The sequence below is a fragment of the Mucilaginibacter daejeonensis genome (genome assembly GCF_020783335.1).
GTDB classification, from domain to species: domain Bacteria; phylum Bacteroidota; class Bacteroidia; order Sphingobacteriales; family Sphingobacteriaceae; genus Mucilaginibacter; species Mucilaginibacter daejeonensis.
In genome coordinates, this window is the sequence record NZ_CP086068.1 from 4,727,029 (window position 1) to 4,784,699 (window position 57,671).

The following is a 57,671-nucleotide window of genomic DNA, read 5'->3' on the forward strand; positions in this document are numbered from 1 at the left end:
AACCGGTGTGTTATGAGTTCGGCCTGCTTAAAGTGCCTACCGTGCTCTTCATTGGCAAGGAGGACAAGACCATCGTTGGCAAGGCGTTACTCACCGATGAACAAAAAGCACAGCATGGCCAATACAAAGTGCTCGGGCCGCAAACGGCCAAAAAGATACCGCAATGCCGGTTGATCGAATTCGAGGGTTGTGGGCATATTCCGCATATCGAGATACCGGATGTATTTATGAAGGCCTTACTGGCCAACTTGTAAGCGAAATTTGACCTTGAGTTTATGCAGGGCAAAAGATAAATCGCCATATTTGCGCCATTAAAACTTTTAGTTATAGTCTATAACCAAACGTCGGCTTTTATGAACTACTCGCTTAACAACATCCCGCAACGCAGTCAAAAACCTCGTAATAACGGCATGACCATGGTCATGGACAAAGGCCTGAGCCTGCGCCAAGTGGAAGACATGCTGGAAGTAAGCAGCGATAATATCGATATTGTTAAGCTGGGTTGGGCCACCTCATACGTTACGCCTAACCTGAAGGATAAACTGGCGTTGTACCGCCAGGCGGGTATCCCGGTGTATTTTGGTGGTACGCTGTTCGAAGCCTTTATCATCCGGGGTCAGTACGATGACTACTGTCGTATGCTGGATACTTTTCAATTGGAATACGCCGAGGTATCTGACGGATCGATCACCATTGAGCACGATATCAAGTGCGACTACATCAGCAAACTGAGCAAACTGGTGACCGTGATATCAGAAGTGGGATCAAAGGATGTGCAAAAGATATTTGCCCCTTATAAATGGATCCAGCTCATGAAGGCCGAATTGGAGGCCGGTTCATGGAAGGTGATCGCTGAGGCTCGCGAGAGCGGCAACGTGGGCATCTACCGCGACTCGGGCGAGGTACGCCAGGGTTTGGTGGACGAGATCCTGACCCAGATCCCTGCCGATACCATTATATGGGAAGCTCCACAAAAAGCACAACAGACCTGGTTCATCAAACTGCTGGGTGCCAACGTGAACCTGGGCAACATAGCCCCGGTAGATATGATCCCGCTCGAGACCCTGCGCCTTGGGCTGCGCAGCGATACTTTCGACCTTTTCTTAAATCAATAATGCCTATTGCCTGTTATCAAATAAAAAGGCACCTTAGCAACTCATTCGATCCATCACGCTAAACATGAAACAGTACGGGTTAATAGGCTATCCGCTATCGCATTCGTTCTCCAAAAAATATTTTACACAAAAATTCGAGGACGAAGGCATAACCGACCACGCTTATGAACTGTACGAGCTCAAGAACCTGAGCGATCTGCCCGAACTATTGCGCGCGCACCCCGGTCTTTGCGGCCTTAATGTGACCGTTCCGCATAAGATCGGTGTCATGTTCTACCTTGACCATGTGGATGCTGATGCCAAGGAAGTGGATGCGGTGAACTGTATCCGTATTAAGGCCGAGAGCCCTATCGCTGCTGCGTTCGACGGCGAGGTAGGTATCAAGGACCATGAGTTCAGGCTCGAAGGTTTTAATACCGATGTTTACGGTTTTGAGATGTCGCTTAAACCACTGTTAGAGGCTCATCATACCCAGGCTTTGGTACTGGGTGCCGGCGGTGCTTCAAGGGCGGTACGTTATGTGCTCAACAAGCTTAATATCTACAGCAAGCTGGTGTCGCGCGAGCCGGAGGGCGACCGGTTGGGTTATAAGGATCTTACGCCCGAGCTGATCAGCCAGTACAAGCTCATCATCAATACCACGCCGCTGGGCATGGCACCCGATACCGATAAATGCCCCGACATACCTTACGAGGCCCTGACCGGAGAACACCTGTTATACGACCTGATCTACAACCCGGCCGAAACATTGTTCCTGCAAAAGGGTAAGGCGCAGGGCGCTGCGATCAAGAACGGACACGAGATGCTGATATTACAGGCCGAAAGATCATGGGAGATATGGAACGATCAGGTAAACAATCCGGTAAGGTCATAGCGCTATTGCTGGCCGCCATGCTTGGATTGGCCGCTTGCGATAGCCAGCCTGAGTACTCGCCTAAGCCGCGCGGTTACTACCGTATCTATTTCCCCAAGCGCGAGTACCAGCAGTACAGCGCCGATTGCAACTACACCTTTACTTACCCTACTTACGCCCACATTGAGCGTGATATGGCCCGTGGAGCCAAGCCCTGCTGGATCAACCTGCAAATGCCCCGCTTTAACGGTACATTGCATTTAAGTTACCAGCCCATCACGTCAAAAAAGGTATTTGATGAGTTGATCGAGGATGCGCACACCTTTGCGTTCAAGCATACGGTAAAGGCCTCATCTATAGATGAGGGCATCATCCATTACCCTGACCGTAAGGTGTACGGCATCTATTACACTATTGATGGTAATGCGGCCTCATCAGCGCAGTTCTTCCTGACCGATAGTACGCACCATTACCTGCGCGGAGCACTTTATTTTAACTCGCCGCCCAAGCTGGACAGCATAAAACCGGTACTTGATTTTGTAAAAAAAGATATGGCCGTGCTGATCAAAAGCTTTAAGTGGAAGGAATAAGCTGGGTTGCTGAGACATGGCCTGAAATGGCCGATTGTTGCAGGTCCTAGATACCTAATGCCTCGCAAGCCCGTTCGGCGGCCAGTTTCTCGGCGTTCTTCTTGCTGAACTCTTTGCCCAGGCCCATCACATCGCCATCGATATTAACATGAACGGTAAATAATTTACTGCTCTCGCCATCCTGATTACGTATCAGCTCGAATAATACATCCTTGCCGTGGCGCTGGCACCACTCGATCAGTTTGCTCTTGAAATTGGTCTCGGTCTGCTCCAGGGTATGGATATCGATATGCGACCGGATGATTCGGTTGATCAGGAAACTCTTGGTAAAATCGTACCCGCGATCCAGGTACACGGCGCCGATCAGCGCCTCAAAGGCATCGCCCAGTAACGATCCCTGGCGGGTGGAGGTTACCATACGATTATCATACTGGATCAGTTGCTCAAAGCCCAGCTTGTGGGCAAGGGCATTAAGGTTATTACGGCTCACGATCTTGGAGCGCAGCTCGGTCAAAAAGCCCTCGTCTTTGTACGGGTACATCTTGAACAATACCTCGGCCACCACGCTGCCCAGCACGGCATCGCCCAGGAACTCTAACCGCTCATTACTGTTCTTAACACCTTTTTTTACCGATTGTGCGGCTGATTTATGCCTGAAAGCTAACCGGTATAAAGACAAATTGCCCGGCACGAAGCCGAGCAAATTCTTTAATGTTTTGACGTATTTACGGTTCGGAGAAAGATAAAGCTTATATAACCGACTGATTGGCATTCAAAAACGAATTATTCTTCGTATTTCTTAAATATCACCGATGCATTGTGGCCACCGAAACCAAAACCGTTGCTTTGTGCTGCACGTACCACACGTTTTTGAGCCTTGTTGAACGTAAAGTTGATACGAGGATCAAAAGCAGGATCGTCAGTAAAGTGGTTGATGGTAGGCGGAACCATATCATTTTTAACCGCTAAGATAGCAGCTATAGCTTCCACCGCGCCGGCAGCACCCAACAGGTGACCGGTCATTGATTTGGTAGAGCTGATGTTAATACGGTAAACCTCGTCGCCGTAAGCCTCAGTTATGGCTTTAACCTCCTGCGGATCGCCAATAGGTGTCGAGGTACCGTGAACGTTCACATAATCGATGTCGGCCGGTGTCATGCCAGCATCCTCAAGGGCTGCTTTCATTACCAGAGCCGCACCCAAACCTTCAGGGTGAGGGGCCGTCATGTGGTAGGCATCGGCACTCATGCCGCCGCCCATCATCTCGGCATAGATCTTGGCACCACGGGCCTTGGCATGCTCCAGTTCCTCTAAAATAATGGTACCTGCTCCCTCGCCGGCCACAAAGCCGTCGCGGTCAAGATCGAACGGGCGTGATGCCGTTGCAGGATCATCATTACGGGTACTGAGTGCGTGCATGGCGTTAAAACCGCCAATACCAGCCTCGTTAATGATAGCTTCCGATCCGCCTGTGATGAACATGTTAGCCTTTCCTAAACGGATATAGTTAAAGGCATCGATAAGCGAATTGTTGGATGAAGCACAGGCCGATACCGTAGTAAAGTTAGGCCCGCGCAAACCATACTTGATCGAGATATGCCCGGGGGCGATATCAGCGATCATTTTGGGTATAAAGAACGGGTTGAAACGGGGCACACCATCACCTTTGGCAAAGTTGATCACTTCATCCAGAAAGGTCTTGAGGCCGCCGATACCCGATCCCCAGATAACGCCGATGCGGTTGGTATCCAGTTTCCCGAAATCCAACGCTGCATCTTTTACCGCTTCTTCGGTAGAGTATAAGGCATACTGCACGAACTGATCCAGCTTACGTGCGTCTTTGCGCCCTAAAAATGCATCTGCATCAAAGTTTTTAACCTCGCATGCAAACTTGGTCTTAAAGTGCGTTACGTCGAAGCTTTTGATAAGGTCGGCACCGCTAACTCCATTGATCAATCCGTCCCAGTATTCCGGAACCGAATTACCTATAGGAGTAAGCGCACCCAGCCCGGTTACAACTACTCGTTTGAACTCCATTTAATACTATTAAGGAGTTGCTTATTTAACGTTCTTTTCAAGGTAAGCGATAGCCTGGCCTACAGTACCGATAGTTTCGGCCTGATCATCAGGGATAGCTACGTTAAACTCTTTTTCGAACTCCATGATCAGCTCTACAGTGTCTAATGAGTCAGCACCCAGATCGTTGGTGAAGCTAGCCTCAGGTGTAACTTCACTCTCGTCAACACCTAATTTTTCTACGATGATTGCTTTAACTCTTGAAGCGATATCAGACATAATACTTTATGTTAAATGATTAAATAAAAATTCTGTGCAAAGAAAAATAAATTTAGTTAAATATCAAATCTAAAATCTTGCGCACTGGTAACAACAATAATTAGCCACGACGGTTTCATTTCAGTAGTTTTACCGCCGCAAATATACTCTATATTATTTTGACCAAAAAGGTTTTAAGATTTGAGATAGATCTTGATTTTATACTGATCGCGATCAACACGCCGTTAAAGGACTACCGCGTGTGTCACTTCATTAATAAATACCTGCACTTTGATCTTTATAAAATGCCCGACCTGGAGGTAGATATTTACCAGGGCATGAACGAGCCGGCGCTCTTTTCCATCTATCATTACCAGTGGGAGACCACCGAGACCGATTTTTACTTCATTGCCAATAAAGGTTCAGAGGGGTACCTGATACCCGAGATGCGCGAGGTGGATTACTTTTTTATGATCAAAAATTTTATCGACGATACCGACCTCAACACGATCATCAGCACGCTGAACCGCATCCCCGAGATCATGGCAGCGGTAAAGATCGAACCAAAAAAGATAAAATCACGTGAAAATCTCTTATTTTAGCGCCGGATCTACGAAAGTGTCATAAATACACTAATACTCTAATTACTAACTAAACTTGAAGACCATATAAGAACCAACATATGAAATTGTCTTACAACCGCACTAAGATCGTGGCCACCATGGGCCCTGCATCTGCAAAAAAAGATGTATTGTTAGCTATGGTGAAAGCCGGTGTTAACGTTTGCCGCCTGAACTTTTCGCACGGCAGGCCTGAGGATCACCAAAAGACCATTGACCTGATCCGCGAGATCAATGAGCAATACAAGACCAATATTGCCATGCTGGCCGACCTTCAAGGCCCTAAGATCCGTATCGGCCTGGTTAAAGATGGTGGTATACACCTGATCAACGGTAAACACATCAACATGACCACCAACGAGTGCATTGGCGATGAGAACCAGATATACATCACTTACGAGACCTTCCCTCAGGATGTGCAGGCTAACGAGATCATCTTATTAGATGACGGTAAGCTGCAACTGCGCGTGATCGAGACCAACCGTAAAGACAATGTACTTTGCGAGGTGGTTCACGGCGGTATATTGACCTCACGTAAAGGTGTTAACTTACCTAATACTAAGGTATCGATCCCAAGCTTGACCGAAGAGGACCTGGTGAACCTGCAATTCGCTTTACAAAATGATGTAGAGTGGATCGGCCTTTCATTCGTACGTACCGGCGAGGACATCGTTGAACTGAAACGTATCATCCGCGAAAGCGGTAAAGCTTCGCGCGTGATCGCCAAGATCGAGAAGCCAGAAGCTATCGATAATATAGACGCCATTATTGCCGCTACCGATGGTGTGATGGTAGCCCGTGGTGACCTGGGTGTGGAAATGCCTTTGGAAGAAGTGCCATTGCTGCAAAAAATGATCGCCAGCAAATGCCGTGCGGCCTCAAAACCGGTCATCGTAGCTACCCAAATGCTCGAGAGCATGATCACCACCCCGCGCCCTACCCGTGCCGAGGTGAATGACGTGGCCAACTCTGTACTGGATGGTGCCGATGCCGTGATGCTGAGCGGTGAGACCTCAGTAGGTGAGTTCCCGGTGATCGTGATCGAGACCATGGCCAAGATCGTACGCAACGTGGAAGAGCGTGGCTATCCGTTCAACGCCCCTAAGATCGAAGCCACTGAAAGAGCAGAGGCCGGCAGCCCTAATTATCTGAGCAACGCCGTATGCGAATCGGCCGTTTACCTGGCCGAGCATACCAATGCGGTGGGTATCGTATCCATGACCTACTCAGGCTACACTGCTTTCGAGATATCGAGCCACAGGCCTAAAGCCAGCACTTATATCTTTACCTCTAACCGCCAGCTGCTTAATGCACTGAGCCTGGTATGGGGTGTTAAAGCGTTCTACTACGATAAACAGGAAAGTACCGATGCCACCATCGCTGATGTGAACAACATCCTGAAAAGCGAGAACCTGATCGAGGTTGGCGACGTGGTGATCAACACTGCATCTACCCCGATCGGCGCACTGGGCAAGACCAATATGCTGAAAGTAAGCGTGATCGAATAATCAATCCGTCACTCATATCAAAAGGCCATCCCAAAAAGGGTGGCCTTTTTGTTGCGTTAAGTTATCAGATGCCTGATGTGTCAGGCTAAGGTTAATGTACATGGGCGGCCAACATAACATTAAACCATGCGTTGCCGTTATGGTCAATAAGCAACAGACCGATAATAATGATGCAGCGATACGTGAGGTGGATAGGCGCCTGTTTATTTTTTATATTTTTTACTACCGTGGCCAGCGCACAGCGCGGTCAGCAATACCGTCTCCTGAACGAGAACGATTTTACCGGCGCCGTACCCGCAGGCAGCGGCTTTTTTGTGGCCCACACCAGTTGCAACGTTACCATGCGTTATAATGTGAGCAACTACCGCAGCAATTACCGCCTTACCTTTTACATCGACCTGGTTTTTAACCCTGAGCGCTCGTGGATCAACCGTCAAATGATCACCAACGCCGATATGATGGCCGAGGTGCTGCATCATGAGCAGGGCCACTATCTGATCGCCTTTTTAATGCAGCAGGAAATGATCCGCGAGCTGAACGCCTTTAGGTACACCGGCGACTACCAACGCCAGGCCAACGCCATATTTGCCCGTGTGGACGAGAAGTACCGCCGCATGAACGCAGATTATGATGCCGACACCCAGCACATGCAGAACCGTAAGCAACAGGCGGCCTGGGCTAACTTTTTAGACAAGCAACTGACCCAAAGCAACGCCCTGGCCATGGCTGAGAACGGTTACCGTTAGGCCCGTCCGGTCAATGGTCGATGGCCTTGCATGGTTCATCAACTTGTTCATTATAACACTTTTCGGGGTGGTTAACTGCGTATTTCGGTTAAAGATGCCTATCTTTGCACGCTCTTAATTTTCGTGGAAAACACTGATGTACAAGGAATATAAACAGTTAGATCTGTCACAGATCGGCAAGGACGTACTGGAGTTCTGGGAACAGAACGGCATTTTTGAAAAAAGTATCAGTAGCCGTCCGGCCAGCAACCCTTACACCTTTTACGAAGGACCGCCATCGGCCAATGGTATGCCCGGCATACACCACGCCATGGCCCGTTCTATCAAAGATATTTTTTGCCGTTACAAAACGCTTAAAGGCTACCAGGTAAAGCGTAAAGGCGGTTGGGATACCCACGGCCTGCCGATCGAGCTGGCTGTTGAAAAGTCATTAGGCATCACTAAGGACGATATCGGTAAAAGCATATCGGTGGAGGATTATAATGAGGCCTGCCGCAAGGAGGTGATGCGTTATACTGACATCTGGAACGACCTTACTCTTAAAATGGGCTACTGGGTAGATCTGGACAACCCGTACATCACCTACGAGAACGAATACATAGAGACCTTATGGTGGATCTTGCAGCAACTTTACAAAAAAGGCTGGCTGTACAAAGGTTACACCGTACAGCCCTACTCACCAAAATCGGGTACCGGCCTAAGTTCGCACGAGCTGAACCAACCGGGCACTTATAAAATGGTGAAGGATACTACCATTACGGCCCAATTCTTTTTAAAGAACGACCAGGATCACCCGCTTATGAGCACGCTGTTCAGCGAGCCGGGCGAAGAGACCGCGATCCTGGCCTGGACCACCACGCCTTGGACCCTGCCATCTAACTGCGCCCTGGCTATTGGCGAGGACATCGACTACGTAAAGATCAGCACCCTTAACCCGTACACCTTTAAACCGGTGAGCGTGGTATTGGCGCAGGCATTAGTGAGCAAATACTTTAAGGCCGAAGGCGAGAATGCCTCTTTTGAGGACTACAAAGAAGGTGACAAGATCATTCCCTGGACCGTTAAGGCCCACTTTAAGGGATCTGACCTGGTAGGCTTGCGTTACCACCAGCTGATGCCATACGTGACCAATGATGCGTTGGAGAAGAACGCGTTCCGCGTGATCCCAGCCGACTTTGTGACCACCGGCGATGGTACTGGCATCGTGCACACCGCATCAGTATTTGGTGCCGATGACTTTAGGGCCTGTAAAGAGAACAACGTACCATCAGTGATGGTGTTGGACGAAACAGGCAAGGAAGTGCCACTGGTGAACAAACAAGGCCGCTTTGTTGACGAAGTGACCGACTTTGCCGGCCGCTACGTTAAAGAAGAATATTACAGCAAGGAAGAGCGCGACGAAGCTGGCTTCAAACCCACCGACGTACTCATCTCCATTAAACTAAAAGAGGATAACAAGGCCTTTAACGTACAAAAGTACGAGCACAGCTATCCGCACTCGTGGCGTACTGATGAGCCTATCTTATACTATCCACTGGATAGCTGGTTCATCAAGACCACTGCCGTTAAGGATAAACTGATCGAACTCAACAAGACCATCAACTGGAAACCTGAAGCTACCGGTACCGGCCGCTTTGGTAACTGGCTGGAGAACCTTGTCGACTGGAACCTATCGCGTTCACGTTACTGGGGCACCCCGCTGCCGATCTGGCGCGAGGAGAACGGTAACGAGGAGAAGTGTATAGGGTCGATACAAGAATTGAATGACGAGATCGCCAAGTCGATAGCTGCCGGCTTTATGCCCGAAGGCTTTAAGCTGGAAGACATGCACCGCCCGTATGTCGACGATGTGATCCTGACATCGGCCAATGGCAAAAAGATGTTCCGCGAGCCTGATCTGATCGATGTTTGGTTCGATTCGGGTGCTATGCCTTATGCACAGTGGCACTTCCCGTTCGAGAATAAGGAGCAATTCGCTGATGCTTACCCGGCCGACTTTATTGCCGAGGGTGTGGATCAAACTCGTGGCTGGTTCTTTACCCTGCACGCCATTGCGGTGATGCTGAGCGAGGCCAGCGACGAGATCAAGGCCGTTAACCTGAAGGTAGGCAATCAGGGTATCGCGTTCAAGAACGTGGTATCGAACGGTTTGGTGTTGGATAAGAACGGCAACAAGATGTCGAAACGTTTGGGTAACGCTGTTGACCCTTTTGATACCATTGAGAAGTATGGTGCCGATGCGGCCCGCTGGTACATGATCAGCAATGCCTCGCCATGGGATAACCTGAAATTCAACGTAGAAGGCTTGGACGAGGTTCGTCGTAAGTTCTTTGGTACGTTATATAATACGTACTCTTTCTTCTCGCTGTATGCCAACATCGACAAGTTCAATTACAGCCAGCCCGATGTGGAACTGAGCCAACGCCCCGAGATCGACCGCTGGATCCTGTCGCTGCTTAACACCCTTACACAGGATGTTGACTCGTTCTACGCCGATTTTGAGCCTACCAAGGCTGCCCGCGCCATCCAGGACTTTGTGGACGCGCACCTGAGCAACTGGTATGTGCGTTTAAGCCGTCGCCGTTTCTGGAAGTCAGACAACTCTGATGATAAACTGTCGGCCTACCAAACCTTGTATACCTGCTTGGTGACCATCTCTAAACTAATGTCGCCTATCGCGCCGTTCTTTGCCGAGCGTTTGTACAATGACCTGAACACTGCCACCGGTAAGGAGCAATTTGAGTCGGTACACCTGGCCAACTTCCCGGTATACGATGCTGCGGTGGTAGATAAAGAACTGGAAGAGCGTATGCAATTAGCGCAGGATATCTCTTCGCTAACCTTATCATTACGTAAAAAGGTAGGTATCAACGTGCGCCAGCCATTGAGCAAGATCCTGCTGCCTATATTGGACAAGAACTTTGAGCACCAGGTGGATGCCGTCAAGGAACTGATCCTGAGCGAGACCAACATCAAACAGATCGAGTACATTACCGATACGGCTGGCTTCATTAAACGTAAGATCAAACCTAACTTTAAGGCTTTGGGTCAAAAAGTGGGTAAAGATATGAAGGCTGTTGCCGAGGCTATAGGTAAACTGTCGCAAGAGGATATCGCCGCTTTGGAGGCCAATGGTCAACTGGAGTTGGAGTATACCTCGGTGCAACAAACTACCGCTCACTACTCACTACTCACCGCCGATGTTGAGATCAGCGCTGAGGATGTACCGGGCTGGCAGGTAGCAAATTTGGGCAAACTAACCGTTGCGTTAGATGTTACCATAACCAACGAATTGAAATTGGAGGGCATTTCGCGCGAGCTGATCAACCGCATACAGAACCTGCGCAAGAGCAGCGACCTTGAAGTGACCGATAAGATAAACGTACGACTGAGCGACCACCCCCTCATCATCGAGGCGCTAAAAAACAATTTAGCCTATATTAGTGCCGAGATATTAGCTGATAACATAGAAGTAGATGCCCACCTTACCGAGGGAGAAAAAACGGTGATCGACGATAATGAGATAACTATCTATATAAGCAAAATACAATAATGAGCACACCACAAACCGAAAAGACCAGATATTCTGACGCTGAATTACAAGAGTTCAAAGAACTGATCTTAGACAAGATACGCATCGCCCGCGAAGAACTGAACGCGCTGGCCTCATCACTGAGCAACCCTAACCTTAATGGTACCGATGACACTGCAGGCACTTACAAGACCCTGGAGGATGGATCGGCCACTTTAGAGAAGGAGCAGATCAACCAATTAGCCGCCCGTCAAAAAAAGTTCATCGATCAGTTAGAGGCTGCCCTGGTACGCATCGAGAACAAAACTTATGGCGTTTGCCGCGAGACCGGTAAGCTGATCCAGAAAGAGCGTTTGCGTGCCGTGCCGCATACTACCCTGAGCATGGAAGCGAAAATGAAGCAGTATTAATGAAGGCATCGTATACTAAACCTTTCCTACTCGCATTTTTAGTTGTTCTGGCAGATCAGCTCATCAAGATATGGGTAAGGCAGAACATGTACATGGGGCAAGAGATCCACTTTTTGGGCGACCGCGGCATGCTGCTCTATACCGAGAACAATGGTATGGCCTTTGGCTGGGAGCTGGGCGGTATAGCCGGTAAACTGGCCCTTACCATCTTCCGCATATTTGCGGTGGGCGGTATCGGTTATGCGTTGATCTACCTGATCCGGCACAAACATCACCGTGGATTGATCTTGTGCGTGGCGCTCATATTTGCCGGTGCATTGGGTAACATCATCGATTCTACCTTTTACGGCATCATTTACGGCTACGCACCTATATTCCAGGGCCGGGTGGTCGATATGTTCTACTTCCCCATCATACAGGGGCATTTCCCATCTTGGTTCCCGATCTGGCCCGGCGAAGAGTTCAAATTCTTCCGCCCGATATTTAACCTGGCCGATTCGGCCATATCAGTGGGTGTGATCATCATCCTGCTGTATCAGAACCGCTATTTCAAGACCCAGGAGGTAGAAGCAAGCAGTCCGCACAGCGAGATCGTTGAGGAATAGAACGCCTTGCCGACCTGCACAAGCTGAACACTATATATAGGAAGCCGCTCAACCAGAGCGGCTTTTTGTTGCTTACCTACCGTGCTCATTTTATTAAAAAACTGTTAGACTTTGCAGCCGTTCCAAACAATAGCTACACGCTCATGTACTTTTGATATGTTCAACATACGTACCGCTACACCGGCCGATGCCGACCATATCATGAAGATAGCTCATCAAACATATTGGGCAACTTACAGAGACATCCTGAGCACCGAGCAGATCACCTATATGCTGGGAGCCATTTACGTATCAGACACTATAGGCGAACAGATAGCCGAGAACACGCAGACCTATCTGATACTCGAGGAAGACGGGCTGCCTGTGGCCTTTGCCGCATACGCACCGCGTACCGATGATGCCTCGATATATAAACTACACAAGCTGTACTGCCTGCCGCAAACACAAGGCAAAGGTTACGGCCAGGCGCTGATCAAAGCTGTAGAGCAGGCCACCCTCGACGCAGGCAGCCATACGCTCGACCTTAACGTGAACCGCCACAACAAAGCCAAACACTTTTATGAGAAGATGGGCTTCAGCATCGTTTATGATGAGGACGTGCCGATCGGCCCTCACTTCATGAACGACCATGTGATGCGAAAGGAGCTTTGACATAATAAATGCTATATTAGCGGTATCACACTTATCCTTAAACATGATCAACCGCAACCTTATCCTGATCGCCGTTGTGCTCTTTTTTGCAGGCTGTAAAAAGAAAGCCCAGCCTAACCCTGAAGAAGATATTAAGGACTTTAGCTTAAAAGCACTGACCTGGAAAGGTTGGCGACTGACCTTGATAGACAACAACCCCTCTGCGAACCCGCCAGGTGATAAGATCTACCGCCCTATCAGGGAATGTGACAAGGACGACATCCTAACCTTTAACCCCACCACTTCTGTAGCCACCTTTGACTATCAAACCACCCGTTGCGACGGTGTACCCGGCAGCAGCATAAACTATCCGTATGAACTTGACCTAACAGCCAAAACTTTCCGGATGAATCAGACGAATTATAACATCATCGAACTTAATGCCAAGCGCCTTAAGTATACTCAACCGCAGCCTCCGTCTGGCCAAACTATCATCTATATGTTCGAGCATCCTTGATGAACAACATGAGCTCCCGGTCTCCAGATGTTATCATCTTACTGTATGTCATACCAAGCTTTTCAAGCAGCGCTATCGACCGCTGATTACTGGGATCAGTAATAGCTGCCACTTGCGGCAGTCCCAGTTCATTGAAGGCGTGATCCATTACCGCCCAGGCGGCTTCATAAGCATAGCCTTTGCCTTCATAAGCTGGCAATAGTGCGTAACCTATGTCGGGCATATCAAGAGTATTTCGTTTGAGTATCCCGCACATTCCGATCGGTTGCCCGGTAATAGTTAATGCTACACGATACAGTCCAAAACCGTGTTTCTCATAGCTGGCCATCGGTCCATTCAGTACGTAGGCTTCCGCCTCGGTAAGTGTATGGATGTTACGGTCACCTATGAACCGGATCCAGGTAGGGGTGTTCACCAATTCCAATATGAACGGGGCATCAGCAACAGTGAACTTGCTGATCGTAAGGCGGGGGGTATGGAGGATGGCTGACATGCTGTGGAACTAACTTAAACAAAAAAGACCACAAGTGCTATACTCATGGTCTCAGGTTCATTGATCCGCGGATCGGTTATTTCTCCAGTTTAGGGATGCGTTTAGGGGTATCCTTACCCGACACGATGCTGCGCGAGCTCAACGCTATGGCACGTATAGTGGCCGTGATGTTGGCCACATCCAACGAGCTGTACTCATCCTTTACCGAATGATAAAGTTTATCGGTATCGATCTGGTCGGTAGAGATGGTGTGTGCCGGTACGCCTAATGCCGCCAGCGTAGCATTATCACTGCGGTAGAACAGGTTTTGCTCTGGATACGGATCCGGGTGGAACTTGAATGCGGTACCTTCGAGGTTACGTTGCAGGATCTCGCCAAAATCTGACCGTTCATAACCGGTGATGAATGCCGAGTTCATACCGAATTTCGACTGCTTGCCGATCATCTCGATATTGAACATGGCTACCACTTTGTCTGGGTTCAGTTGCTGCGAAAAATAACGTGCGCCGTAGCCGCCTATCTCTTCAGCCGCAAAGGCTACAAAGATCAGCGTACGTTCGTTGTTGTTGAGCTTTTTGTAGTATTTGGCCAGGCTGATCATGGCCGTGGTACCCGAGGCATCATCATCGGCACCGTTGGCAATGCTATCGCCTTGCATGGCGGGTAATATACCCAGGTGGTCATAATGTCCAGAGAACACCACATACTCATCAGGTTTGCTTTTTCCCTTGATCATACCGGCCACATTGAATATGGGCGGGTTATCCACCTTGTTCTTAAAGCTCACCTCAAAGTTCTTCACATCGGTCGTGCTACCCAGTACAAATACAAGCTGCGGCGCATTCGGCTGAGGTGCAGGCGGATTCATGGATATACGACGACCGTAAGCTTCCTTAAGCCGCTCGAACATAGGGGCCGAACTTTGATCCACTAGCACCAGCGTCTTCTTACCGCTGTTCATAATGCCACGGAACTCTTTTTGAAGGCTTTTATCAGCACCGAGCTTCACTACTTGCACATCGGCATTGTTGCTCCAGTCGAACGGTGTTGAAGAGATGACCGCTATATTCTTTTCAGGAACAGCTACGCCATCGAGTTTCACCATAGTTTGTTCGGGCGAGGTGCGGTACACCTTAAAATCCTGCCTGTAGCTGCTCAAACCTTCCAACGGCTGTAGGCCGGCTTTCTTGAACTCGCCCTCTATGAACGTGGCGGCCTTGTCAATGCCCGGGCTAAAGGTGGCCCGGCCCTGCATATCATCGGCAGCAAGGGTCTTGATGATGCGTTCCACATCCTTTTGATCGATCAGCTTATTCACATCCTGTGCAAAGCTGTTGAGGCCGATGGCTAAAAGCGCTACGGCTATACTATATCTTTTCATCATACTATTTGATCTGGCTGCTTAACCATTGGGTACGCAGCTGCTTTTGGGCTGCCGTAGGTTGCTTATCGGCCGCCTCATATTCCACTACCTCCAAGGTAGGGTTCTCTTCTAATGTAATGGTCGCCTCATGGTCGCCTGTGCGGTTCTTGTAGGTCACGGGTACTTTGTCGCCAGGGCGTTTGGTGGCCAGTAGGTCTGTCAGTGCCTGTGCATCGGCTATGGCCGTGCCATTAACGGTCATGATCACATCGCCGGCATCAAGGCCCGCTTTGTACATAGGCGAGTTCATGGCCAGGCTGTTGGTGATCGTTAAACCACCGCTCTCGCCGCTGCGGGCTTGCCCCGAACGGCCACGACCTGCCACTGTACCTAACTGGCCAGCCCAAGCCTTTCCTGGTTGTGCTTTACGCAGCAGCAATCCAAAATTAGCTAATAACGCGGCATAATCGTTCTTTTCCGAACCGTATATGTAGCGCTTGAAAAAGTCGGCCGCAAAGGCTGGGTCTTTAGTGTACGAGGCCAGGACGTTCTGTAGGTCGGCCACAGTGTAAGGCTTTTCGGGTTTGCCATGGGCGGCCCATACCGCGCGCATATAACCATCCAGCGTTAGCTTGAACTGGCTTCGTAAGCGCAGGTCGAGCGCCAAAGCGGTAGCTCCACCGTAAGTATAATAGCTGCTAAATACATTGGCGTTATTATTAGGGTCGATAGAGACCCCCGCATCAGCAAATACCGCATAACGGCTCATTTGTATAGGCGAATATTTAAGCGCCGCAGGCGAGTTGAGCACGCTGTTGATCAGCCCGGCAGTGGTGCGGTAATGATCGGCGGCCGACAGCAGTCCGGCACGCTCCAGTAACAGTCCGCCATAATATTGGGTGAAACCTTCGGCGAACCAAAGCTCGTTGCTCATGTTGGCATGCTCGAAATTAAATGGCTCCAATGTTTTTGGGCGAATGCGCTCCACATTCCAGCTGTGGAAATACTCGTGCGAGAAGGTACCCAACAAGCGGGTCTCAAAACCGGCTATCTTAGGCGTGGTCTGCACGATACTGGTAGAGTTACGGTGTTCCATGCCATCGCCGGCATTGCTGGCCGCAACATCATGTAAGAACACGTAGTTGCCATAGTCGTAGTTTGGCAGTTCGCCAAATACCGCCTGTGCTTCCAGCGTCACCTTCTTCACCATCTGGCCAAAGGCATCAATGGTAGCCTGGTCGTCATCACTGTGCGAGGTGAGGTGGATGGCCTGCTTTTTACCGCCAGGGTTGGTGATGTCCCAACTATATGTTTTGTAGTTGGCAAGCGAGGTAGGGCTATCCATCATGTATTGCAGGTCGCGGGCGTAATAGGTGCCGCCTGCTTCGGGCTTTAACTGGGTCGCTACTTTCCACCCGAACTTGTCCAGGTCGTTGAACTTAAAACGGGCCGGGCGCTTATCCATACCTAGCACCCACATAAAGGCGGCCGGCATGTTAAAATGCGCAGTACTGGCGTCGATACCCACATACGTACCGTCCATATAATTGCCGAACAAGGTATAGTTCACGATCACCGTGGCGCCATGCTGGGCCACTTCGTAAACATCGCCTTCCACTTGTTTTAATACCAACGGCTTGTTGCCCTCGCCGTAGGCCTTAACGTTATAAATGTTCTTACCGAACTCGTGCGTGGCGTAACGTCCCGGCGAGGAACGGCTCATCCTGAAACGCATCGTGCCTGCCGGTACCTGTGGCACCCGCATGCTGATCTCGGCCTCATGATGTATGGCATTAGGGAAGGAGACCGTATACGTGATCTCGTTCTGTGCAAAAGCAGTGGCGGCCAGAAGCAAGGCAGCGGCCGTTGAGTAGATATTTTTCATCAAGCGTTGTTTAGCAGGACTCAAATTAACACAAAAAAGGCAGATATGGGTAATATCTGCCTTCGGGTATACTAAATATTTTATCTGCTGATCAGGAGTGGATAGAACGATAAGCGTCTACCGCCTTACGCACGCTGCCATGCTGGTTCAGCAGGTCAGATGCTGTGCTTTCATCTACCTGTATCTCGTCCATTACCATGCGTACGCCACGATCCACCAGTTTGTGGTTGCTCAGTTGCATATCCACCATCTTGTTGCCTTTTACACGGCCCAATTGGATCATTACAGTAGTGCTCAGCATGTTCAGCACCAGCTTTTGTGCGGTACCGGCCTTCATGCGGGTAGACCCGGTCACAAACTCAGGTCCCGTGATCACCTCCACCGGGAACTGTGCCTCAGCGGCTACCGGGCTATCGGCATTACAAACGATGCAGCCGGTCACCAGGCCTTTTTCGTTAGCGGTACGCAAGCCACCGATCACATAAGGTGTACGGCCCGATGCCGCGATACCCACCAGTGCGTCCTTATCAGATATATGGTATTCTTCCAGGTCTTTCCAAGCCTGCTCAAAGTCATCCTCTGCAAATTCAACAGCTTTGCGTATAGCGCCATCGCCACCGGCAATGATGCCCACCACCATGTCGAACGGCACGCCGTAAGTAGGCGGACACTCCGACGCGTCAACAACACCCAAACGGCCGCTGGTACCAGCGCCAATATAGAACAATCGGCCGCCGGCCTTCATCTTTTCAACTACGGCCTCGGTCAATGCTTCGATCTGCGGCATAGCTTTTTCAACGCTATGGGCAACGGTCTTATCCTCCTGGTTAATATGATGCAGGAGCTCGCCAACGGTCAGTTCGTCCAGTTGGGTATAGTTAGATTCCTGCTCGGTGGTATTTATCATAGTATTTATTACAGATCTGTAACAAAAGTCGTTAAAATTCCGTCAACTACAATAAACCTTAACACATTCCAATACGTATTTTTGTTGCACAGGAGAGATGAAGCAAACTGCAGGCGTAATTTTCAGATCCATTATGTTGGTGTTGGCCGGCGTAGTGATCGGCTTGCTGGTCAATAAAGGTAGTGAAAGCACACCCGACGACGCGTTATACGCCGAGAACGCCAATAAGCTGGACCGCGTGATGCAATTAGTGCGCAAAAAATACGTGGACTCCGTTAATGTTGACAGCGTGGAGGGTGCCACCATCAACAACCTGTTGCAAAAGCTCGATCCGCACTCCGTTTATCTTCACCAAAAACAAGCACGTTCATTATCTGAGAAATTGGAAGGCGGTTTTGACGGTGTGGGCATAGAATCACAGATCCTGAGGGATACCCTGGTAGTTACCCAGGTGATTCCCGGCGGACCGGCCGCCAAAGCTGAACTTCCTAACGGGGCCCGTATAATCTCGATCAATGGTCAGCCTTTTGCCGGTATACATTTAAGTAATGATAAGGTGAACGATGCCTTTGATGTGAAGAACAAGGCGATCGAGCTGGGCGTGTTAGGTCCCGACGGTACATCTACTAAAAGATACGTTCTCAAGCGTGGCCATATCACCATCAGCAGTTTGGATGCGGCCTACATGACCGCCCCAGCCACCGGTTATGTCAAGATCGGGAAGTTCGGGTCAACCACTGATATAGACTTTAAAGCCGCCTTACGGAGATTAAAGAAAGAGGGCATGACCAAGCTGGTACTCGATCTGCGTGGCAATGGTGGCGGCTACCTGAATACCGCTACTGCCCTGGCCGACGAGTTCTTACCCAAGAACCGGCTGATCGTATATACTAAAGGCTTGCACGAACCCCGTACTGATTACTTTGCCACCGACTCGGGCCTGTTCGAGCGCGGCAAACTGGCCGTATTGGTGGATGAGCATTCGGCATCCGCCAGCGAGATACTGGCAGGGGCGCTTCAAGACCTTGACCGGGCCGTGATCGTGGGTCGCCGCTCGTTCGGTAAAGGCCTGGTGCAGGAGCAATTTGAGTTTGAGGATGGTACGGCGTTGAACCTGACCGTGGCTCGCTACTTCACCCCGTCGGGCCGTAGCATACAGCGATCATATAAAAATGGCACCGAGAGCTACCGCAATGACCTGAACGAGCGCCTGCAAAAAGGCGAACTATACGCACCCGATAGCGACCAGGGCGATAGCACCTTTGATACCTCGGTAGCCTTTCATACCAGTGCAGGACGCAAGGTGTATGGCGGTGGCGGCATCATGCCCGATATATTCGTACCTGAGGACATGTCGATGAACGCACAACTGGTACAGGACCTTGCCCGTAACCAGGTATTTTCGGCGTATGTGATCGATCACATGCAAATGGTGCTGCGTAACTACCGCACTGCACATGACTTTGTGCAGTTCTATAATGTAAGCGATCTTGACCTTAATAACTTTTTGACCTATGCCAACGGTATGGTAGGCAATATAGATAGCCGTGATGTAGCGGCTAACAAAAGCTTTTTAAAGACCATGCTTAAAGCACAGGCCGCCCGTTTCAAGTGGGGGGCGGAGTGGTACTTCCGTGTCATGAACCAAAATGATGCCGGCGTGCAAAAGGCCGTAGAGGCGATCAACTGATCACCGGCCCTGGTCATATTATTTGAAGATCCGTTTCACATTTCGTTTTAACATCTTAGATTTACTCACGACACGAACATCTGTGCTGCTTCGTGGTTCAAACCTTTCACTATGCTGATCAAAAAACGGATCTCGATCTTTTATTTTCTAAAGACCATCAAGTGGGACATCCTGGCCATTGTATGCTACGCCATACTTGCCGGTATGTTCGATCACTACAGTATCATCAGCCAGGTCAAGATCCCACTGGCCGTAACGGCCTTCACGGGTACGGTGTTATCGCTGCTGCTCGCTTTTCGTACGTCGCAATCATACGAACGTTGGTGGGAGGCCCGCGTGGTTTGGGGCGCGATCGTGAACGATAGCCGTAGCCTGATCCGTCAGGTAAAGCAATTTATGCCTCATACGCCTGAAGGCCTTGAAGTGGCCAAAAACTTCGCATACCGTCAAGGGGTTTGGTGCTTCTCTTTATCTGAATCATTACGCAAGGTGGGCGACAGTGAAAAAGTAGCCAAGTACTTTGAGCGTACGGGCGTTACCAGTGTCAATAAGCCTAACATGATCCTGAACCATCATGCCGATGAGCTGGCCGCTGCGGCAGAACGTTTTGACCTGAACCCTAACATGCAGGTACAGATAGACTCGAGCATCGTAAAGCTTTGCGACTCGATGGGTAAATGCGAGCGGATCAAGAACACCGTGTTCCCTCGTGCCTACAGCGTACTGATCCATTTCCTGATCTATGTGCTGATGACCATGATGCCTTTTGGATTGGAAGATCAGAGCAAGTTGATCGAGATCGCGCTGACCATCATCATACCTTCACTTTTCATCGCGATCGAGCAAACGGCCATCCTGATGCAGGACCCTTTCGAGAACCGCCCGACCGATACGCCAATGACCACCCTTTCCAGATCGATAGAGAATACGATACTCGAGATAATAGGCGAGCCGCCCGCCAACAAGATCGAACCGCCGACCACCTACTATATCATGTGATATAAAAAGCCTCTGCCACTACCGCAGAGGCTTTTTTGTAAGTGGCAATGATCAGCAACATCCATATGCTTAACGATAAGGATAACATTAAATGGCCGGCTATAGGCCCATAAAAAAATAATTCAAAATTTTGATAACTAACAGGAAATAATTTTCGTACAAGAACCCAAAAGAGACAAACTGGAGGTTCATCATGATGAGAATATTATTTTTTATTGCCGCTATACTTTGCTTTACCGGTTGGGCGGTTAGCGTATTTGTTTACAATGCCGGAGAGTTGATCCACGTACTGTTAGCGTTCACCGCTATATTTTGCGTAATGGGTGTAATGGGCAATGAGCAACATGGCCCGGTATCTAATCCGGATCTTTTCTAAAGAGTTTTTTGTTTGGTTTAGTTTAGATAATGCCTGGCAGTTGGGGAAGCTTGCCAGGCTTTTTTGTACCTTCTATTTTCTTCTTCGGACAGTTGCTGCCCCGACCATCAACCTTACTTCATCCGCGGCTTTATCCTCCCGTCCAACAGGTCTTAATTACTCAACCTGATCGGTGTTCGTCGATCCTTCTCCTTCGGTATTTTCTTGAACTAAGTCCTGCGGCCACCAACTTCTTATCCATTGATCGCCATTTGGACACTTTTATGGCATGGGTGAAAACACCCTTTTTTACTTAACAAAAGTTTTGCTGCACGTCACAGATCGATATCGCTTGACATTTTGAAAGATCAGCATTTTTTTAAACTCTAATGCGGACAGATCAACAATATCGCAATAAGTTGCGTCTTCGCTTATCAGTTTATACAACCTTTACAACTGACCTTACGGCATACTATTGTCGAGCGAACCACATAGATAATAATTATTTAAGAAATATATTATCTTATGAAGAACAATAACATACATTGATCGAAACAACCCGCAGCTTATTTTCGTATAACCGCCAAATTGACCGAGAAGCTACGCCGGCAGCATAGCGGTCGATCCACTTGCAGGCAAGTGCCTGAACATTTCCATCATGGCCTACAATGAAGGTGACCGTACCCTTAAAAAGTACTTTGAGGAATGCTTATGTCTTAACTGCAGGGACTAACAAAAGTTAAATTATTGAACAACGTAATGAAAAGAAAACTTACCCCTCTGTTATTAGCCGGCGTGGTAGCATTTTCGGCTTGTAAAAAGGACAACAACTCATCAGGAGGAGAAGTGCCTACAGCAGCCAATAAGATCGCTCCCGATGGCTTCAACTTCAACACCACCAAGAACGTAACACTCAACCTGTCGCTTAAGACCAACAACGATCAGCCGTTGGCCGGTATCGTGGTTAGCGTGGCCCTTCCAACAGGCGATGCCATTTTTAAAGGCGTGACCAACAGCAGTGGTGTTTTACAAGGCACGGTCACTGTACCCACCTCAGCTACCAAACTCATCATTGACCCTGCTTATGTGGGTGTGATCCGCAATGCAGAGGCCAACATCTCATCAAGCAATACCGTTAACGTTACCTTAGGTGGCAAGGACGGGTACTCGGGCGATGTTGTGGCAGCAGCCATCAACAGTTCGGCTTCAGGCAGCGGCTCGTCAAAACAAACTCAAGGTTTGCTGGCTACCGATTATGCTTACCCGGGGTCTTACACCGCTTCTACAGCGTTCGTTAACACCACCACTTATCCAAGGAACTTAGGCCGTCCGGTATACTTGGAGGCTACTCCTGATGTGGTAGATGCGTCGTTACTTTCGTACATCAACGCCTCACTGCCTGAAGGCAGCAAGGTACAGAACACTCACCCTGAGTACCTGGCCAGCACAGCCACCTCTACTATCAACGTGACCAAGGCATCTGACGTATACGTTACATTCGTGTCAGAAGGTGCCGGTTACCAAAGCACATTGGCTTACTATACCTACAAGACCGGTTTCCCACCAGTGTTTACCGCAACAGGTACTTTGCTGGGCGGTATCGATAAGATCACTTATGTGTTCCCTAATGCTTCGGCATACGGTTCCGGCGGCGGCTTAAAGGCCGGCGATAAAGTGAAATTGGGCAACTTCGAGGCAGGTACTTCTATCGCGTTCGTGTTAATGCAGAATGCCTGGACCGGTAGCGGCGTAAGCACCAGCGCTCAAAAGTTCTCTTCGGATGCTGGTTTCAACCCTGAGAGCACTGCTTCTTTGAGAAAACACACCGTGACCTTGTATGACGATGTACACAAACTATTCATCACCGGCTTTGAAGACTGCAACCGTCAGAACGCAAGCGCCAACGTGAACGGTTATACATCTGACGAAGACTTTAACGACCTGGTGTTCTATACCACTTCATCAGTAGCAAGCGCTATCTCTGAAGACGGTGTACCTGTGGTTGACAAAGGTGGCGACACCGACGGCGACGGCGTACAGGACGAGCAAGATGCTTTCCCTAATGATGCGACGCGCGCTTACATCAGCTATTACCCATCAGCAAGCACTTATGCCAACATCGCATTTGAGGATAACTGGCCTAAAAAAGGCGACTATGATCTGAATGACCTCGTAGTAAGCTACCGTTATACTTTCACCAGCAACGCAAGCAACCAGGTAGTGGATATGAAAGGTGATTATACCGTGGCCGCTTCTGGTGCATCGTTCCACAACGGTTTTGGTGTGCAGTTACCGGTAGCTGCTTCGGCGGTTAAGTCGGTGACCGGTCAAAAACAGATCAGCAATTACATCAGCTTTGCCAGCAACGGCGTTGAAGCCGGACAGACCAAAGCGGTGATCGTTCCTTTTGATAACCACGAGGCGCTGATCAAGAACCCTGACGGTGCTTACTTTATCAACGTATTATCAACAAAAGATAAAGTGACCAGTACTACTGCCAGCGTAATGGTGACCTTCAATTCACCTATTGCAGCCTCTACTTTGCAACCATCAGCGTTCAATCCATTCCTGATCAGCAACCTGCGCCGCGGTTATGAGATCCACCTGCCGGGTTTTGCACCGACCGACAAGGTAGATACCAAGTTATTCGGTACTGATGATGACGCCTCTGTATCTACCAGCGGTAAATACTACATCTCATCAGAGAACTGGCCTTGGGCGATCGGCTTCCAGGGTACCTACAACTATCCGTTCGAGTTACAACCGGTTAATGAAGCTTACCTGCACTTTGGCGAATGGGCCTCATCAGGTGGTACCACTTTTACCGACTGGTATAGCAACACTGCATCGGGTTACCGTAACACCTCAAAGATCTATAATAAATAGCCGATCCACCGCCTTTGATAAAAGGCATTTACTAAGAAAGGCCGCCCTGATACAGGTGCGGCCTTTTTCTATTCGGTTATCTTGATGTCTTTCGGGTCGGTGATCACCATTTCGGGCTTGCCGTTGCGCAGGGCTATCTTACCGGTGGCCTTTATGGTAGGCTTGGTGCCTTCTTTGTAAAGTTTAATGGCCTCACCTTTTAACACCACGGTGAGCAGTTGGTTAGGATACTCGCCACCCACATTAAGCAAGGCCGTGCTGCTGAACACCCGTGCCGAGGCTACCTTGGCCTCGATGGCAACCACGTTGCCCACGTTCTTTTCAGCATCTTTAAGGTCGATCTTTGTAGTATCGGCCTGTACTCCTCGGTTGTAAATCAGGCCTGCTTCTACAGGTGCATTATGTGTAATACTTGCCATGGCCAATAGTGGCGACAGGGCAAGCGCAAGTATGATCAGTTTCTTCATGTTATCTATCTTTTGAATGATAAATATCGTGATAAACCTGAACATTAAAAACCACCTAAAACAGCAAAGGGCCCCGGTTGTCACCGGGAGCCCCTTTCTACAAATCACAGTCTACAAAAACTGGTTTATCTCCAGCCGCCGCCTACCGACCGGTAAAGGTCAACGGTGGCATCTAACTGCGCTTTTTTGATGCTGGCCAATTCCAGCTCGCTTTGCAACACGTTGCTTTGCGCGGTGATCACCTCCAGGTAATTAGCCATGCCATTTTTGAACAGCAAGCCTGCATTACCGGTAGCCTGGCGCAAGGTTTTTGCACGGTTAGCGGCAATGGTCTGTTGTTGGTTCAGCTTATCTAAACGTACCAGCGCATCAGATACTTCGCCAACGGCTACCAGCACTTGCTGACGGAATTGGATGATGCTACGTTCACGGTCAACCTTGGCTATCTCGTAGCGGGTCCTTAACTCTTTACGCTGAAAAAGGGGTTGGGTAAGGCTCCCGGTAACGGCACCGAACAATGATGCCGGTAAAGTGAACCAGTTGCTGGCTAAAAAGGCGTTCACACCACCCTGAGCCGTGATCGAGAAAGATGGATACATGGCCGCTTTGTTAACGCCCACATTAGCATTGGCACGTGCAACGGCCAGTTCGGCGCTGCGCACGTCAGGGCGCAGGCTTAACAATGCCGATGGTAACCCGGCCGACAAACTTGGCGACAGTGGTACCGCATCAAGCCTGCTGTTACGCACGATGCCCGCAGGTAACTTACCGGCCAGTATGCTTAAGGCATTTTCCTGAACAGCTATGTCCTGCTCAAACTGTGGGATCAAACGGGCGGCGGCCAATTGTTGTGCCTCGGCCTGTTGTACGGCCAATGAGGTCACCTGGCCGGCGTTGAACTGTAGCTTGATGATGTTCAGCGTGCTATCATTCAGTTGCAGGTTGCGGCGGGCGATCCCTAATTGCGCATCTAGCATCAGTAGGTTATAGTAACCTTCTGATATGTTGGCAACCACTTGGGTCTGTACGGCTTTGCGTGCTTCTTCGGTTTGCAGGTAAGTGGCCAGGGCCGCGGCCTTACGGCTGCGGATCTTGCCCCAAATATCGGCCTCCCATGATACGGTGACCGCAGTGGTATAATCTTCAATATGCCTGCTGCCTAAAAAGTTGCTCAGGCTTAATCCGTTCAAACTGTTGTTCGATGGGCGGTTGATCGAGGCACTGGCACCCAGGCTTACGGCCGGCAGGTTACCCAGTTTGGCTTGGCTCAAGGTCAGTTGTGCCTCTTGTATGTTCCTCACCGCGATCTGCAGATCGTTGTTGCGGGTGATCGCACTATCGATCAGGTTCTGTAGGGTAGTTTCGGTAAAGAAACTTTTCCATGGCAGGCGCACGATAGAGGCGGTGTCGGCCGTGGTGGCCGAGCGGTAGGTGTTCTGCAACTGCATATCGGGCAGCTGCACATCCTTTGATACCTTACAGGCGCTCAACACCAGCAGCGCTGCAATGGTAATTATGTATGGTTTCATGGTTATATGGTCTACCCCTCCCAACCCTCCCGAGGGGAGGGCTTCGAAGAGTTAGTTATCTGTATATTTTATCAACATTCTTTTTAAGTCTCCCCCTTGGGGGAGATCAAGAGGGGTTACGCGTTCAGTTCCTCGTGTTTTTCCACGTGGTGGCCGTGGCCTTCATTAGGTTTCACATACACCGGCACACCGCTTACGCGTTCTTGAAGGTGTTGGAAGATCACGAATAATACCGGTATGATCAACACACCCAACACTACTCCGGTGATCATACCGCCCGCAGCGCCTATACTGATCGAGTGGTTACCCTGGGCCGATGGACCGGTGGCGTATGTCATCGGGATCAAACCTACGATAAAGGCAAGCGAGGTCATGATGATCGGGCGTAAGCGTGACCGTGCACCTTCCAGTGCGGCAGCCACCAGGCCTTCGCGGTTGCGGCGACGTTGGAGCGCGAACTCCACGATCAGGATCGCATTTTTAGCCAACAGACCGATGAGCATGATTAGCGCTACCTGTACGTAAATGTTGTTCTCGATACCGGCCAGACCAATTGCCGCGAACACACCGAACAGACCGGTAGGGATCGACAATAGGATGGCGAATGGCAGGATATAACTTTCGTACTGTGCCGATAGTAGGAAGTACACGAACACCAGACACAGAATGAAGATCACGGTCGATTGTCCGCCAGAAGCGATCTCTTCACGGGTCTGACCCGAGAATTCGAACGCATAGCCTGATGGTAGTTCTTCCTGAGCTACTTCCTGGATGGCCTTGATGGCATCACCCGAGCTGAAGCCCGGTTTAGGGATCGCATTGACCTGGATCGAGTTGAACAGGTTATAGCGCGAAGCGGTCTCGGAGCCATACACACGGGTGAGTTTCACCAGGGTATTGATCGGCACCATTTCGCCTGTTTTGTTTTTCACGAACACGCGGTCGACAGATGTAGGGTCGGTCTTGTCGGCAACGTCGGCCTGTACGATCACGCGGTAGTACTTACCAAAGCGATTGAAGTCAGAGGCCTGGACGCTACCGAAGTAGGCTTGCATGGTCTGTAAAATGTCTTTCACATTCACGCCCAACTGGTTGGCTTTCTCATCGTCCACCTCCAGTTGTAATTGAGGGTAGTCGGCCTTGAAAGAGGTAAAGGCAAAGGCGATGGCCGGTTTTTGCATCAGTTTGCCAATAAAGTTATTGGCCACTCCACTAAATTTATCCAGCTTGCCGCCGGTCTTGTCCTGCAATACCAGGTCAAGTGCCTCTACGTTACTGAAGCCCGGTACAGTAGGGAAACTGAACACGAAGAAGCTACCGCCGGTAATGGCACCCAGCTTGCCGCGGATCACGTCCTGCAAGGCATTGATGTCCTTCACCTCACCACGCTCTTTGTTATCTTTCAACAGTACGAATATCACCGCCGCCGATGGACTGCTTGAGTTGGTCAACAGGTTGAAACCGGATATAGCGGTAACGAAACGTGCAGCTGGCAGGGCGCGCAGGTCGGCCTCGGCCTGGTTCAGTATTTTGGTGGTACGATCCAATGAGGTACCCGATGGGGTAGACACCGCGATGGCTACGAAGCCCTGATCCTCGGTAGGGATAAAGCCCGACTTGGTCGTGCGCATCATGTAAACGGTCACTGCAGTTACCAACGCCAACATACCCATGCTTAACCATTTGTTCCTGATCAGGAAGGTAAGGCCTCCCACATAACGATCGGTCAGTGAGTTAAAGCTCTTGTTAAAGCCTGCGTAGAAACGCTGAGTGAAGCTTGTCTTTTCGGGGCTATGCTGATCGCCGTTATGGTTCTTGAGGAACAATGCGGCCAGCGCAGGACTCAGGGTCAAGGCGTTAACAGCAGATATCACGATCGCGATAGACATGGTGAACGCGAACTGACGGTAGAATATACCGGTGGAACCGGTCATGAAACCTACCGGCAGGAACACCGCGGCCATTACAAGGGTAATAGAGATGATCGCGCCGGTGATCTCGTGCATGGCCGATGTGGTGGCCGCTTTAGGTGACAGGTGCTCGTGCTCCATTTTGGCGTGCACGGCCTCCACCACCACAATGGCATCATCCACCACGATACCGATGGCCAGTACCAGTGCGAACAGGGTAAGCAAGTTGATCGAGAACCCGAACAGGTTCATGAAAAAGAACGTACCCAATATAGCTACCGGTACTGCAATGGCCGGGATCAGCGTTGAACGGAAGTCTTGCAGGAAGATGAACACCACGATGAACACCAATATAAAGGCCTCCACCAAGGTGTGTTCAACCTGGCTGATGGATTCGTCCAGAGCTGTTTTAGTACGATAGAACTGATTGTATTTGATGCCGGCCGGGAAGTCCTTAGAGGCTTTCTCCAGGAACTTATCTACCGCGATCTGGATCTCGTTGGCATTGGAGCCGGCCAGTTGGATCATACCAATGGCCACACCGTCATGACCGTTCAAGTGCGATACGCTGGTGTATGAATAGGCACCCAGCTCAACGCGGGCCACATCTTTCAAACGCAGTACCGAACCATCAGCGTTGGCACGGATGGCGATATTGCCATAATCCTCAGGCTTGGTCAGTTTACCTTTATATTTAATGATATACTCGAAGGCCTCATTGCTGCGCTCACCGAATTTACCGGGAGCAGCTTCCAGGTTCTTGTCCTGTATGGCGCCCATCACTTCGGCTGGGGTAACATTGTAGGCTGCCATTTGACCAGGGTTAAGCCATACCCGCATCGAGTAATCCTTAACACCGCCAAATATAGTGGCCGAGCCGATACCCGGTATACGTTTTAACTCCGGTACGATGTTGATCTGAGCATAGTTGGCCACAAAGGTCTGGTCGTACTTTTTAGGGTCTTCGGTATAGAGGCCTATCGCACCGATCAAGCTGTTTTGCTGTTTGGTGGTGGTGATACCTTGTTGTACCACCTCGGCAGGCAGCTGGCTGGTGGCTTGTGCCACACGGTTCTGCACGTTAACGGCGGCCTGATCGGGGTCGGTGCCTTGTTTGAAGTATACGGTAATGGCCAATGAACCATCGTTACTGGCGGTAGAGCTCATGTAGCTCATATTCTCCACACCGTTGATCGATTCTTCGAGCGATGGCGCTACTGAGCGCAATACGGTCTCGGCGTTAGCACCCGGATAGATGGCCGTTACCAATACGGCCGGAGGCGCTATATCAGGGAACTGCTGCAAGGGCAGTTTGGTAAGACCCAGCACACCCACGATCACCAATAAAATGGAGATAACGGTGGATAATACGGGTCTTTCTATGAATTTTCTGAACATGATCTTAATGTTTTAGCGTGATCAATTTTTAGCGATAGCTGCTGACTTGTCGGCCACTTTTTGCGGCGCGATCTTGGTGCCTTCCTGCAGGCGGTCAATGCCGCTCAGTACGATCTGCTGACCGTTCTTCACACCGTCCTTCACCAGGTAATCGCTGCCGCTTCTGCCTAATATGATGATCGGTTGCTTGGCTACTTTGTTGCTATCGCCTACTGCGAATACGAATACTTTGTCCTGCATCTCGATGGTGGCTTCCTGCGGTACGCGGGCCACATCGTTCAGTTTCAGGCTCAGGCGTACTTTACCGGTATTACCCGAGCGCAGCAGGCCTTCGCTGTTAGGGAAAGTAGCACGCACGGTGATGGCGCCGGTGGTCTTGTCGAACTGGCCATCTACCATATCGATGTGGCCGTTGCGGGCATAAACACTTTGGTTAGCCATTACCAATGATACCGGTGGCAGGTGCCTGATCTTATCGTTCAGCGTATTGCCGGCGTAGTGATCTTTAAAGCCGATAAAGTCGTTCTCACCTAAAGAGAAGTACACATGCACATCGTGCACGTCAGATAGTTGGGTGAGGGCTTGCGCATCAGCCGGGCCAACCAGGCTACCTTGCTTTTTGAGCAGGCGGCCAATGTAACCACTCACCGGTGCTTTGATGGTGGTGTACCCCAGGTTGATCTGGGCGGTACCTACCTGTGCGCGGGCCTGTTCTACATTGCCCTGAGCGATCTCTTGGGCGGCCTTGGCAGCTTTAAGCTGGTAGTCAGATACCACCTTGTTCTGCACCAGTGGGGTCAGTTTCTCTACCTCCAGCTTGGCGTTAGACAGGGCGCCTTCGGCAGCATGCAGGCTGGCTTTGGCATTGTTGAGTGCCTGGCGGTATGGGTTATCGTTGATCTTGAACAATGGGGTACCTGCTTTTACAAAAGCACCTTCATCGGCATAAACACGATCAAGGGTACCTGATACCTGCGGACGTATCTCCACGTTAACGGCACCTTCAACCGATGCAGGGTATTCTTGGTAAGTGGTAGCGGTATCAGTATGTATCTCCGTTACAGGAAGCGCTTGTGGCGCTGCGGCCTGCTGTTGCGCCGGCTTTTCGGCACAACCATACAGCAGTGCCGTGGCGAGGATCAATGCTAAGGGTTTCATGATGGTCACAGTTTTTGAGTTGTTGTTTGTAGTTGTCAATTTGTATTTGCTTGTGATCGTGTAAGGTCAGGCATATCATTCATGTCAATTCAATGTGTCAGATATCACCTATTTTATTAGTGTAAAATTATTTAACAGCGTTAAGCTAAGGGAATGAAGTATATTGTATCACTGCTCTGGAATTTATTATAAATTATGGATGTTTAACCATTTAACACTGTTAAGTGCATCTTGATAAAAAAAGGACGTTAGTCCTTCATTGCTCTGATGATACCACCAATGGTATCTTTAAGTACCTGCTCGTTGATGCCATCAGGCACGCTCTGGCGTACCAGATTGATTGAGATCAGGCCGTGTACCACTGACCAAAACGTGTAGTAGCGTTTGCACACCTCATCATTATCCAGGTCTTTTTTCATGATCTCGGCGATCACATTGCATATCATGCTGGCCGGAGCTTCAACCTCGGGCACCTTGTTCTCAAATACGCAACAGTTCACCTCGATACCGAACATTAGCTGATACAGCTCCTTTTCGGCAAAGGCGAAGTTCCAATAGGTGAGCCACATGGCCTCCAGTTGCTTTTCGGGCAGGCGATGTGCATCACGTGCGGCCTGCATATCTTTAGCCAAAATGCAGTATCCTTTTTTGGTCAGTTCCATCAGGATAGCCTCTTTATTGGCAAAATACTCGTATATGATCGGGGCAGTGTATTCAATAATGTCGGCTATCTTACGCATGCTTACCGCCTGCCAGCCTTCGGCCCGGCCAATATGCAGCGCCGCATCCAGGATCTTGGTCCTGGTCTCTTCTTTTAAGCGGAGTATCCTGTCTTTACTGGCCATCGTTAAAGGGCATTAAGTTATTTAACACTGTTAAACAAATGTACGGTGTTTTGAATGCGCACCGTTTAATCTGAATGTCATTTGTAAATGGATGAATTGTCATGTTGGCTTCTCGTAACGGTTCATAGTACAAATAAGCGCATTTAATTGAAGCGTGGTATCGCCTGATCGCTTATTTTCTGGCCAGCGCATCAAGCCCCGATCTGTGGATCGGTATAGCCGTGCTTGCCGGTCTCTACCCGACCCGCAAAGCCTCTGCCAAAATCGTCGTACCCGCTCACCTTTAATATAAGGTCATACCAATGATGGCTCTTTTGCAGATCCACCACCTGCACATGCTGCCTGCCCGGCGCTATGGTGAACGTATGATCACCGGTATGATACGCTTTCGCCACTACATCCACCTCGTAAGGCATATCCTTGCTGTGGTTGATGATCTTCAGTTCGGCATTACCGGTGGCTGTGTACACCATCTCGACATGCAGGGCCGGGTCATGCGCGTTACCGCTAAAGCTTCGCCAAAAGCCGTTGGGGCCCGATAGCTCGAGCTGGTAACGGCCTTGCTCAAAGCTGTACAGGGGCCAATGGTAGGTCAACTGGTCGCCGGGTTTAATGGCAAAGGCCCAGGTGCGCATGCCTTTGGCACCGGGAGCGGCGGCTTCGGTCAGTCCATAACCCATTACATTGAACGGAACGCCCGCCTTGGGGCCCGACCGCATGGTCATGGTCAAATCTTTTTTTTGCCCGTTCAGTTCGGCAGTAGCATATAGTTCATAAGGTAATGCACAGGATCGGCGCATGCCCTTTTCCTGGCGGGGGAAGATGTTGAGTGATCGCGGGTCTTTGTTGGCTCTGATCACCTCGTCGTCACTTAATGAGGCATAATTATCCGGCAACGGCTTGTTACGAGCCTCATGTATGCGCTGTACCGTATCATTCAGTTTAAGGGAAGCCGGGTAACTGATCGGCTCGCCGTTATAGGGTCTGAATACTGAGGTTAGGTCGCCGCAGATGGTGCGGCGCCAGTCGCTGATATTGGTCTCTTTAACGGCCTTCCCCTTTTTATGCGCGATGAACGTTTCTAAAAAACGCAGGCATGAGGTGTGATCAAATACTTCCGAATTGACCCAACCGCCGCGGGTCCATGGCGATGCGATCACCATAGGCACCCTGAACCCCAAACCGATCGGACTTTCCCGTTCATAGGCCATGTTGTGCGCGGCGTTGGGGTCGAGGGTCGCATGCTCAATACTGGTGTCCAAACCGGTGGAGCATTTTCCGCTTTCAGGCTTGTTCGTGTTTGGCGGAACGAACGGCGCCACATGATCAAAGTAGCCATCGTTCTCATCGTAATTCAAAATAAAAATGGTCTTTTTCCAAACCTCGGGATCGCGTGTCAATATGTCCAGCACCTCCGATACGTACCAGGCGCCGTACCACGGCGAAGTGGGATGATCTGAAAAGTTGGACGGAGCACAAAGCCACGATACGGTAGGTAATTGCCCGTTGTTCACATCCTGCCTGAACTGGTAAAGCACATTCCCCTTGGGAATGGTCACCTGCTTTTCCTCGCCACCTTCGTGGTAAGTGAAAGTGGTCAATTCGCGGTAATGCGGATCGTTCGCGTTGGTCACAAAGGCGCGGCGGTGCAGGTTCTTTTCCCGTTCGCTAAGCTGGTCAAATGAGCGTTGTGCGATATCGGCCTGTTCCTTTTTTAGTTGGGTCAGCTCATCACTGGCTTGTTTGATCTTTTCTGCGGCCTTGGAATCCTCCGGCCGCTTTTGAAGTTCCTCCAGTTCGCGTGCTAATTCAACGATGCGCTTTTGAACGAACTCCACATGGCCTTTATGCAGTTTGACATTGTATCGTTTGTAAAACTCGAGGTTATTATCGGTAAAGTTGCCCAGCCAATCATCCTGCTCGCCCGTGAGGCCGGTGTCTATACTCACCTCGTTCTGGTATACCTTCCATGATACGCCTGCCTCCTCAAGCCTTTCGGGGAAAGTGATGCAAGTGAGGTCCTTGAAATTGATCTGGTCATTATACACCAACGCCTTTGAACCTGGATGCTGTTCTTCCCTGATGCTGCCCGCCCAAAAATAAGATCGGTTGGAACTGGTACCGGTCAGCGAGGAGCAAAAGTTCTGGTCACATACAGTAAAGGCATCGGCCAGGGCATAGTAGAATGGGATGTCCTTACGGTCGTAATAACCCATGGTAAGCGGCATCTGACCATAATCTTTATTACCCGACCGCTTGCTTTCCAGCCAGCCGTCCATAGCGCCTTTGTTGTAGGCATCCACCTGATCATGCCACGAGTGCGGCAGTGAGTGCATCCAGGTGGCCTTAGTGTTACGGATATCTAGGTTGAAAGGAATATAGGTCTCGTTCCTTTTATTGCGCTGCAGCCATACGGTGTTCAGGTCGGGCATGCGCATGGCCCGCGGATCATCAAAGCCGCGCACGCCCTGCAAGGTGCCATAGCAATGGTCAAAAGAACGGTTCTCCTGCATCAGGAACACGATGTGTTCGGCATCCAGATAGGTGGTGCCCTGATCAGCATCGATCGCCAAAGCCTTTTGTATGGAGCCCGGCAAAACCGAGAACAGGCCGGCAGAACCGGTAAGCAAGGTGGCCTTTTTGATGAATTCGCGGCGGGTATCGGTCATAGTATATTACTAAAGCGCAAATAAAATGATACGCAGCATCATCCTCATTAACGCCATATTAATTTAAATATACGCACCTGAGCCATAAAAAAAGGGATAAGCTTTTGGCTTATCCCAGTTTCTGTTGTTGCGTCCCGGCGTATGTTTAAAAATCGAATTTGATAAAGGTGCGGAAACCCAACTTAGGCGCGTTAGGGTTATCCAGGTAAGTGAACCTGCGCACCAGGTCAAAACGAATGAGTTTGAAAATGTTGCCCACACCGATACTTCCCTCAGCATACATGCCATTGTTAAGTGTGTAGGTAGTGGCCTGGCCCTGGCTGTTGGTTGGGAAACGGAGCAGCGATGGGTCATTGGCCGGGTTGTTCTCTGGCCTTACGGCTCCCCATAACCCTTTAAAGTTGATGATCTCGCGCAGTTTCAGGCGGCGCAATAATGGTACTTTGTTGAACAGGAAGCCATTGAAATTATGATCGAACGTAAAGGTGGCATAATGGTCGCTCACAAATTCCTGGAAGTTCATCATGTTGAACGACTGGAACTGGAACGCATAGCTCTGATTAGCGCGGTGTATATCCAACAATGGGAACGGCACCTTACCGAACAGGTAACCACCCTCCACGCTCACATCAGTAAAGCCTAATTGCGAGGCGTAAAAACGTTTGCTGATGTTAGCGGTCACGTTCTGATAATCATAGTTACCACCTAAAAATCCGTTCAGGCCCTGAGTGTAACGCAAGGTATACACAGGGTACTTGTCAGGGATAGGTGTACGATAGATCTTACCTTGATAAAATTTCTCATGAGGAGCATAACGCACCTGGGCCGAGAACTCTGTGGTGTGGATCAGGTTCACGTTGTTCAACACACCGTTAGGCAGCAGGTTCTGGAAACGCAGGGCACCGGCAGGGCTCTGGTTCCATTTTTTAAAGCCGATGGCGTATGAGAAGTGGTTCAGGAACTCGTGAACATAATCGATCTTAAAGATGTCATTGTACAGCCACTGATCGTTAGCACCACGTTTGAACGACAGCAGAAAGTTACTTTCCTGCACGAATTCAAGCTCCTGGCCAGGTATCTTGGTATCGCGCTGGTAGCTGGCACGTATATAGTTTTGCGGGAACGCGTAGATCGATTTGTTATTGATCGAGTACGTAGAACTTAAAAAGTACTTGAACTTTTGATCTTTGGTACCGTAAGCGGCGTAGGTCTCAAAGTAGTAACGCTTGCTCAGGGTAGGCGTGGTGCGGCCACCCAAACGGCCTCTGAAACCCTCTACAGGGTTGAAGCTGTAAAATGTATTTACAGGACCCACCTCGAACGGACCGAAATTCTTATACCCTGCCAGGAACAGGGTAGCGATGTCCATCGTACGTCTGAATGATGGCATATGCTGCAAGCTATCCACGTTATGGTATATATTAGCTGATACTGCATCCAGTGTATCGGGGCGGCTCTTTGACCAGTATTGATCGTCCTTTTCTTCAGCCTTTTGGGCGTATACCTGGGCCGGGCCGTCATATGCTTGTTTAGGGCGCGGCTGATCGATCACAAAGTTGTTGATGGTCACCAAACGCTCGCCGAAAACACCTCCACCTTTGTTCTTGTTCAGTCCGAAGTCCATCTTGAGGTCGCTTTTGCTCAAGTGGTAGCGTCCGTCGCTGTTCTTTTCAAAGCTCAGGCGGCACTCCATTTGGCGAACAAAGTTAAGGTCGATGTTGCGATTAACGGTCAAGAACGCATTTTGAACGGCATAATTGCCATCCATGGTGATGTATATCTTACCCTCGAATAATTTATTGATGGTGTTGCGCGGCGTAAAGCTCAGTTCGATGAGGTTGGGCTGCTGGTCCTTAATGGTATCGGTGATGAAGAACTTATAATAATCGGGCGAGTGATCGGCGATCGGGCTCAAGAGCTGATTACTCAATAACGACACGTTGTTATCATAAATATTGATATCCTGATACATGCGGTTAAAGTAGGTGGTGAGGCCCTGGTTATCTACGAAATTCTCATCGTACTTCACCTGCTTATTGGCTTCTACCACCTGCTTTTGCGCATAAGGAGCTTTGCGGTAGTAATTGTCCGAAAGCTTCTCCTCCATATATAAGGGCAGCATGTTCTTACCACCAATGGCCGTTGAATCGTCCTGGTGGCGGAACATGAACTGGTAATTTTTGAAAATGCGCTTTTGCGTGAATTTCTCGCTTAGGTTACTCAGCGAAAAGATCATGCGCTCGTACTGCTTGTATTCGGCATAGCTGTAGTTGGTCACCTCGTTCTGCTCCTTGTGGGCGATCACCTTTCGGATCAGCTCAACTGCCGGGTTATTCTTATTGGTATATTTCTTCTTTTTGCCTGACCTAACCACTACGTCGCCTAATTGGCGGCTATCTTCGTTCAGGGCGATGTTGATGGTTTGTTCTTTGCCCGCATCTATATTGCGGGTAACGGTCTTATAACCTACATAAGTCACCCTTATCTGGGCAAAGTTATCGTTGGTACGGATCACATAATGGCCGTTGTTATCGGTAGCTGCGCCCTGGCTGCTGCCGGCAAAACCTACGGTAACAAATGATAAGGGTTGTTTGGTCTTGGCGTCGGTAATGGTACCTTGTACCACGGTGATGGATTGGGCATACCCCGTAATGTAACTGCTCAAAAGGATCAGTAGGGTATAAAATATCTTTGTGAAAAGTTTCATGGCCTTCTTTCTAAAAAACACAGGTAACCGCGGCTACCATCAATGCTGACGATCATAGGATGTCTGACATTTTAATTTGTTAACAAGAACTGTTGGTGATATGCTAAGAGTTACCGGGTGATGACGATCACGCCTGATAACGCTTGAGAGATCGCTTATAGTGACACTAGTTCAAATTGACGATGCAAATGTGCGCCGCTCGATTAGAAGTTACAACATCAAGAAAGCTGTATGACAATTGGATCACAATATCCTTACAATATTATTACGATCCATGGCAACATATTAACCTTTTAGCCGTAAAATTGCGATTTCTGCAACGCCCGCATATTGTATTCATGACACCGATGCACGATCTTTGTATCACTTATCTACACCTGTCATGTTTAAGAACATCACTCTTGCGCTCACCTTTTCGGCTATTATGGCCGTCACTCAGGCGCAGCCGATAACCAGCTATTCGCCTTTTAAAGACAGCGTGGTAGTGCGTGTGCACCCGGTATATGACAGTGTAAGCGGCGCGCATCGTTGGCTCTTCGGTAAAAATTACCGGCAGGAGTGGGCCACACCTGTCAAACTACCCATCATCCGGATATCGCAGTTTCATGGAGGCCTCAAACCTTTGCGCGAGGGTGGCGGCTATCAATCCAAGTCGTTGCGTTTGGTAGATGCTTCGGGTAAAGAATGGGTGATCCGCAGTGTAGAAAAGACCCCTGATAAATTATTACCACCTACCCTGAGGGGCACCTTCGCCATAGATTGGCTGGACGACGCCTTGAGCAGCCAGCATCCGTTATCGGCGCTGGTAGTGCCACCGCTGGCTGAGGCTGCCGGTGTACCTCATACTGACCCGGTGATCGGCGTGATCGCAAATGACCCCGCACTTGGCGACTATGCCAAAGTATTTGACGGGTTGGTGGTGTTGCTTGAAGAACGCGAACCGGCAGGAAAGTCGGACAATAGTATCAAGATGCTGGCCGAACTGAGCGAGGATAACGACAACCATGTGAATGGTGAGCAGTTCTTGCGGGCCCGTATGCTCGACCTGCTTTTAGGCGATTGGGACCGACATGAGGACCAGTGGCGCTGGGCTTATGAAAAGAACGGCAAGCAAAAAAAGTATTTTGCCGTACCGCGCGACCGTGATCAGGTGTTCCATGCGAGCGAAGGCGTATTTCCTTGGTTAGCGGCGCGTACCTGGGTAAGCCCTACACTTGACCATTTTGAAGGTAACATCCCAAGGGTGGAGTACTCCTTGTTCAAGACCCGTTTTATACAGCCTTACCCAGATGCACAGATCAGCTACCAGCGCTGGATGCAGATCGCAAATGAATTTGTAAAGGCCGAGACCGACGCCGTATTGGAAGCCGGACTAAAGCGATTGCCGCCCGAGATGTACCGCATCAGGCATGACGAGCTATTGAAAAAGCTCAAACAACGGCGTGATAACATCCCTGCAGCCATGGATGAATATTACCGTTTCATCAACCGCCGGGTAGACCTTCGTTTGAGCGACAAGAACGAGTTGGTGAACATCAACGGCACTGCCGATAAGCGGCTACGGATCCAAGTGAACAAGGTGGATAAAGATGGCAGCAGCAAAGGTCAGTTGATGGACATGACCTACGATCCGGCCATCACTAAAGAGATCCGCCTGTATGTGCAGGACGGCAATGATAAGGTGGTGGTAAATAATCCCTCATCGCCCATTCAACTGCGGGTGATCGGTCAAAATGGTGCTAAGACCTACGACATCAAGAATTCGACCCGTACCGTTCAGCTTTACAGCCGTAAGGATAGTGTGCAACTGATCGATAAGGGTAGTGTGAACGCACATCTGAACAACGATACCCTGAACACCCGCTTCGTACAGAACAACCCCTACAATATCTGGATGCCGCTGGTGACCGCCGCATTAAATGCTGATGATGGTCTGTTGCTGGGTGCAGGCTTCAAATACACCCGCCGCGAAGGCTTCCGCAAGTTACCTTATGCCAGTGTGCAGCAGTTGCTCATCACCCATGCCTTTGCTACCGATGCGTTCAGGATCAGGTACGGTGGGGAGTGGATCAGCGCCGTAGGCTCGGCCGACCTTTTGTTGAATGCGTTTGTTCAGGCACCCAATAACACGCTCAACTATTTTGGTCGCGGCAACAATACACCGCTCATCAAATTTGATGGCTACCGCCGCTTTTACCGTACCCGTTACAATACCTACCAGTTCGACCCATCCTTGCGCTGGCATACCGGGGCTAACAGCACCATCAGCGCAGGTCCGTCATTACAGTACTACAAACTGGATGTGGATGATAACGTGGGCCGGTTCATCAGGCGGTCATCGTTTATTGGCTCGTATGACAGCGCTACAGTAGATAAGGACAAGGCGCATGTTGGACTGGTGATCAATTACAACAGTAACCAACGCAATAACCCCATCCTCCCAAGTGCAGGCTATTATTTCAATATCACCCTGCAAGGTTATAAAGGACTCAACAGCTACAGCCACTCGTTCGCGCAACTGAGGCCCGAGTTTACCTTTTACCAAAAGCTGAACAGCAAGGGTACGGTGGTGCTCAGTGATCGGGTAGGTGGTGGCATTACGGTGGGTAAGGCGGCGTTCTATCAATCCATGTTCCTGGGTGGACAGGGTAATTTGCTGGGATATTTGCAGAACCGTTTTGCCGGGCAGCACATGGCCTACAACAATTTGCAGTTACGCGCCAAACTGATCGATATTGCCAGCTACATATTGCCAGGACAGTTAGGCCTCACCGGTTTTTATGACGCCGGACGGGTATGGGTGAGCAACGAGACCTCCAACAAGATACACCAGGGCGGCGGCGGCGGCTTATATTTTGCCCCGGCCGGTATGGTGGTGGTTCAGGCGTTGGCAGGCCGCTCTGAAGAGGGTTGGTATCCCTATGTATCGCTTAATGTGCGTTTGTAGAACTTTCAGTTGGGTGTGATCTTTTGGCTGATCCAAGGTCATTTTAACAGTTTGGCGATAACGCTCCGTTTCCTTTTTAGTTAATTTTGCCTAAGTTCTTAAAAACTCATGAGTATACTTCCGTTCGCCGATAACCCATTCGATCTGCATATCTCTTTTCACGTGCTTATTGAGCACCTGGAGAAAGTTGCGGCCGAACAGACCGGTTATGCCGCCGAACGGGCCGCCAGCTTACTGAAAGAGATCGAGCCCTATCCGCAGTTGCGCACCGGGCTAAGCGAGGTCGATCAGGTGAACGCGCATTTGCCGGTGATCGATAAGCTCCTGGCCGACCTTTTCCCGCCGGCATTGAGCCATAACGAGATCAAGGCCGTTACCGTACCTTTCCAGCCCATCGTGATCAACCGTACCGAACGGTTAAAGAAGATCATGGAGGAGGCCGGACCAGACTTCGACCTTTCCATCCGCGATTTTGATAAGCATCAATACTATGTGATGAGCAGCAGCCTGATCCTGAACGAGCTGTATCATACCAACATCGATCTGGGTAAGCCCATGTTCTTTGATATCCCGTCGGCCAATGGGATCATGAAGCATTACCGGATCTTGTATAACGCCGACTTTTTAGAGATCATCCCGACCGAGAAGGCCATACCGCTTACCGACGACGATATCACCCTGCTCATCAATAACTACGATGACCTGGAGCTTTGGCAGAGCAAGTTCCCGCCGGGGAGTTATTTGCTGAAGGGCTTTGCGATCATGAACCTTTTTGATGCCACGATCGAGAACGCGGTATCATCGCTTAAAGAGACGCTGCTGTCTGACATGCAGGACGTCAACATCGAGAGCGATTTTCAATCTATATTCCGGTCCATATACCGCATACCCGACCTGCAGGTAGGGTTTACAGCGTTCGACTCCGAAGAGAACAAGTTCATGAGCCTGCGGCCCATACGCAAGATCCACAGCTTTATGCTCAATAACAGCGATGCTGCGGTATGTACCGATATCTTAGGCCCTAAGTCGTACCAGACCATTATTGGCAAGAGCGGCTTTTTTGCCATTACCGATAGTCGCCAGTTCTTTTTAGAGCACCCCGACAGTGAGCTGGCCCATACCTTTTTAGAGCAGGGCATCCAAAGTTTTATTTTGGCGCCGGTGGTGAAGGACGATGTATTGCTGGGTGTACTGGAGCTGGCCTCGCCGCGGCCGCGTGAGCTGAACAGCGTGAACGCCCATAAGCTCGAGATCGTGATGCCGTTCATGGTGAGCACTATAGACCGTAAGATCACCAACCGGCAGAACCATATACAGGCCATCATCCAGAACGAGTATACCAGCTTGCACCCCAGCGTGCAGTGGAAGTTCAGGAAAGAGGTCGAAAAATACATGGAGCGCCGGGCCGATCAAAAGGACCACGAGCTTAAAGAGATCGTTTTTGAGGATGTGTACCCGCTGTACGGCCAGATCGATATCAAAGGATCTACCGAGGTGCGTAACCGCAGTACCCAAAAGGACCTTACCCGGCAGCTAACGGCCCTGATCGGTATTTTGCGGCAGTTGCATGGTTCTGATGCGCATGCCTCCAGCTTTATGCAAAAATTGCTGGGCTACCGCACCGAGACCGAGGATTCCTCGCTACTGATGCGTACCGATACTGAGCAGCAGATCCAATACTTTATTGACAATAAGGTACACCCCCTGCTCGACCGTTTTGCCGATATACCTGAACACCAGGCCGATATTGCCCGCTACTACCGCGACCTGGATAAGCATACGGGCAGCTTCTACACCTTCCGCCGTAAGTATGATGCCACGGTATCGGGTATTAACCAAAAGATGGTGGCCTTGCTGGATGCCCGGCAGCAGGAAGCGCAGCAGCAGTTCCCGCATTATTATGAGCGGTTCAAGAGCGATGGAGTAGAGCACAACCTGTACATAGGTGCTTCTATTGCGCATACACGGGCCTTTTTGCCGGTGCATTTTCATAACCTGAGGCTTTGGCAACTGCGCACCCTTTGCGAGATGGAGCAAGAGCACCAGCGCATAAAAGGCACCTTTCCGTATACACTGGAGGTGACCACGCTGATCCTGGCCTACAGCAATACCCTATCCATCAGGTTCAGGATGGATGAGAAGCGTTTTGATGTGGATGGCACGTATAATGCCCGGTTCGAGATCGTAAAGAAACGGATCGATAAGGCCCGGATCAAGGGCAGCCACGAGCGCATTACCCAACCCGGTAAGGTGACCATCGTGTACGCTCACCCTAACGAGGAACGCGAATACCGCGGCCACATTGAACAGCTGCAAGCCCAGGGACTGTTAGGCCCGGGGGTTGAACACCTGGAGGTGGAGGATCTGCAAAGCATATCAGGTTTAAAGGCCCTGCGCGTGGCTATTGTTCAGGCTGATGGGGTGGCCGCTACAGGTGTGCCCACCACCGCCCAACAGGTGAGTGCCGCCCTGAAGTGATCATTATCAATTTGGTAAAACATGGCCGCATATGGCCCGGTTGGGGTGCGTAACCGACAGCCGGATACACAACTGCGGTGTTACATATGGGGCTTAAAGTGTTACATTTGGTGTTACATTCTTGTTTTTTGTTGAAATTTCTGGAAAAAGTTGGGTTTTTACGAATTTTGTAAAGCCTAAAAGTGGGGAAATTTGGGGAATTCTGTTACAGCCGTGTAACACTTTTGGATACACTAAGGTGCCATTTTTCAAGCGATGATAGCGCCGGTTGGTAATCTTGCCGGATGACGGATCCCACGACCTTGACTTATTCACCCGGCCTTGCCCACCTGACCGACCTCAGCCGGGCAAGTCACTTAAAATATCACTACCTTGCCCTATACATTTACCAGCACACCATGAGCAAACATAACACGATCGGCTTCTCGTACCGGGTGGAGGGCGTTACCCTGCAAAACACAGGCGAACAGCTGCGCACCACCACACCATTTATTACGCACGACATCATTGAGGCCATTGACCAGCAACTCAAACCCCAGAACTACAAGGTAGACCCCTCCTCGTTACGCATCAAATACACCGACGATCAGCTCTACATCGAAGGTTTTGCCGTAGAGAAACAGGAACCCAAAACCGTCGGTTTCCTGTCTGGCAGGTAGGATTTGCTTGTTGACCTTTAAGTATGAAGTATAAAAGCCGCAAGATGGTCGATCATCTTGCGGCTTTTTGATTATGGGTGGATAGTCCAGGCGGCACGCGTGGACCGATAATGATACGAGATTAATTATGAACCAAATTTGGCATTTGTTGTAACGGTTAATAAGTTTTTCATTAGGGCTAAATCAGCGTTGATTGCGATCAATATCAATTTATTTTTCTATTGACGAATTATAGATATTACTATATTTATGAACTAACCTAAATCACATGAAAATTCTCACCACCCCTGAAGAAGTAGAATACTACGTAGAAAACAATTTAGCGACTTATTATAAAAAAAGATCCCTGTTCCCTTTTTTTGGAGCTGGTTTTACAATGGGGGCTAAAACAATGAGAGGTGTAATTCCAGATGGCTCGACATGCGTGCAAATGATGAAAAATTTGATTGTAACACATAATCAAGATTTGCACGACGACCTAATACATATTTCAGATTTTGACAAAGTTGCGGGACTTTTCTATAGAGTCGTTCCTAAAGACGTAATCGCTGACTTCATATATGACAACTTTACGGGAGCCAAGCTTGACAAGGTTCGAGAGGAATTTATAAACTTAAGCTGGCCTTTTATATATACTCTAAACATCGACGATGCAATAGAACGTAATTCAAAATATCGAGCAATACTGCCAAATGTTCCACTGACAAAAAAATATCTTTCAGAGGTAATATTCAAACTTCATGGCGATGCTATTGATGAAATTTCCTACATAAAACACACAGAAGGAATTATTTTTAGCAGACAGCAATACTTAAGGAGTATAATAAATAACAAAGACTTATTAGACATATTCTTAGAAGATTACACTAGCGTAAATTTTATACTCATAGGTTGCAGTTTGGATAACGAGCTTGACTTAGAATTTATATTGGCCAATAATGATATTAAATCAAAAAAGGAAACTGACAAAATCTATTTGACCAGTCGTGTTCCATCCCCTATTAACAAACTCAAACTTGAAAGCTATGGCATCAACATTTGCTTGGTAGTAGATGACTATTCTGGCTTTTACTCGCTTGTAAACGAAAAATTTAAAGACGTTGACATATCAACAAATGAGCCTTTTAAAAGGTATCAAGTTGATAAGTTGCTTAAGAACTCTAACAAGCAATTCAATATGAGAGCTTTGCTTGGGGAGCAGGAAATTAGAATTGAAAACAACACTATTACTGTCCCTCAATTTTTTATTGATAGAGCCGTCCTTCCCCGTATCGCAAATCTACTTCTTAACGAGGATATAATATTCATAATAGGTAAACGTGTTTCGGGTAAAACTTTTTTACTTTACTCCATCGCTAACATTGTAAAAAACAAGAGTGTTTATCTTTTCCCTTCAAAGGTTTCTTTCGATTCTGACTATATCGATAAACTTTTAGAGCTACAAAACGTCATAGTAATGTTTGACACTGACACTTTAGCCGCTTTCGATATAGAAGACATTTACTATCGAATATCAGATTTCGTGGCAAGAAACATCTCATTTGTTTTCTGCATAAATAGTTCGGATCGATTAATGATAGCGGTACCTTACACCCGTGTTTTTAACAGAGAACTTATAGAGGTTGATGCTTTTCTGTCATATGAAGAAGTAGGCTTAATTAACAAAAACCTATCAAGGTTTGGAATTGCCAATTTCAGATCAAGTGTAAATATTCTCAACAATATTATTCATCATAAAGAGATTTACAGAAATTTAAATGCCGATTTAAACAGTATTAGCTCCGCGCTAGATTCCAAATTACTTACAATTTATATACTGTGCGCAACCTTCGACAAAGTATACTCATCGTTGTTTAGGGCACTTCAGATTGATCAAGATAAACTCTCTTACGCGGTTAATCTTAGTAAAAGTGCAATAGAATTCGAATACGATATAGAATTAATTGAGCAGGGGCAGCATTCAAGCTTTAAAGTCATAACCAACTCTAAGGTTTTCTTATTCTCTTTATTAGGTCATTACATATCAAATCAAAAAAATGTTAATATAGCAGTTAGTACAATAGTGGATGTAGTAAAAAGATTGAAAACCTATGATAGATTCAAAACTTACTATAAGTCTATAATCGCTTTCGATTCATTAAATCAGATATTCTACAAACGATCAGGAGGAGCAGCCAACCTTATATTCTTAATCTATGGGAAGCTGGAAGAGCTATTATATATTGATACTCATTATTGGATGCAAAGAGCGAAGAGTATCTATTATTTGAAAAGAACAAATGTTCAGGAATTACTAACCGCTGCCGAATATGCAAAAAAACCTTACTTCGATTCAGCCGATCACTCTCGGATAAAAATCAATGCCAGCTTCCAAATAGCATTAATTTATATTAGGATAGTCATAACACAAAAGTTTAACAATCATCAAACTTTTACTGAAACAGTAAAGTGGGTTTGCATTGCACTTAAAGAAAATCTTCATAACAGTAAAGTGATTGAAAATTTAATTGAAGACGCTAAGAAGGGAAAGATGAATAACGACTATTATCAATTCGCAACGTTCGTTCTCGATAATCCTTCTATGCTATCACCCAACGACCGAGAAACTATATTATCCAAACTATTTAGCTCAAAAATTATTTCAAAGCAGTAACTTGTTGCAATTTGGAACAGCTTAGTGAAAGCTATATCTAACATATTTGAATTATAAGCAGGTTAAAACAAGTCATAGTGTAATCCTTAAAATTACTCCCACAGCACCGTGAACTTGAAGTCCAGGGGGTGGAGGTTGCGGATAAGTTCGTCGATGAATACCTGGCCCCATTTCACGTAGAAAAGGCCAAAATTCTCGCTGCGTTCCTGCAGGCTGTTGTTGGGGAATATCTCGGCCTTTACGGCTTCGAGCTGGCGCAGGTGGGTGGCGTGGTTACGCTTTTCGGCCTTGGTAAGCTTGGTCTCCAGGTTATCGATCGCGTGCTTTAACCGGGCCTGCACGGCCTCGGCCGATGGGCCTAACGTAGGGTCTATCTTATGGGCACGCAATTTCAGTTTCTCGAACACACATTGCAGCTCGCGCCATTCCTCTTTAAGGGTAAGGTCGTGCTGGCTGTGCTTATGTACCCACTGGTTCTTCAGCGTGTCAACATTTTCAAATAACTGGGCGGTGCTCAGTCCCATTTTTTGGGCCTTGGCGGCGCTTTCCTGGCGGATCAGCAGGGCCGAGTTACGCAGTATCAGTATAGGGAAGGTAACGTTATAATGGTCAAAATTGGCTTTCAGTTGCAGCCAGTACACCAGCTCGGCACCGCCGCCTATGTAGGCCAGGTTGGGTAAAATGTATTCCTGGTACAGCGGGCGCATCACCACGTTGGGGCTAAAGCGCTCGGGGTGGTCGGCTATCTCCTGCTCCAGTTGGGCGCGGGTAAAGCGGATGTCGGTATTCAGTACGATAAAATCATCACCTTCCTGCACGATCCGCTCGCGCAGCTCATCGGTCAGGTAAAAAAAGTTGATCTCGCGCGGGTTCACCTGGGTATGAACGCCAAGCTTTTGCAGCAGGGCATTGCTTTCGGTAATGTGCTTAAAGCTGTGCTGGCCGGTCACATCCTCAGTAATAATGCGGCTAAAATGCTTTTTCAACCGGGCATCATCGGCATCAATGATCACCAAGCCGTAACGGCCAAAAAGCGCGTTCACGAGGTAGCGCATGGCATCGGCCAGGTTATCGTGCTGCCCGTAGGCCGTTTCCACGATCTGGGCCAGTTCGGTGGCATGGCCTTCCAAACCTAAAATGCCCTTGTACTGGTTCAAGCACTCCCTAAAGGTTCGGATATTCAAACGGCCGGTGGCGCCGCTTACCTGCTCGTTCCACTGGATCTTTTTATGACCGATGTTGGTATAGTTGATCTCGGCAAAGTCATGGTCCTCAGAGGCCATCCAGTACACGGGCACAAAGTCCTTATCGGGGAAGGCATCCTTTAGCTGGCCACACAGTTTAATGGCCGATACGATCTTGTATAAAAAATAAAGCGGACCGGTAAATACGTTCAACTGGTGCCCGGTGGTGATGGTGAACGCATTATGGTTACGCAGCAGCTCGATATTGGCCTTTACCATGGGCCAGTACGGTACCTCATTAGTACCGCCGGTACGCTCGTACTGCTCGGTAAGCACGGTGGCCAGCAGTTGCCTGTCGGCCGTTACCTGCTCCTGCTCCAGCAACTGGTGAAACCCCTTCAGATCTGGACGGTAGCTGTAAAATGAGCGTAGCTCGGGTACATCCTCCAGGTAATCAATGACCGTTCTGGAAAAAAAACCGGTGCTTTTATAGTCGATACAGGTAGCGTCCATGTTCCAAATGTAAAAGCATTATTGAAAACGCTTCGGGGTGTTGCTATTATTTTACGATCTGTCCATAAAGGTCAAAGTCCTCGGCGCTATCTACCTTTACGTTCACAAAACTGCCAATGGTGGCATATTGTTGGGTAGCATCGATCAAAACCTCGTTATCCACCTCGGGCGAGTCATATTCGGTACGGCCGGTAATGTACCCGTTATCGATCTTATCGATCAGTACCTTGAACGTCTGGCCGATCTTTTCCTGGTTCTTTTCGTACGATATGCCCTGCTGCAGTTCCATAATGGCATCCACGCGGTCCTGTTTCACTTCCTCGGGCACATCATCAACAAGCGTATGCGCGTGGGTCTTTTCCTCGTGCGAGTAAGTGAAGCAGCCCAAACGATCAAAGCGGGTCTCTTCCACCCAGTCATACATCTCGTTAAAGTCGGCCTCGGTCTCGCCCGGGTAACCGGTGATCAGCGTGGTACGCATGGCAATGTTAGGCACCTTATCGCGTATGGCGTTCACCAGGTCAATGGTCTTTTGCTTGGTGGTACCACGGCGCATCGATTTGAGCATATCATCGCTGATGTGCTGCAACGGCATATCGAGGTATTTGCAAATGTTGCTGCGCTCGTTCATGGCGTCCAGTATCTCCATCGGGAAACCCGAAGGGTAGGCATACTGCAAGCGGATCCATTCGATGCCGTCCACATCGCTCAGGCGGCGCATCAGCTCGTCAAGGTTACGTTTGCCATACAGATCCAACCCGTAGTAGGTAAGATCCTGCGCGATCAGGATCAGCTCCTTGGTGCCCTGTTTGGCCAGGCTTTTGGCCTGATCCACCAGCTGCTCCATAGGCGTGCTCACGTGTTTGCCCCGCATGAGCGGTATGGCGCAAAATGAGCAGGGGCGGTTACAGCCCTCGGCGATCTTGAAGTATGCAAAGTGCGATGGGGTGGTGAGCAAACGCTCGCCCAGTAATTCGTATTTATAATTGGCGCCGATGCTTTGCAGCACGTTCTGCAACTCGTTAGTGCCAAAGTAAGCGTCAACGTTAGGTATCTCGGCCTGCAATTCGGGTTTGTAGCGTTCAGACAGGCAGCCCATCACGATCACATTGCCCACCTTGCCCTGCTCCTTCAGCTCGCTGTACTGCAATATGGTATCGATGGATTCCTGCTTGGCGTTATCGATAAAGCCGCAGGTATTGATCACCACGATATCATTACTGTTCACGTTGCCGGCCTCGTGCACCACGTCAAATTGGTTGCCTTTGAGCTGGCCCATCAGTACCTCAGAGTCGTAAATATTTTTGGAGCAGCCAAGGGTCACCACGTTAACGCGGGGTTTGGCCATGATCAGGGGCTTTTTAATGGTCTTTGTATTCATTGCTGTCTTTATTCACGCTGCACCGGCAGGCTGGCTGCCTTATCGTTCTTGCACGCTTAACTTTATAGTACTTGATAGTTCAATTATCCAGTTTCATGAACAGGTTATTGAGCGATTCGGAATACGTTGGATGCGCAAAAACGCAGTAACGTATACGATCGTAAGTGATGCCGCCTTCCATGGCCATTTGCAACACCGACATGATCTCGCCCCCTTCTTCGGCCAGTATGGCCGCGCCCAGTATCTGTTTGGTATCAGGATCCACCACGGCCTTCATGAGTCCGCGGGTCTCGCCCACCTCAACGGCCCGGGCCACGTTCTCCATGTTGAGCACCGCCACCTCATGTTTGATACCCTTTTGTTTGGCCTCCTGCTCGGTAATGCCCACACGCCCCAGTTGCGGATCGGTGAACATGCAGTACGGCACCGGCCTGCCCTCGGTGGTGAGGTCCTGCCCCTGCAACAGGTTACGCCAAACGATGGTAAAATCGTTATAGGCAATGTGCGTGAACGCTGGTCCGCCTTTGACATCGCCCAGGGCATAAATGCCATCCACGTTGGTGCGTAGCTTGCCATCCACCTTGATGTAGCCCTTATCGTCAACCTCCACACCGGCGGCGGTTAGGTCAAGCGCATCGGTCTGTGGTTCGCGGCCGGCAGCGATCAGCACGTGCGAGCATTGGATCTGCTCGGTACGATCGCCGATCTGTACTGTGGCCAGCACCTGGCCGCCCGGGGTCTTTTCAAAACGGGTCACATGTGCGTTGGCATGCACGGTAACGCCTTCCTCTTCCAGGATGTGGCGCACGGTATCGGCCACATCAGGGTCCTCATGGCTCATGATGCGTTCGCCGCGCTCCAGCAAGGTGATCTGGCTCCCGAACCGGCGGAACATTTGCCCGAACTCCAGCCCAATGTAATTACCACCGATCACCAGTATATGCTCAGGCACCTCCTCCAGGTCCAGTATGGTGGTGGAGGTCAGGTAGTCTATCTCATCCAACCCATCGATCTGCGGGATCACCGTGCGGTTGCCTGCGTTGATGAAAATGAGGTCGGCCTCAAGGTGCAATTCCTCGCCATCCTCGTTCAACTTTATTTTTACCGATCGCGGGCCAGTAAATGACGCCTCGCCGAACAACAGGTCGATGTTGGGATCATTCTCCAAACTTTCCTGGTTACCCGAACGCGAACGCTCTACAATGGCATCCTTGCGGCGTTTGATCTGAGGCATATCCACGTGATAACTATCGATGTGTACGCCGAGGTCGTTACAGCGCGAGGCCAGGTAAGCCGCCCTTGCCGAGGCCACCATAGCTTTGGTCGGGGTACAACCATCGTTAACACAGGTACCGCCCACCAGGCGTTTTTCGGCAATGGCCACCTTTTTACCGGCCTTGGCCATTTTACGAGCCAGCGGGTTGCCGGCCTGGCCAGAGCCAATAATGATCACGTCGTAATGCTTCATGCTTTTTTACTGATCTAAACCACTCGCCTGGTCATATGTTCGCTGGTACTCAATGCTGTTGTACGATAAGTTGCTGATACTTACCTGCCAAATAAGCTGCAAAAATACGATCTTTTTCGGGTTGTGATGAAGCTGTACAGGCTTAATTACATTATGATGAGGCGGCTGCAAAAATTTTTCAACAAATATTTTTTAAAGATCATTGCAAACGTCTATCTTTGCATTCCCAAAATAAGGGAATGTTCTTTTCAGATAACGTGTTTACGAGTACCATGCCACCAGCATTTACATACTTAACACCGTTGCCTTGAACACATCAAGGCCCGTTCGTCTAGGGGTTAGGACGCCAGATTTTCATTCTGGAAACAGGGGTTCGATTCCCCTACGGGCTACAGGTTAGTTACCTGTTATCAAGTTATTAGCTTGATAACATCAACTCAAAACCGTGTATTTACACACGGCCCGTTCGTCTAGGGGTTAGGACGCCAGATTTTCATTCTGGAAACAGGGGTTCGATTCCCCTACGGGCTACTAATAACAAAAACCACAAGCAAGCTTGTGGTTTTTGTTGTTTTATAAGGGTTTTAGATTATTCACTTAATCAATCAAAGTGCGTTTTAAATCTCAATACCTCTCAAATTTCGATACAATTTCAATGCAAATAAGTCGGTCATACCTGAGATTAAATCGATCATGTGCAATACTTTTACATAATCAGTATCACTCTCTTCGAACTTAAATTGACTAGGTAGAAGTTCTAAAACTTTTTTGTGCTCTTTCTGTCGTAGCTTTTCTGGAGTTAGCGCGGCCGTGACAAAATCCTCGACTAAGCCAGACATAATTCTAAATCCAGCTAATTCCAGTTTCACGACTTCTTTATAGTTATAAATTTTTTTTACCGACAGATCATTAATTGCCTTTAGTTCATTATTGAGTTCCGGAATGTCCTCTATTAAAGTGTTTTCATAATCTCCAGTTATGATCGCATCTTTATTTTCAATAAAAATTTCAGAACATCTTAGAGCTAAAGTATTTATAGACTTAGCCCTTAGATAAGCCAACGCTTCGTTTTTATCTGATTTTAATTCTTCAACTTGTTCCTTGACGGCATTTATATTTTCGGCCTTATTTTTCGCAACTATCGCCAGCAGAAGTGTCGATACTTCTTCATAACTCAATATGCCAAGTCTGTGTGAGTCCTCCAGATCAATTATGTTATAACAAATATCATCGGCTGCTTCGACTAAATACACGAATGGGTGGCGTTTATACGATATTTCCTTTGTAGAATTGTCCGGTATCATTTTAAGTACAGTAGCAATGTCGAGGAATACCTTTTCATCAGCTTTAAAGTAACCATACTTCTTTCTGTGTTTTCTACCCCTTTCGGATGCTAAAGATTCACAGGGGTATTTGATGATCGCGCCTAAAGTACTATATGTCAATCTAAACCCGCCCTTAACTCTTCCTTTTTGTTGCTGCGTTAAAATTCTGATTGCGTTGGCGTTACCCTCAAAATTTTTTAAATCGTTCCATTCGGCAGGTGTGAAACGCCCCTTAAATTTTTTATCTTCAATGCTATCAGTATCTCTTTTCTTGAAATACTTTGAAATAGCTTCCTCTCCAGAATGGCCAAACGCCGGATTTCCCAAATCATGAGCTAAACACGCCGCCGCGATAACATTTTTTAAATTGTTTTTATAAAATCTTTTCGCTTCTGAATTCCTTTCAACATCTGGAAGAGTCGAAAGATGCTTTCCTATGATTTTGCCCAATGAACGACCTACGCTGGCTACTTCTAAAGAATGAGTTAACCGATTATGAACAAACACTTCTTCTGGTAAAGGGAATACCTGTGTTTTGTTTTGTAAACGCCTAAAGGGACTAGAGAATATGATTCTATCCCAGTCACGTTCATATTCAGTTCGAATTCCCTTTTCATTTTCAATCATTCCGTAGCGCCTCGCGGAAAAGCAATTGCACCACGTCATTTCATCTGCTTGCATATTATTCGGTTTAGGTTTCTTCAACAATATCTTAATTTATTCTCTAATAATAGTTGACCTATCAGTAACATTACTTAATTTAACTGTTCGACGTATAAAATAACCTAATTACTAACATCATGAAAAAAGTGACCGGTATAGGCGGTGTATTCTTTAAGTGCGATGATGCTAAGGCCATGAATCAATGGTACGCACAAAACTTGGGCATTGAGGCCGGCGAGTACGGCGCAGGCTTTGAGTGGCGTGAAAAGGAGGACCCCGAAAAAGAGGGCTACACTTCGTGGAGCACCTTCCCGGCCGATACCAAATACTTTGACCCATCTACCAAACCCTTTATGATCAACTACCGCGTGGCCGACCTGGAAGCACTGGTAGCCCAAATGAAAAAGGACGGCGTGAACGTGGTGGACGAGATCAAGACCTACGACTACGGCAAATTCGTGCATGTGCTTGACCCCGAAGGTAACATGATCGAGCTGTGGGAACCGGCATAAGCCACTGATCTCCAATTTGTTCAAATATATCTTTAGGCTTTTTGCCGATCCGCCTTTGTTCGAACACATAGGTTTTGTCGATCAATTGTAACAAACCCGTTACCCCACAAGGGAGTATCGATGTTTTTGATATTTCCTGTAACTAAAGCTATCGTCATATAGTATAAGTGCCCAATTACTGCATCAGAAGGCTGTTTTTCAGCCAACTACCCGCAGCGATGACACACTCAGATACTTGACGATATGAAGCTACTTTACACCGGGATACTTGCCCTCATGCTATCGGCCGCCTCAACAGCGCTGATCGCTCAAACGCAACCTAAACTGCCTTTCCAAAATAACATGTCAGTACAACTGGCGGCAGGTACACAAGGTGTGGGCGCCGATCTGCGTTACGGTGTAGTGGATCGGTTGTCGGTTCGCGGCGGTGCTTCATTTGTACCGATGCGTGTGAATAACGTATTCAGTTTCTCGGGCTTCCAGTCCACCAATAACGCCTCTGTAAAATTCTCGAACGTGCACTTACTGGCCGATTATGTTCCTTTTAACAAGGCTCGCGGTTTCAGGGTAGTGGGCGGCGCGGCTTACCTGTACCAGGCCAAAGGCGGTATAGAGGTATTGCCTACCGGTACATACAATGTGGGCAACTACCAACTCACCAGCCAGGACCTTGGCCAGCTTAACATCGATGTGAGCTGGAAGGGTGTAGCACCTTATTTGGGCATCGGCCTGTTCAAAAGCTTTCCGCAACGCTGGTTCAATGTGAACCTTGATCTGGGCACCTATTACTTGTCGCAGCCACGCTCTACCGTGGTGGGTACCAAAATGCTTTCTGAAAATTACCAGATGGCCCCTCAGCTGAACGCCAACCTCAAAAACTACCGCTGGTTGCCGGTGATGCAGCTCAACTTCAATTTCAAGATAAAATAACTACATAATACGATCTGACATGAATATTTTTACCCGTGGAGCCCTGATGGGTGTGATGTGTGCTTTTGGTGTGATGGTGATGGAAGCGTGTAAAAAACCTACCGATGATATCAACATCATGGTCAATACGGCGTCTCTGTCAAAGGCGCCCACCCTGGTGCAATTCGTTAACGCTAACCCTAATAGCAAAACAGTATTTCCTTCAAGCTTTAAGGCCACTATTACCGGCCCTGGTGCCGGCCTGGTACAGGTAGATGGCGGCGGCAACAACTTTACCGTAACTGATGGTATACTGCCATTGAGCCTTACTAAAGATGCCAACCCCAGCCTAAACAACCCGGTAACCTATAACATTTACGTGGAAGTACCTGGCTTTGTGCCGGTAGCTACTACCATAACCACTACTAACACCAACATCTCCATGCCGGTGATCCCGCTGGTGGAGTACGCCAGCCCGGCAAGCGGTACGGCAGCTGTGGTGAAACAGAATAACATTAGCGCGGGTACCACACCTGCCGCCGTAGTGTTGGCCACCACTACCAACGCCACTACTACCGAGGCCAGTTCGGTCAGGCTGGCCGGCGGCACGCAACTGCTTGATGAGAGCGGCAAGGTGATCAATAGCACCACGTTAAAAAGCAACATCGTATATTTTGGTACCGGTAACACGCAATCGCTTAATGCGTTCCCGGGTGGATTTGATGCGCAGGGTGCTATAGATGCCGAAGGAAAGAAACTGCCTCAAGGCACTAACTTTGTGACCGCAGGCCTGCTATCGATCAACATGGCAGCAGGGAACACCAGCGTAAAGGGCTTCTCGAAACCGGTAGACCTGACCATGGAGCTGAACAGCGAACTGGTGAACCCACAAACTAAACGTACCGTTAAAGCCGGCGACCTGATCCCGATCTGGAGCATGAACGAGCAGACCGGCAACTGGAAATACGAAAGCACTGCTACGGTAGTGACCGGCAGCAACGGAAAACTGGTGGTCAACTTCCCGATCACCCACCTGTCGAGCTGGGCCGCTAACTGGACCAGCAACACCTGCGGATCTGATCTTACCGTTAACGTACGGGCCGACCAGGAGACCAGCGGCGATTACGTGATCAGCCTGGTGACGGCCAATGAGCAACCGGTATCTTCGGTGACCACCAACAAGCTTTATAACGGTTACACCACCATTATGAACAACATCCCGTCTGACGCGGGCAACATGAAGCTGATCGCTTACTCACGTGATGGCAACGCGCTGACAAAGATCGGTGAGACCATGACCTTTGACCCATGCAGCGCCGGTTCGGTAACGATCACTTTGGCTAACCGCAGCGTAGGCGAGTATGTGAAGACCAACGTTAAGGTAACGGCCAAATGCACCAACAAACAGGTGATCGCTTACCCATCGGCCTGGATCACCTTGAAGAACACCACCACCGGAGAGAACACCAACCTGTATATGAGCGATGGTATAGCCACTGCTAACCTGGCCAATGGTTCAAGCTATGCGATCAGCACTAACTATGCAGGCCGCTCATACACCTCGGAGGCCTTTAAACTGGATAAAGCCGCCGGCGTGACCATCCCATCAATGAAGGGGCTTACCGGTACCACCAGCTATGATGCTGCCAGCAATACCATCACGGTGGACGCGACCTTTACGCTTTCGAGCTGTAACTGATATTTTTAGCCGATACTTATTGATACGAGCGACCCGGCCGGATGCATATCTGGTCGGGTCATTTTTTTAGCCCCTGTCCTTCACCAGCACATTAATGAAGCGGTTGAGGGTGAGGCCCTGCACCACGATTGAGAACACCACGATCACAAAGCCGGCCGTAAGGATAAGCGACTTGTAAGGCGAATCGGGCAGGGTAAGGGCCAGCGCCACAGATATACCACCGCGCAACCCACCCCACGTCAGGATGGCCACACTGCTGTACTGTAGGGCCAGCGTTCGGCGTAAAAAGGCTACCGGCAGTATGATACTGAGCATGCGTGCCACCAACAATACCACAATGGCTGCCGCGCCGATAAGTAAATAATCGGCCCTTACGGTGATGGATACCAGCTGCAGCCCGATCAGTACGAACAATATGGTGTTCAGCAGTTCATCAGCCAGCGACCATACCCGCTCCAGGTTCTCGCCCTCGGCAATGGATTCGTCCCTTTTAAAGGAATGACTACCGATGATGAGTCCGGCCGCTACCACGGCCAATGGTGCCGATACATGGAAGATGCCTGCGATGGCCGCAATGCTAAGCACGAGGGTGATGGTGAGCATTACGATCGTCTGGAAATCGGTGATGGCGCGCATCATGCGGTAAGTAAGGTAGCCTAACACGCTACCCAGCAACAATCCGCCAAATACCTCCTGGCCGAACAGTTTAGATGCTTCTAAAAAAGAGAAGTTCTTTTCAGGAATGCTGGCCACCTCTGAAAAGCTGACGAACAGCACGATACCGATACCATCGTTGAACAAGGATTCGCCTGAGATAATGGTCTTGAGCCGGTCGGGCATTTTCGACTTGGTCATCAATGCCGCTACAGCCACAGCATCAGTGGGCGATATCAATGCCCCGAACACCAGGCAATAAATAAAAGGTACGTTCATACCTACCAGATCCAACAACTCGTGCATGATCCCAGCGAACACCAACGTAGAGAGGATGACACCCACCGTGCTGATCAGCAGTACGCCGCGCAAATTCTCGCGCAGTTTGTTCACATCAAAATGCAGCGCGCTGGCAAAAAGCAGGAAGCCCAGCATCACATCCAACAGTGTCTTCGAAAAATCGACCGAGTGGGCCAGCTGCCTGATCAGCTTGCTAAAACCCGGCATCAATGACCCCGCGGCCACGGTAATGATCGAGGCCACAATGGCCAGCACCATGACACCGATCACACCGGGCAAATTGATAAAACGGGCGTTAATAAAACTAAACACCGTACTTATGGCAAAAAGGGTGGTAATGATCAGTATCGTATCCATCAGTTAAATTGGGATGTTAAGTTGAAAATATGCATGGCGGCAGGTAGCTTGGACATGCCTTTATTGCCGCGCTTTTTTTTATGCGCCTAACTTTGTATGTTGGCCCTGTAAAATTAAACCCTGTATCGGTAGTACGGTTTTAGCTTTTGGTCATCAGCGCGCTTTGAGGGTGATCATCAGCAGTTTTATACACTCGCTTAGTTATCTTAAGCACCTGCTTTACACGATCACACCCGCAGCTTAACGATCCCTTAACAAAACATTAGATCTTTTAATGTGCGCGTGCTTGTCGATATCCTATGCTCGTCGGTCGCACGGGTCACCGTAACATTGCCGTCATTTAGCCTTTAGAGCGAATGTTCACAGTGTTATAGGTATCTCATCACTCCATCTATACTCTTCAGCACCATCGCATCACCTTTAATAATGATCTAATTTTTTTGAGCGGCAAGCTTAAAGTGAAGTTTATGTGAAGTTGATGTTAACGCGGCACCTTTGAGCCGTAATCTCAATATCACATAATGAACAAACTTTACACGGTCCTAATTATCCTTATTTGCTTAGTCAGCAAAACAAGTTTTGCACAAGTGACCAGTGCATCGATCACAGGTAAGGTGAGCGACAGTAAGAACGCCGCTCTGCCCGGTGTGACCATACAAGTGGTGAACACCGGTACCGGTACCCGCTACAGCTCACAAACCAACGCCGAAGGGCGCTTCACTATCCCGAACATCAACCCGGGTGGCCCATACACCATTACGGCCACTTACGTAGGTTTCCGCAAAAAGGAAGAGACCGATGTGAACCTGAGCCTGGGCAGCAGTACCCACAACTTCGTACTGGCCGATGAATCGACCCAGTTGCAGACGGTGGTAGTAAAAGGAACCCAGGGCGGCACCAAGACCGGTTCGAGCACCCGCGTAAGTGCGGCACAGCTTCGTACTTTACCATCGATCAGCCGCAGCTTGCAGGATTTTACCCGCACCACGCCACAAAGCAACAACAACTCGTTTCTGGGTACCAACTTCCGTTACAACAACGTAACGCTTGACGGTGCGATCAATAATGATGCGATCGGCTTTAGCCCTTCACTGGGTGGCCAGGGTGGTACCTCAGGTCAGCCGGGAAGTAGTACCCGTACCAACCCGGTATCGATAGATGCGATACAGGACATACAGGTGTACCTGGCTCCTTACGATGTGAAGATCGGCAACTTTTTAGGCGGCAGCATCAACGCCGTTACCCGCAGTGGTACTAACGATGTAAGCGGATCGGTATATGCCTTTGGCCGTAACGCCGCCATTACTG

43 protein-coding genes and 2 tRNA genes (2 of these 45 only partly in view) are annotated in these 57,671 nt (G+C 49.0%); 26 read left to right on the forward strand and 19 right to left on the reverse strand.

Annotated features, from left to right (window positions below; translation table 11 throughout):
* From LLH06_RS20365 to gldD, 4 genes are all read left to right on the forward strand, one after another.
* A protein-coding gene (locus LLH06_RS20365) for an alpha/beta fold hydrolase (RefSeq protein WP_228171128.1) crosses the window boundary here: on the forward strand, positions 1-254 show its 3' portion. Its footprint begins 727 nt before the window's first position; only the last 254 of its 981 coding nucleotides appear in the window; the start codon falls outside the window, past its left edge; its stop codon occupies positions 252-254.
* A 99-nt stretch (positions 255-353) separates the two neighbouring features.
* Entirely contained in the window at positions 354-1,115 is a 762-nt protein-coding gene (locus tag LLH06_RS20370; RefSeq protein WP_228171129.1) for a phosphosulfolactate synthase, read from the forward strand.
* 64 nt (positions 1,116-1,179) lie between these two features.
* Positions 1,180-1,989, forward strand: coding sequence for a shikimate dehydrogenase family protein (locus tag LLH06_RS20375; protein WP_228171130.1), 810 nt, complete (start codon positions 1,180-1,182; stop codon positions 1,987-1,989).
* On the forward strand, positions 1,953-2,558 hold the full coding sequence (gldD, locus tag LLH06_RS20380) for a gliding motility lipoprotein GldD (protein ID WP_228171131.1): 606 nt from the start codon (positions 1,953-1,955) through the stop codon (positions 2,556-2,558). Before LLH06_RS20375 ends, gldD begins: the two co-directional genes overlap by 37 nt.
* A gap of 46 nt (positions 2,559-2,604) precedes the next feature.
* Here gldD and rnc read toward each other — a convergent pair whose 3' ends face one another.
* From rnc to LLH06_RS20395, 3 genes are read right to left on the reverse strand one after another with little or no spacing between them, the layout of a single operon-like run.
* Positions 2,605-3,330, reverse strand: coding sequence for a ribonuclease III (rnc, locus tag LLH06_RS20385; RefSeq protein ID WP_228171132.1), 726 nt, complete (start codon positions 3,328-3,330; stop codon positions 2,605-2,607).
* An 11-nt stretch (positions 3,331-3,341) separates the two neighbouring features.
* Entirely contained in the window at positions 3,342-4,595 is a 1,254-nt protein-coding gene (fabF, locus tag LLH06_RS20390) for a beta-ketoacyl-ACP synthase II (RefSeq protein ID WP_228171133.1), read from the reverse strand.
* 21 nt (positions 4,596-4,616) lie between these two features.
* Positions 4,617-4,853: an acyl carrier protein gene (locus tag LLH06_RS20395; protein WP_008508386.1), complete on the reverse strand. Its 237-nt coding sequence runs from the start codon at positions 4,851-4,853 to the stop codon at positions 4,617-4,619.
* Between the two features lie 158 nt (positions 4,854-5,011).
* On the opposite strand from LLH06_RS20395, the gene LLH06_RS20400 reads away from it, so the two are divergent.
* The 8 genes from LLH06_RS20400 (at position 5,012) to LLH06_RS20435 (ending at position 13,400) form a co-directional block, all read left to right on the forward strand.
* A complete protein-coding gene (locus tag LLH06_RS20400) occupies positions 5,012-5,434 on the forward strand; it encodes an IPExxxVDY family protein (protein WP_228171134.1) in 423 nt (140 codons plus the stop codon).
* Between the two features lie 80 nt (positions 5,435-5,514).
* The gene (gene pyk / locus LLH06_RS20405; RefSeq protein ID WP_228171135.1) at positions 5,515-6,960 is read left to right on the forward strand and encodes a pyruvate kinase; all 1,446 of its coding nucleotides are present in this window, start codon (positions 5,515-5,517) and stop codon (positions 6,958-6,960) included.
* A 227-nt stretch (positions 6,961-7,187) separates the two neighbouring features.
* Positions 7,188-7,706, forward strand: a complete 519-nt coding sequence (locus tag LLH06_RS20410) for a DUF922 domain-containing protein (protein WP_228171136.1) — start codon at positions 7,188-7,190, stop codon at positions 7,704-7,706.
* Positions 7,707-7,842: 136 nt separating this feature from the next.
* Complete coding sequence (ileS, locus tag LLH06_RS20415) at positions 7,843-11,259, forward strand: isoleucine--tRNA ligase (RefSeq protein WP_228171137.1); 3,417 nt, start codon at positions 7,843-7,845, stop codon at positions 11,257-11,259.
* Complete coding sequence (locus LLH06_RS20420) at positions 11,259-11,648, forward strand: TraR/DksA family transcriptional regulator (RefSeq protein ID WP_228171138.1); 390 nt, start codon at positions 11,259-11,261, stop codon at positions 11,646-11,648. The genes ileS and LLH06_RS20420 overlap by 1 nt, the downstream gene beginning before the upstream one ends.
* Positions 11,648-12,253, forward strand: a complete 606-nt coding sequence (locus LLH06_RS20425) for a lipoprotein signal peptidase (RefSeq protein WP_228171139.1) — start codon at positions 11,648-11,650, stop codon at positions 12,251-12,253. Before LLH06_RS20420 ends, LLH06_RS20425 begins: the two co-directional genes overlap by 1 nt.
* A 156-nt stretch (positions 12,254-12,409) precedes the next feature.
* Positions 12,410-12,904 carry a GNAT family N-acetyltransferase gene (locus LLH06_RS20430; RefSeq protein ID WP_228171140.1) on the forward strand — a complete coding sequence of 165 codons (495 nt, stop codon included), beginning with the start codon at positions 12,410-12,412 and terminating at the stop codon, positions 12,902-12,904.
* Between the two features lie 43 nt (positions 12,905-12,947).
* The gene (locus tag LLH06_RS20435) at positions 12,948-13,400 is read left to right on the forward strand and encodes a lipocalin family protein (RefSeq protein WP_228171141.1); all 453 of its coding nucleotides are present in this window, start codon (positions 12,948-12,950) and stop codon (positions 13,398-13,400) included.
* On the opposite strand, the gene LLH06_RS20440 is transcribed toward LLH06_RS20435, so the two are convergent.
* The 4 genes from LLH06_RS20440 to murQ all read right to left on the reverse strand — a co-directional run bounded on the left by LLH06_RS20440 (position 13,375) and on the right by murQ (position 18,048).
* Positions 13,375-13,893, reverse strand: a complete 519-nt coding sequence (locus LLH06_RS20440) for a GNAT family N-acetyltransferase (RefSeq protein ID WP_228171142.1) — start codon at positions 13,891-13,893, stop codon at positions 13,375-13,377. The two genes, LLH06_RS20435 and LLH06_RS20440, sit on opposite strands and share 26 nt — an antisense overlap.
* Before the next feature lie 76 nt (positions 13,894-13,969).
* The gene (locus LLH06_RS20445) at positions 13,970-15,277 is read right to left on the reverse strand and encodes a M28 family metallopeptidase (protein ID WP_228171143.1); all 1,308 of its coding nucleotides are present in this window, start codon (positions 15,275-15,277) and stop codon (positions 13,970-13,972) included.
* A 1-nt stretch (position 15,278) separates the two neighbouring features.
* Positions 15,279-17,141, reverse strand: a complete 1,863-nt coding sequence (locus LLH06_RS20450; protein WP_228171144.1) for a M61 family metallopeptidase — start codon at positions 17,139-17,141, stop codon at positions 15,279-15,281.
* A gap of 91 nt (positions 17,142-17,232) precedes the next feature.
* Positions 17,233-18,048, reverse strand: a complete 816-nt coding sequence (gene murQ, locus LLH06_RS20455) for an N-acetylmuramic acid 6-phosphate etherase (RefSeq protein ID WP_228171145.1) — start codon at positions 18,046-18,048, stop codon at positions 17,233-17,235.
* Positions 18,049-18,145: 97 nt separating this feature from the next.
* Here murQ and LLH06_RS20460 point away from each other — a divergent pair, with 97 nt between their 5' ends.
* The 4 genes from LLH06_RS20460 (at position 18,146) to LLH06_RS20475 (ending at position 23,978) form a co-directional block, all read left to right on the forward strand.
* Positions 18,146-19,738, forward strand: coding sequence for a S41 family peptidase (locus LLH06_RS20460; RefSeq protein ID WP_228171146.1), 1,593 nt, complete (start codon positions 18,146-18,148; stop codon positions 19,736-19,738).
* A 111-nt stretch (positions 19,739-19,849) separates the two neighbouring features.
* Positions 19,850-20,737, forward strand: coding sequence for a bestrophin family protein (locus tag LLH06_RS20465; protein ID WP_228171147.1), 888 nt, complete (start codon positions 19,850-19,852; stop codon positions 20,735-20,737).
* Between the two features lie 193 nt (positions 20,738-20,930).
* Entirely contained in the window at positions 20,931-21,113 is a 183-nt protein-coding gene (locus tag LLH06_RS20470; RefSeq protein ID WP_228171148.1) for a hypothetical protein, read from the forward strand.
* Between the two features lie 738 nt (positions 21,114-21,851).
* Positions 21,852-23,978, forward strand: coding sequence for an LruC domain-containing protein (locus tag LLH06_RS20475; RefSeq protein ID WP_228171149.1), 2,127 nt, complete (start codon positions 21,852-21,854; stop codon positions 23,976-23,978).
* 68 nt (positions 23,979-24,046) lie between these two features.
* Here the strand turns inward: LLH06_RS20475 and LLH06_RS20480 are convergent, their stop codons facing one another.
* The 7 genes from LLH06_RS20480 to LLH06_RS20510 all read right to left on the reverse strand — a co-directional run bounded on the left by LLH06_RS20480 (position 24,047) and on the right by LLH06_RS20510 (position 36,661).
* Entirely contained in the window at positions 24,047-24,445 is a 399-nt protein-coding gene (locus LLH06_RS20480; RefSeq protein WP_228171150.1) for a hypothetical protein, read from the reverse strand.
* Between the two features lie 125 nt (positions 24,446-24,570).
* Positions 24,571-25,974 carry an efflux transporter outer membrane subunit gene (locus LLH06_RS20485; protein WP_228171151.1) on the reverse strand — a complete coding sequence of 468 codons (1,404 nt, stop codon included), beginning with the start codon at positions 25,972-25,974 and terminating at the stop codon, positions 24,571-24,573.
* Between the two features lie 116 nt (positions 25,975-26,090).
* Positions 26,091-29,282, reverse strand: coding sequence for an efflux RND transporter permease subunit (locus tag LLH06_RS20490; RefSeq protein ID WP_228171152.1), 3,192 nt, complete (start codon positions 29,280-29,282; stop codon positions 26,091-26,093).
* 21 nt (positions 29,283-29,303) lie between these two features.
* Positions 29,304-30,440 (reverse strand): efflux RND transporter periplasmic adaptor subunit, encoded by a 1,137-nt coding sequence (locus LLH06_RS20495; protein ID WP_228171153.1) that lies wholly within the window; start codon positions 30,438-30,440, stop codon positions 29,304-29,306.
* A 248-nt stretch (positions 30,441-30,688) separates the two neighbouring features.
* Positions 30,689-31,285 (reverse strand): TetR/AcrR family transcriptional regulator, encoded by a 597-nt coding sequence (locus LLH06_RS20500; RefSeq protein ID WP_228171154.1) that lies wholly within the window; start codon positions 31,283-31,285, stop codon positions 30,689-30,691.
* Positions 31,286-31,476: 191 nt separating this feature from the next.
* Positions 31,477-33,954: a phosphocholine-specific phospholipase C gene (locus tag LLH06_RS20505; protein ID WP_228171155.1), complete on the reverse strand. Its 2,478-nt coding sequence runs from the start codon at positions 33,952-33,954 to the stop codon at positions 31,477-31,479.
* A gap of 145 nt (positions 33,955-34,099) precedes the next feature.
* A complete protein-coding gene (locus LLH06_RS20510; protein WP_228171156.1) occupies positions 34,100-36,661 on the reverse strand; it encodes a DUF5686 and carboxypeptidase-like regulatory domain-containing protein in 2,562 nt (853 codons plus the stop codon).
* Positions 36,662-37,043: 382 nt separating this feature from the next.
* Here LLH06_RS20510 and LLH06_RS20515 point away from each other — a divergent pair, with 382 nt between their 5' ends.
* From LLH06_RS20515 to LLH06_RS20530, 4 genes are all read left to right on the forward strand, one after another.
* Positions 37,044-39,608, forward strand: coding sequence for a BamA/TamA family outer membrane protein (locus LLH06_RS20515; RefSeq protein WP_228171157.1), 2,565 nt, complete (start codon positions 37,044-37,046; stop codon positions 39,606-39,608).
* A gap of 108 nt (positions 39,609-39,716) precedes the next feature.
* Positions 39,717-42,086 (forward strand): GAF domain-containing protein, encoded by a 2,370-nt coding sequence (locus LLH06_RS20520; protein WP_228171158.1) that lies wholly within the window; start codon positions 39,717-39,719, stop codon positions 42,084-42,086.
* Positions 42,087-42,484: 398 nt separating this feature from the next.
* A complete protein-coding gene (locus tag LLH06_RS20525; RefSeq protein WP_228171159.1) occupies positions 42,485-42,745 on the forward strand; it encodes a hypothetical protein in 261 nt (86 codons plus the stop codon).
* A gap of 268 nt (positions 42,746-43,013) precedes the next feature.
* Positions 43,014-45,398: an SIR2 family protein gene (locus LLH06_RS20530; protein WP_228171160.1), complete on the forward strand. Its 2,385-nt coding sequence runs from the start codon at positions 43,014-43,016 to the stop codon at positions 45,396-45,398.
* Positions 45,399-45,490: 92 nt separating this feature from the next.
* Here the strand turns inward: LLH06_RS20530 and bshC are convergent, their stop codons facing one another.
* The 3 genes from bshC to LLH06_RS20545 form a co-directional block, all read right to left on the reverse strand.
* A complete protein-coding gene (bshC, locus tag LLH06_RS20535; RefSeq protein ID WP_228171161.1) occupies positions 45,491-47,095 on the reverse strand; it encodes a bacillithiol biosynthesis cysteine-adding enzyme BshC in 1,605 nt (534 codons plus the stop codon).
* Positions 47,096-47,141: 46 nt separating this feature from the next.
* Positions 47,142-48,476, reverse strand: coding sequence for a 30S ribosomal protein S12 methylthiotransferase RimO (gene rimO, locus LLH06_RS20540; RefSeq protein ID WP_228171162.1), 1,335 nt, complete (start codon positions 48,474-48,476; stop codon positions 47,142-47,144).
* A 79-nt stretch (positions 48,477-48,555) separates the two neighbouring features.
* Positions 48,556-49,944 carry a mercuric reductase gene (locus LLH06_RS20545; RefSeq protein ID WP_228171163.1) on the reverse strand — a complete coding sequence of 463 codons (1,389 nt, stop codon included), beginning with the start codon at positions 49,942-49,944 and terminating at the stop codon, positions 48,556-48,558.
* Positions 49,945-50,264: 320 nt separating this feature from the next.
* Between LLH06_RS20545 and LLH06_RS20550 the strand changes: the two genes are divergently transcribed.
* Both LLH06_RS20550 and LLH06_RS20555 read left to right on the forward strand, forming a co-directional pair.
* Positions 50,265-50,336: transfer RNA gene (locus LLH06_RS20550), tRNA-Glu, on the forward strand.
* A 67-nt stretch (positions 50,337-50,403) separates the two neighbouring features.
* Positions 50,404-50,475: transfer RNA gene (locus LLH06_RS20555), tRNA-Glu, on the forward strand.
* Positions 50,476-50,561: 86 nt separating this feature from the next.
* Here the strand turns inward: LLH06_RS20555 and LLH06_RS20560 are convergent.
* On the reverse strand, positions 50,562-51,950 hold the full coding sequence (locus LLH06_RS20560) for a deoxyguanosinetriphosphate triphosphohydrolase (protein ID WP_228171164.1): 1,389 nt from the start codon (positions 51,948-51,950) through the stop codon (positions 50,562-50,564).
* Between the two features lie 119 nt (positions 51,951-52,069).
* Between LLH06_RS20560 and LLH06_RS20565 the strand changes: the two genes are divergently transcribed.
* From LLH06_RS20565 to LLH06_RS20575, 3 genes are all read left to right on the forward strand, one after another.
* A complete protein-coding gene (locus LLH06_RS20565; protein WP_228171165.1) occupies positions 52,070-52,444 on the forward strand; it encodes a VOC family protein in 375 nt (124 codons plus the stop codon).
* A gap of 243 nt (positions 52,445-52,687) precedes the next feature.
* Positions 52,688-53,374: a hypothetical protein gene (locus LLH06_RS20570; RefSeq protein ID WP_228171166.1), complete on the forward strand. Its 687-nt coding sequence runs from the start codon at positions 52,688-52,690 to the stop codon at positions 53,372-53,374.
* A gap of 19 nt (positions 53,375-53,393) precedes the next feature.
* Entirely contained in the window at positions 53,394-55,052 is a 1,659-nt protein-coding gene (locus tag LLH06_RS20575) for a hypothetical protein (protein ID WP_228171167.1), read from the forward strand.
* 66 nt (positions 55,053-55,118) lie between these two features.
* Here LLH06_RS20575 and LLH06_RS20580 read toward each other — a convergent pair whose 3' ends face one another.
* The gene (locus tag LLH06_RS20580) at positions 55,119-56,363 is read right to left on the reverse strand and encodes a cation:proton antiporter (protein WP_228171168.1); all 1,245 of its coding nucleotides are present in this window, start codon (positions 56,361-56,363) and stop codon (positions 55,119-55,121) included.
* 521 nt (positions 56,364-56,884) lie between these two features.
* Between LLH06_RS20580 and LLH06_RS20585 the strand changes: the two genes are divergently transcribed.
* Positions 56,885-57,671: the start of a TonB-dependent receptor gene (locus tag LLH06_RS20585; protein ID WP_228171169.1), read on the forward strand. Its footprint extends 2,489 nt past the window's final position; the window shows 787 of its 3,276 coding nt (coding positions 1-787); its start codon is at positions 56,885-56,887; its stop codon lies off the right edge, out of view.

Coding starts and splice junctions, on each gene's coding strand:
- LLH06_RS20370 (WP_228171129.1), top strand. CDS start 354: ATGAACTACTCGCTTAACAACATCCCGCAACGCAGTCAAAAACCTCGT.
- LLH06_RS20375 (WP_228171130.1), top strand. CDS start 1,180: ATGAAACAGTACGGGTTAATAGGCTATCCGCTATCGCATTCGTTCTCC.
- gldD (WP_228171131.1), top strand. CDS start 1,953: ATGGAACGATCAGGTAAACAATCCGGTAAGGTCATAGCGCTATTGCTG.
- rnc (WP_228171132.1), bottom strand. CDS start 3,330: ATGCCAATCAGTCGGTTATATAAGCTTTATCTTTCTCCGAACCGTAAA.
- fabF (WP_228171133.1), bottom strand. CDS start 4,595: ATGGAGTTCAAACGAGTAGTTGTAACCGGGCTGGGTGCGCTTACTCCT.
- LLH06_RS20395 (WP_008508386.1), bottom strand. CDS start 4,853: ATGTCTGATATCGCTTCAAGAGTTAAAGCAATCATCGTAGAAAAATTA.
- pyk (WP_228171135.1), top strand. CDS start 5,515: ATGAAATTGTCTTACAACCGCACTAAGATCGTGGCCACCATGGGCCCT.
- ileS (WP_228171137.1), top strand. CDS start 7,843: ATGTACAAGGAATATAAACAGTTAGATCTGTCACAGATCGGCAAGGAC.
- LLH06_RS20420 (WP_228171138.1), top strand. CDS start 11,259: ATGAGCACACCACAAACCGAAAAGACCAGATATTCTGACGCTGAATTA.
- LLH06_RS20425 (WP_228171139.1), top strand. CDS start 11,648: ATGAAGGCATCGTATACTAAACCTTTCCTACTCGCATTTTTAGTTGTT.
- LLH06_RS20430 (WP_228171140.1), top strand. CDS start 12,410: ATGTTCAACATACGTACCGCTACACCGGCCGATGCCGACCATATCATG.
- LLH06_RS20435 (WP_228171141.1), top strand. CDS start 12,948: ATGATCAACCGCAACCTTATCCTGATCGCCGTTGTGCTCTTTTTTGCA.
- LLH06_RS20440 (WP_228171142.1), bottom strand. CDS start 13,893: ATGTCAGCCATCCTCCATACCCCCCGCCTTACGATCAGCAAGTTCACT.
- LLH06_RS20445 (WP_228171143.1), bottom strand. CDS start 15,277: ATGATGAAAAGATATAGTATAGCCGTAGCGCTTTTAGCCATCGGCCTC.
- LLH06_RS20450 (WP_228171144.1), bottom strand. CDS start 17,141: ATGAAAAATATCTACTCAACGGCCGCTGCCTTGCTTCTGGCCGCCACT.
- murQ (WP_228171145.1), bottom strand. CDS start 18,048: ATGATAAATACCACCGAGCAGGAATCTAACTATACCCAACTGGACGAA.
- LLH06_RS20460 (WP_228171146.1), top strand. CDS start 18,146: ATGAAGCAAACTGCAGGCGTAATTTTCAGATCCATTATGTTGGTGTTG.
- LLH06_RS20465 (WP_228171147.1), top strand. CDS start 19,850: ATGCTGATCAAAAAACGGATCTCGATCTTTTATTTTCTAAAGACCATC.
- LLH06_RS20470 (WP_228171148.1), top strand. CDS start 20,931: ATGATGAGAATATTATTTTTTATTGCCGCTATACTTTGCTTTACCGGT.
- LLH06_RS20475 (WP_228171149.1), top strand. CDS start 21,852: ATGAAAAGAAAACTTACCCCTCTGTTATTAGCCGGCGTGGTAGCATTT.
- LLH06_RS20480 (WP_228171150.1), bottom strand. CDS start 24,445: ATGAAGAAACTGATCATACTTGCGCTTGCCCTGTCGCCACTATTGGCC.
- LLH06_RS20485 (WP_228171151.1), bottom strand. CDS start 25,974: ATGAAACCATACATAATTACCATTGCAGCGCTGCTGGTGTTGAGCGCC.
- LLH06_RS20490 (WP_228171152.1), bottom strand. CDS start 29,282: ATGTTCAGAAAATTCATAGAAAGACCCGTATTATCCACCGTTATCTCC.
- LLH06_RS20495 (WP_228171153.1), bottom strand. CDS start 30,440: ATGAAACCCTTAGCATTGATCCTCGCCACGGCACTGCTGTATGGTTGT.
- LLH06_RS20500 (WP_228171154.1), bottom strand. CDS start 31,285: ATGGCCAGTAAAGACAGGATACTCCGCTTAAAAGAAGAGACCAGGACC.
- LLH06_RS20505 (WP_228171155.1), bottom strand. CDS start 33,954: ATGACCGATACCCGCCGCGAATTCATCAAAAAGGCCACCTTGCTTACC.
- LLH06_RS20510 (WP_228171156.1), bottom strand. CDS start 36,661: ATGAAACTTTTCACAAAGATATTTTATACCCTACTGATCCTTTTGAGC.
- LLH06_RS20515 (WP_228171157.1), top strand. CDS start 37,044: ATGTTTAAGAACATCACTCTTGCGCTCACCTTTTCGGCTATTATGGCC.
- LLH06_RS20520 (WP_228171158.1), top strand. CDS start 39,717: ATGAGTATACTTCCGTTCGCCGATAACCCATTCGATCTGCATATCTCT.
- LLH06_RS20525 (WP_228171159.1), top strand. CDS start 42,485: ATGAGCAAACATAACACGATCGGCTTCTCGTACCGGGTGGAGGGCGTT.
- LLH06_RS20530 (WP_228171160.1), top strand. CDS start 43,014: ATGAAAATTCTCACCACCCCTGAAGAAGTAGAATACTACGTAGAAAAC.
- bshC (WP_228171161.1), bottom strand. CDS start 47,095: ATGGACGCTACCTGTATCGACTATAAAAGCACCGGTTTTTTTTCCAGA.
- rimO (WP_228171162.1), bottom strand. CDS start 48,476: ATGAATACAAAGACCATTAAAAAGCCCCTGATCATGGCCAAACCCCGC.
- LLH06_RS20545 (WP_228171163.1), bottom strand. CDS start 49,944: ATGAAGCATTACGACGTGATCATTATTGGCTCTGGCCAGGCCGGCAAC.
- LLH06_RS20560 (WP_228171164.1), bottom strand. CDS start 51,950: ATGCAAGCAGATGAAATGACGTGGTGCAATTGCTTTTCCGCGAGGCGC.
- LLH06_RS20565 (WP_228171165.1), top strand. CDS start 52,070: ATGAAAAAAGTGACCGGTATAGGCGGTGTATTCTTTAAGTGCGATGAT.
- LLH06_RS20570 (WP_228171166.1), top strand. CDS start 52,688: ATGAAGCTACTTTACACCGGGATACTTGCCCTCATGCTATCGGCCGCC.
- LLH06_RS20575 (WP_228171167.1), top strand. CDS start 53,394: ATGAATATTTTTACCCGTGGAGCCCTGATGGGTGTGATGTGTGCTTTT.
- LLH06_RS20580 (WP_228171168.1), bottom strand. CDS start 56,363: ATGGATACGATACTGATCATTACCACCCTTTTTGCCATAAGTACGGTG.